Genomic DNA, 57,671 nt, shown 5'->3' on the forward strand with positions numbered 1-57,671 from the left:
TGGGACATCGGGTCGATGAGCGGATGCCCGTCGGCCCCCCTGGCGGCGAAGTTGGGTGCGTCGAATTCGCCCTTGCCGCTCAGCGGCGCACCCTCCTCTTTGGTGCGGCCGAAGATCCGCTGCTGATTGCCGATGCGGTCGACATCCCAAGTTTCGAGCAGCATCCGGACCTTCCGCACCACTTGATACGTCCCGCCGTTCATCCACGGCTGGTCGTTGTCGTGGACCCAGACGAAGCGGTCGTACTCCGCGTCGGTGGCGATGTTGCGGGTCCCGTCCTTGAATCCCAGAAGATTTCGCGGGGTGCGCTGGCCGGGACCGGCCGATGCTCGGCCGAATCCCAGCACCGACCAGGACGGTGAGACGATGTTGCGGCCCAGCCGGGCCAGGTTGCGCACGGCGTGATAGCAGACCTGGGGGTCGTCGGCGCACGCTTGCACGGACAGGTCGCCGCCGCGCAGCCGAGGGTCCAGGTTGTCTCCGTTGAGCGGGGGCAGATCGGTGAAGACCGCGGGCCGCCGCGCGGCGAGCCCGAACCGATCGCCGAACAGCGACGGCCCCAATCCGATGGTGACGGTGAGACCGGCCGGGCTCAGTCCGTAGGCCTCTCCCGTGTCGGCCGGTGGCTGGACTTCGACCCGCGGCTCGATGGTGCCGACCGGCCTGCCCTCCTGCAGGATCGCGGCCGCGGCGGACCAGCGCGCGAGGAGGGTCTGCAACTCGGTGCGCCCGGCGCTGGCGGCCAGCGAGACGGACATGAACATGGCGTAACGCTGTGGGGGCGTGGCGATTCCGCCCTGATGCGGCTGGCCGTAGAACGGATAGCTACGCCGCAGGTCGACGTTGTCGTCCCCGCCGCCCGAGCCGTCGCCGGGGCGTCCGGCCGCCATCGCGTAGCCCGCAAGGCCGCCGGCCGCGGTGCCGGTAAGCCCGGCCAGCGCGGCGCCGCCGAGCACGCGCCGGCGCGAAACCGATGCGGCTTCTGCGGGCTCGGCGATGTCGTCGGTCACGGTCAGCCCGCAGCGGCGACTTTCTGGGCGACCGCCGACAGGCTTTGGTGCAGCGGCTGGATGACCGCGGTCAACTTCGGCGCGTCGGTCGCCTTCAGTGCGGCGGTGTACGTCCGGAACCCGCCCAGGGCGTTGGGCTCGCGGTACCCGGCCAACGTGGTCAGCACCGTGCGGAATTGCTGGTCGATCCGGCCGACCAGGTTGCCGTCGATTTTCTCCAGGCCCGGCCTCAGCGAAGCGTATGCCTGCTGGGCGCCCTCCACATTGCCCGAAAAGTCCACCAAGTCGAGGTGGCTGAACGCCTCCTCCTCGCCGGTGATCTTGGTGTTCTGGATCTCTTCGATCAGGTCGCTGGCACCGTTGGCCAGGTCCTCGGGCTGATACTGCAGGAGCGCGACGACTGCGTTCAACTTGACGACGTTGTCGACCAATTCGGTGCTGAGATTCATTGTGGCGGGGGTGATCGCCCCGCCCTGCCACAGGTCACGTTCGATGGCGTGGAAACCCTTCCAGCCGACTTTCGCATCGACGGGGGTGGACTCGCGCATGTCGATCAGATAGTCGAATTTCCCGGCATTGTCGCCGGCCGGGAAGCCCAACACGATGAATCCGCCAACCGCTGACTCCGAACGCTCCCAGAAGAGCCTGGCTTTGGCGTATGCGGCCTTCGCGGCGTCAACGTTGCCCGACCGCACGGCGGCGTCGAGCGCCTTGACCCCGTCGCCGAGCTCACCGATCTGCTTGATGATGTATGCCGCGTAGTCCTTGGTGCCCTGGTTGAGGATGCCCGCGACGGCGCCCGCCGGCCTCGCTGCCGCCCGGCCCGTCACCGTCAAGGCCTGGTGTTCGCGGCTGGCGCCGGGGCAATACAGTTCGTACGAACCACCGTCGAGGGTGACGGTGAACGAGACCGGGTCCAGTCCGGGAGCGAGGTCCTCTTTCTCGCCGACGATCCGCTGGTCGGAGAGCAATTCGACCTCACTGATCCCCGGTGCGTTCGTGTTGGCGAGCGTGAACGTCACCGGGCCGGCCGACACGGTGTCGTTGTCCAGCGCGCACACCTCTTTGCCGCCGACGCTGGCCATGGTGACGTTCACCGCATTGACGCCGCCGGATTTCCCGCCTCCCGGGCGCTCCGCATTACCACCCGGATGACCGCAGGCGATCACACAGCACGCCGCCATCAGGGCCACTGCTGTTGCGGGGAAACAACACTGGCGATACCAGGGCCGCGATCCCGGCTCGGTGCGATCCCGCGGCGTCACGGGGACGGCTGCGTCACAAAATCGATGAGTTCCTCGACGCGACTGATCAGCGCCGGTTCCAGGTCATTCCAGTCGCGCACGCGGGACCGGATATGCCGCCAGGCCCTGGCGATGTCGGCCTGATTGGCGTGGGGCAACCCGAGCGCCCGGCACGCGCCGTGCTTCCACTCGATGTGCCGCGGCACGTCCGGCCAGCCGGTCAAGCCGAGGCGCTGGGGTTTCACGGCCTGCCAGATGTCGACGTAGGGATGGCCGACCACCAGGGTGTCGCTGCCTCCCGGTCCGCGCCGCACCGCGTCGGCGATCCTCGCCTCCTTCGAACCCGTGACGAGGTGATCGACCAGCACACCGAGCCGACGACCCGGGGCGGGCGCGAACTCGGCCACGATGCCCACCAGGTCGTCCACGCCGCCGAGGTGCTCGACGACGACCCCCTCGATCCGCAGGTCCTCTCCCCACACCTGGGCGATGAGTTCGGCGTCGTGGCGACCCTCCACATAGATCCGGCTGGCACGGGCTACCCGCGCGCGGGCGCCCGGCACGGCCACCGACCCCGAGGCCGTCCTCGCGGCGGCGACGGGCACCGCACGGCGCGGCGCCGTCAGGATCACCGGGCGGCCCTCCAGCAAATAGCCTGGGCCCAAAGGGAAGCCGCGCACGTGCCCGTGCCGGTCTTCGAGATCGACCCGCCCGTACTCGACTCGTACCACCGCACCGACGTATCCGGATTGCACGTCCTCGACCACCAGCCCAGGCTCGGCGGGGTGCTCGGTCGAGCGGGGCTTGCGCCGGCCCGCGGCGGCAAGGACATCGGTTCCATAGCGATCAGCCACCCGGCAATACTAGGAACCCTTGCGGCCAAACGGCGTTACGGCACGCCCGCTCGAGGAGCATCGTGACCGAGATCGCCCGTGCCGCCGATGCAATACCGGCGCGTAAAAAATGCGTTTTAACTGTGTGGCGTTACTGAGCTGATGACGTTGCCGATGTTACGTTGCTAGTCGTAAGAACTGCCGCTCATTCGTCGATCGCGGCGGTGAGCGAGGTGGGAGTATGGACCTGGCACTTTGGGTGTCGAGCATTGTGGCTTTCGTGCGGGCCGGCTACCCCGCCGGCATGCCCACGACCGGATACTCGCCCGTGGCCGCCTTGGCTCGCCGACGACTGTGCGACGACGAGATCAAGGCCATCGCAACCAAACTCATGAGGCGCCAATTCTGGCCGATCAATCCGGTTGACATCGGCGTCGAAATCACCCGGATCACGAACCAATTGCCCTTGCCGGCCGACGTCGAGCGGGTCGAGCATCGTCTGCATGAGATCCGCTGCGCGCGGGGATAGTCGTCGCCGCGGGATCTGACCCTGCTAGGGCGCGCCTTTCTCCGGGTCGCCGCATGCGGCCAGGTAGTCCGGGTAGCTCCAGGTCCGCAGAAACTGTTGGCCCGCCTGCAATCCTCGTTGATAGAGGGCGTCGCGTTGCTCGGCGGTGATGTCGAAGTCGATCGGGCTGACCTCGTCTGCGGGGACGAAGATGGTGCGCCGTACGGTGCACGGATCGTCGATGTACGCATTGTCCTGGTTGCTCACCAGTGTCTCGATCGCGGCGATTCCCAAGGAGACTGGCCCGTGGACCGGGTGGGTGGGCGGAATGCCGGGACGCGCGGACAGCCGGATGCCGAAGGTCGGCCATCGCGGTTGCGCGTCGGGGCGGTCGAACAGTTCCACCGGGAAGTCGGACAGGAGGCCGCCGTCGACCCAGGTGGCGCCGCCCACCCGGACGGGCTCGAACACATACGGAATCGCCGACGAGGCGTGCACGGCACGGGCCACCGGAAAGTCGTCGGGGTCGATGCCGTAGGAGCCGAGGTCCCACGGGATCCGCACCAGCCGGCGCCGGGACAGGTCACTGGCCGTGACGACGAGCGACCAGGCGAACTGGTCCGGCTCCTCGCCCGTGCGCAGGTCGCCGAACGTCCGCACGCCCAAGTCAGCGAGCAGGCCGGCGAGCAGCCGTTCCAAGTAGGCGCCGCGGTAGACACCGTCGGACATCAACAGCGACAGTGCCCCACCGATCAGTGGCACCTCCCCGATCACGCTGCGATCCAGGAACTTCCGGTAGTCGATGGTCCGCATGATTTCCGCGAGCCGGCTCAGCGGCTCGCCCGCGACCTGTAGCGCGGCCACCAGCGACGCGACGACCGAGCCCGCGCTGCTACCCGCGACGCGCGGAAACCGGTAGCCGGCCTCGGAGAGCGCATCGACCGCGCCGACCAGCCCGATTCCCCGGACGCCGCCGCCTTCACACACCAGATCGGCGCGGGATACGCTCACGGCCGCCTCCATCGCCTCACCCCCTCAACAGATTCGCCGGCCGTCCACGCCGAAGAAGTGCAGGTGCCCCGGTTCCGGGTGCAGGCGCACCCGGCTGCCCTTCTCCGGAGGCCGACGCCCGTCGGCACGCGCGACGACGGGCTGATCGATGACCTTGCCGGAGCCTGTGATTCGGCCGTAGAGGTAGGCGTCCGCCCCGAGCATTTCGAACTGGGCGGCCAGGGTGTCGAGATGGAGGTCGACGTGGTCGAGGAGCTCGGGGCGGACGCCGACGACCACCTCGCTCGCGGTGGCGGTGAGCTGCCGTGGTAGCGGGATGGGCCAATCCCCCAGCGACACGGCGGAATCGACGATCGGCAGGGTGAACAGGTTCATCGCCGGCGACCCGATGAAACCCGCGACGAAGACGTTGACCGGGTTGCGGTACAGCTCGCGGGGCGCGGCGAACTGTTGCAGCACACCGTCGCACAGGACCGCGACCCGATCGCCCATGGTCATCGCCTCGACCTGGTCATGGGTGACGTAGACGGTGGTGGTGCCGAGCCGCCGTTGCAATGCGGCGATCTGATTGCGGGTTTGCACGCGCAGTTTGGCATCGAGGTTGGACAGCGGTTCGTCCATCAGGAAGACCTGCGGGCGGCGCACGATCGCGCGTCCCATCGCCACCCGTTGGCGTTGCCCGCCGGAGAGGTCCTTGGGCTTGCGGTCCAGATATGGCTGCAGGTCAAGCAGTCTCGCCGCGTCTAGGACCCGCTCCCGGATCTCGGCCTTCGGTGTCTTGGCGATCTTGAGGGCGAAGCCCATGTTCTGCGCGACCGTCATGTGTGGGTAGAGCGCATAGTTCTGGAACACCATTGCGACGTCGCGATCCTTGGGGTCGACGGTGGTGACGTCGCGGTCCCCGATCCGGATGCGTCCGGAGTCCAGCGTCTCGAGCCCGGCGACCATTCGCAGCGAGGTGGTCTTGCCGCATCCGGAGGGACCGACCAGGACGACGAACTCGCCGTCGGCGACCTCCAGGTCGAGGCTGTCCAGGGCCGGGCGGTCGGCCCCGGCGTAGCACCGCGTCGCTTGCTCGAAACTCACTGAGGCCACAGGTTATCCGTTCAGTCCCGATACCGCGATCCCCCTGACGAAGGACCGCTGCGCGATCGCATAGATGATGACCAACGGCAGCATGATCACCATCGAAGCCGCCATGATGATCGGCCAGCGCGCGACATACTCGCCCCGCAGCCGCACCAGGCCCAGCGTCAGCGTGGCCAGGCTGTTGCGCTGAAGCATCAGCAGCGGCCACAGGAAGTCGTTCCAGACGTTGACCCAGGTGAGCACAGCCAGCACCACCACCGCGGGGCGGGCGTGGGGCAACAGGATTCGCCAATAGATCTGCCACGGCGAACAACCGTCGAGTATTGCCGCCTCCTCCAGGTCGGTGGGAAGCGTCCGGAAGAACTGCCGCATCAGGTAGGTGCCGAATGCGCTGCCGAACAAGCCCGGCACGATCATCGACCAGGGGGTGTCGACCCACCCGACGGTCCGCATCAGGATGAACTGCGGGATCACGGTCACGGTCAGCGGCACCATCAAGGTGCCAAGGTATAACACAAACAGCGTCTCACGGCCGCGGAATTGCAGTCTGGCGAACGCGTATCCGGCCAGCGAGCAGAAGAACACCTGCCCGGCGGTCACGCACCCGGCGTACAGCACGGTGTTGAAGAACATCCGCGCGAACGGCATCAACGAGAACACCTCGGTGTAGTTGGACCACCGCGGGTGCGCGGGTAGCAGCCTCGGCTCGGTGATCTCGCCTTCCCGCTTCAATGAGCCGGACACGGCCCAGGCGATCGGGAACAACCAGCACCAGGCGATGGCGAGCAGCGCGGTGTAGACCAGCAGGCTACGAACGACATTGCGGGTGAACAACCGCTCAGCTGAGGCCACGTGACGTCTCCCAAGAGCGTTGCCGAGTGATCCGCAGCTGCACCACGGTCAGCACCAGCAGGATGGCGAACATCACCCACGCCAGCGCGGACGCGTACCCGAATTCCAGGAAGGAGAACGCGTGCTGGAACAGCATGATGCCCAGGACATACGTGGCGGTTTCGGGACCGCCGTTCGCACCGTTGAGGACGTAAACCAGGTCGAATGCCTGGAACGCATGGATGATCGAGATGACGCCCACGAATGATATCGACCCACGGATCAGCGGCACGGTGATGGACACGAACTGCCGTATCTCGCCGGCCCCGTCGATTCGTGCCGCCTCGTAGACGGTCTCGGGAACGCCCTGCATCGCCGCGAGCAGGATGACGGTGGCAAACGGCACGCTGCGCCACACGCTGACGACACACAACGAGGCCATCGCCCATTGGGGTTCGACCAGCCACGGGACCGGGCCGATCCCGACCCAGCCCAGCATGATGTTGAGCAACCCGTTGTCGGTGTTGAAGACGAACTGCCAGACGACCGCCATGACCACCGACGAGATGGCCAGCGGCAGAAAGACGATGGTGCGGAAAACGCCGATGCCCCTGACCTTTCGGTTCAGCACGCCGGCCACGACGAGACTGACGACGATGGTCGGCACGACCGTTCCGACGGTGAAGATGACGGTGTTGCGGATGGCGATCACAAAGAGCGGATCCGAGGTGAACAGATCGTGGAAGTTTTTGAGCCCCACGAACTTCGGCGGCCTGAAGACGTCCCACCGCTGAAAGCTCATGTACAGCGAGAACCCGAGCGGAAACAGCATGAACACCGCGACGGCGGCCAGGTTCGGCGCCACGAAGAGGCGGCCGGCCCGGGCGCGCCGTCGCCAGGGGCCCGCGCCGCTGACGGGCTTGCGGGTCACGCGGCCGGGCGCCGGGCTGGTGTCGAGGGAGGTCATGGGGTGCGCAGCACCTCGTCGATGGCGGGCGACAGGCCGGCCAGGGATGTCGCGGGCCGTGAGCCACGCAGCACCGGTCCGAAGCTGCGGTCCATCAACGCGACGATCTTCTCCCATGCCGGGGTGACCGGAAGCCCTTCGGAGTACGCCGGCCCTTGCGTGAGCACGGCGAGGTTGCCGACATTCCGGTGGGCCTGGGCGAATCCGGGCGAAGTGAGCGCGGATTGCAGCACCGGCACGAAAAGGCTGGATTCACCGATCAGCGCCTGCCCGACCGGACCGGTCGCGAATTTCACGAACTCCCATGCCTGCTCCTTGCGCTGGCTGGTCGCGGAGATGGCCAGCCCGGTGGAACCGATGTCGGAGTGGGCGGGCTGGCCCTGCCGACGCGGACCCACCGGCAACGGTGTGACGTCGAAATCCAGGCCGTCGGCCCGGATGAAGGTCTGGTAGCGCCAGTGGCCGCCCATCGCCATCGCCGCCCGGCCGGCGGCGAACAGGTCGGGCGTGGACATCGATTGCACCTCGGAGGCATTGGGCGCGACCCTGTGCTTGTTGGCCAGGTCGGCGTAGAACTGCACCGCCTCGATGAACGCGTCGTCGCCGAAGTTGAAGTGGGTCGGGTTCTTCAGCGGGGTGGACCACGGCACGCCGTTGTTCATGGCGAACAGCCCGGCCGAATAGTACGAGAACCACATGTTCACGAAGCCCCACTGGGTCACCCGGCCGGAGCGGTCGCGCTTGGTGAGCGCGGTGGCGGTGTTCAAGAATTCGGCGAAGCTCCACGGCTGCTGCCACGTTCTGGGCGGTGGCGGCACCCCGGCCTCGGCGAACAGCCGCTTGTTGTAGAACAGGTAGTTTCCGGACCATTGCTCCGGGAGCGCGTATTGGCCTCCGTTGAAGGCGAAGCTGTCATACAGCGTCGCGATGCCGTCCAACTTCAGTTCGGCCGCGAAGGCCCGATCGCCCGACAGCATGGTGTTGAGGTCGAGCAGCACGCCCCGGGCGGCCAGCTCGGCGTAGGTGAGATCCCAGGCCATCAACACATCCGGGCACTTGCCGCCGGCGCAGAACGTCGACAGCTGCTGCATCACGCCCGGGGCCGACAACACCGGGCGAACCTTGATGTCCGGGTGACGGCGCTCGAACTCGTTCACGATGCGGAGCCTGGCATCGCGTTCGTCGGGGTTGGCCGCGAAGAAGAACGTCAACGAGTCGTCTTCGGGGGCACAGCCGGCGGCCCACGGCGCCAGCGATGCCGCGGTGAGCGCGCCGGCACCGCGCAGCAGGCCGCGCCGCCCGAACGGCTTATCGAGCATCGTGCTCCCGTTCTCGCCCCGTTGCCGGCCGCCCGGCCGGCGGTGTCTGATGTCCTTGGTACCCGATGCGGCTGTGGGGTTGCCGGATCGGCCGGATCGGCAATGCCAGAACGGCCCGGCCGATGCGATCGCGATCCCCGATGATGTCGATCGCGCGGATGCGGTCGTCGGGCCCGATATCGATCAGCAACAGCGCCTGCGCACGCCCCTGTGGGGCGATCACGACGCCCGGCGCCCCGTCGATGAGCATGACAACACCGGCGCGCGCCCGCTGAGCGAATCGGCGGGTCTCCTCCGCGACCTGCGTGGCGCCGCGCACCTCGGTCGGCACGTCGTCGGGAACCAGCGCGCGATCCACCGTGCGGACCACGTCCGGCGCCAGCAGCTCGAGCAGAGCGGCGATGTCACCGCCGCGGGACGCCGCGAGAAACGCTTCGACGATCTCGAGGTGCTTGGCCGCGCGCCCGGGTGGGCCATCCGGCTCCGCCTGCAGCCGCCCACGCGCCCGGCTTGCCAGCTTCTTCGCGGCGTCCGGCGACCGGTTCAACGCGGTGGCGACCTCTTCGAAGGGCACCGCGAACAGGTCGTGCAGCACGAACGCGACACGCTGCGCCGGGGAGAGCCGGTCGAGGACCACGAGCAGCGCGTTGCTCACCGACTCGGTCAACAGCGCGTCCTCATCCGCGGGCGCCGATGAGGTTGCGGTCAGCCGGTCCAGCTCGTCGGTGGTGGCGAGCGGTAGTTCGGCCCGTCTCTTGCGCGCCCGGAGCTGGTCGACGGCCTCGCGCGCGGTGATCGTGGTGAACCAGCCGGTGAGGTTGTCGACCGCGCCGAAATCGGCGCGGCTGGCCTTGAGCCACGCCGACTGAACCGCGTCGTCGGCGTCGGCCGCCGAGCCCAGCAGCTGGAACGCGACGGACCTCAGCTGTCGCCGGTCGGCATCGAAACGCTGCGCGAGATCGGCCAAATTTTCCGGGGCGCTCATGGGTCACCTTTTCCGCACAGGAGCCGTCAAGAGAATGACCGCGTCCGTCGAGCTCTCTGTTGCAAAGGAGGCCAGCACCATGACCTTATCGATTGTGCGCCACCAAGCGCGCGGCGACCATCCGGCTCGCCACCGCAAAACCGGCCGCCCCGCGGGGGTTTGGCACAGATGAACACCGCATACGTGGTGATCACGCTGTTGACCGCCGCCATCACCGCCGGGATCGCCGTGGCCGATCTCATCCCCGCGGGATTCGTCCTGGCGAACTCGGCCGAAGTGGGTGTCCCGCGGTCGTGGTTGCCCGCGCTGGGTGCGGTCAAGTTGGCCGGCGCGATCGGGCTGGTCGTGGGCCTGATGGGGTTGCGCGCCTTGGGAATCGCGGCCGCCACCGGGCTGGTGCTGTTTTTCGTCGGCGCAGTCGTGGCGCACCTGCGGGCCCATGTGCTGTACAACATCGCGTTCCCCGGGGCATACCTGTGCATGGCGGTGGCCTCACTGGCGCTGCTGGTGTCGCGTTGACCGGGTCAGCCGGGAAAATACCGGATCCGGTCGATGGTGCCGCCCCGCCATCCCATGTCGGCGAACACAATGCCGCGCCCATGGCCGACCGAGATCGCCACCGTGGGGCCCGCGCTGATCGTCTTCGTCGGAGTGGCGCCGTCCAGTTGATCGGTGAGCCCGGCCAGGTCGAGCGCCTCGTGGTCGCCGAGAGTTATTGTGGCGCTTGCCGAGAGGGCCCGCGTAGCCGCGTTGTGATCGTGGCGCGCGGTGGCACGCAAGAACGCCTCCGCGAGTTTCTTGTGCCCCGCGCCCACCCGCCGGAATCCCGCCAGGAAGCCGGCCATGCCGCGCAGCCGCTGATTGCCCAGTAGGCCGCGCGACAGTTGCAGGGCCGGCGATACCGCGCGCGGGCCTGTCGACAGGAATTGCAGCATCATCGCGGGCAGTTCCCAGTAGGCCCGCAGATTCTCAATCCGCCACTGCCCGTTGATGTCTCGCAGGTCATAACGCAAGAACGCGGGGATGTGCATCGTAACCCGCGGGCCCATCGCCACTTCGAGCTCGAGATCCCGCAGCACCACGGTCCCGAAGACGATATCGAGGTCGCGGTGAAAGGTGATCTCGCGCGGACCGATGAAGGTGTCATAGAAGCGGCCGATCTGTTCGTGACCGACGTGCGGCCGCGACCCGACCGGGTCCTCGACCCGGGCGTCGTCGGTGAACAGCGCCACCCACCCGGCGCGGTCGTGCGCGGCGGCCGCCCGAGGCGATCGCTCGACGGCGGCCAGCAGCGTCTCGCGGGCCGGTGGCGCTCCCATCACGGTCCCCCAACCAGCTCGACGCCCGCGGACCGCATCTCCTCCAGTGCTTCGGTGGCCGATTCCGGCGAGACGGCCGCCGTCAGGTCCACCAGCACCCGGGTGGACAGGCCCGCCCGCGCGGCGTCCTCCGCGGTCCGGCGGACGCACTGGTCGGTGGCGATGCCGACCACGTCGACGGCGTCGACCCCCCGTTGCCGCAGCCAGTCCAGCAGTGGGGTCTGGTTCTCTTCGACGCCCTCGAAGCCGCTGTAGGCCGCGGCGTAGGCGCCCTTGCGGAACACCGCCTCGATCCGGCTGGTGTCCAGGTCGGGCCGCAGGTCCGCGCCCGGGCTCCCCGCGATGCAGTGCGGGGGCCACGACGACGAGTAGTCCGGCCGGTCGGAGAAATGGTCGCCCGGCTGGATGTGGAAGTCCTGGGTTGCTACCACGTGCTGATAGCCCGGCTCGCCGGCCAGATACGCGTTGATGGCGGGCGCGACGGCGGCGCCGCCGGTCACCGGAAGCGAACCACCCTCGCAGAAATCGTTTTGCACGTCGACGATGATCAACGCCCTCACGGGTCTCACCCTATCGGTGTGGCCCGGCATGGCGCTTCAGCTGCGCAGATGGGCGGGGCGGTTTGTCCGCGAACCAGTCGGGTAATCCACCGGCCATGGTGATCCGGAGAATCGCGCGCCCGTTGCTGTCAGTGGCGTTCATCGGCCAAGGAGTCAATTCCCTGCTCAATCCCAAATCGGCCGCGGCGGCCGCCGCGCCCGCGGTGGATGGTTTGCAGGCGCTGCCGGATTCGGTGAGCGGCAACATCCCGAGCGACCCCGAGACGTTCGCGCAAATCACCGCGGCCGTCCAGATCGGCGGAGGCCTGCTGCTTGCCACCGGCAAGCTGCCCCGCGTCGCCTCGGCCGCGCTCGCGGTCACGGTGCTGCCCGCCAACCTCGGTGCGCACTCGTTCTGGAACGAGAGCGATCCGCAGGCCAAAGCCCAGAAGCGCCAGCAGTTCCTCACCGACCTCAGCCTGGTCGGCGGGTTGTTGATCGCGTCCGCCGATACGGCGGGCAAGCCGTCACTCGGGTGGCGGGGGCGCAGGGCGGCCGAGCGGCTCTCGGAGAGAGTGTCGTCGGCGCTACCGGGGTCAGATGACTCCGCGTTCGATACCGACTTTGCGGAGTTGGGCGAGAAGATCGTGCACGGCCTGCAGGTCGGCGCCGAACGTGGCCGCGAACTGGCCAGCACGGCCGCCGAACGCGGCGCGCCCTACGCCGAGGCCGCGCTCGAGCGTGGCCGCGAATTCGCCAGCACGGCCGCCGAACGCGGCAAGCCGCTGGCAAAGAAGGCCCGCAAGCGTGGCGAAGAACTCGCCGAAGAGGCCGCCGAGCGCGCCGCGCCGCTGGTGAAGAAGGCGCAGAAGCGCGGGGAAGAGTTCGCCGACGACGCCGCCGACTGGGCCGCGCCGCTGGCCAAGAAGGCGCGCAAGCGCAGCGAGAAGCTGGCCAAGAAGGCGCGCAAGCGCGGGGAGGAACTGGCGAGCACGGCGCTGGATCGGGGCGAGGATCTCGCCGACACCGCCCGCGCGCGTGGCAGCTACCTGGCCGACACCGCCCGCGCTCGCGGTGGCTACCTGGCGGACACCGCCCGCGAGCGGCTCGGTGAGCAGGTCAAGACGGGTCGCCGCAAGCTTTCCTCGTGAGCCAATCGGCCGCCGGCTAGGGCGTCCGCCCCGTCAGGAACGCGTCGACGATCGCGTCGACGTCCCGGCCGGCTTCGACGGTCATGCCGCACTCGTCGGCGGCGAGCGGTTCCAGCGCGTCGAATTGCGAGCGCAACAGGGTGGTGGGCATGAAGTGGCCCGTCCGGGCGGCCAGTCGGCCGCCGATGAGCGCCGGCGAACCGGCGAGGTGAAGGAACTCGACCTGCGGGCAATGCCCGCGCAACTGGTCGCGGTACTTGCGCTTGAGCGCCGAACAACTCACCACCCCGCCGGCGCGGTGCGCGGCCAACCACTCGCCGACCCGGTCCAGCCAGGGAAGGCGGTCGTCGTCATCGAGCGGCTCACCGGCCGCCATCTTGGCGATGTTGGTGCGCGGGTGCAGCGTGTCGGCGTCGATGAAGGGAACCCGCAAGCGTTGCGCGAGCGCGGTTCCCACGGTCGACTTGCCCGATCCCGAGACGCCCATCACGACGACGGGCGCCGGTCCGCTCACTCGGTTTCTGCGGGGAGGTTGCGGTTCCACTCCACCCAGCCGACCCCGCGGCGACCGTCGACCGTGTTGACGGTGGCCCAGACCCGCGGGAACTGGCTGACCCGCCCGTCGGCCGCGGTCAGGCGCACCGGCGCGTGCCCCCGCACGTCGAGGTCCGCGGTGATTTCGCCCGGCTCCAGGGTCAGCGTGGCCTTTAGCGGTAAGCCGTTGGCGCCGAACGATTCCCGCGACTCCACGGCCTGCAGTTCGGTGACCGTCCCCCCGGCGCTCTGCGCGTAGCCGATGCTGAAGGCGGGCGCGCCGGGAATGCGGATGTTCACCCCGTGCAGGTGGGTGCCGTCATCGAGGTGCAGCGCGCTCCAGATCCAGTCCATGCTCCACCAGTCGCGCACACCCCAGGAATGATCGCGCTGCCCGGGAACCGACTCGACCCGGTAGCCGGTGTCGCCGACGGTGACCGTTCCCGAGACCCGGCACGGGATCTCATACCGCGTCGTCAAGCGGTACTTGTAAGGGACGCCGTCGGTGGCCCACACCAGGTTCATCGCCATCTCGACGGGGGTGCCGGCCTCCCCGCGCAACAACGCCGACGGATCGGGATAGGCCTGAGCCCGCGCCCGCAGGTCGATGCGGTAGGACTGCAGCGGCGCCGTCGCGGCATGGCCGAGTTCGAAGGAGTCGGTGGATATTTCCCACGGGTCCGCCGGCAGCGGCACCCGCGCGTCCACGGCGACGGTCGGCATATCCGGGCCGCACAGCAGGGCGTGCACCCACGCGGTCCGCTCGTTGGCGATCAGGCCGAGGCGGAACCAGCCGCCCAATCCCTGTGCCACATCGGCGAAGTCGGCGTACCAGCTCTCGCTCCACAGCGGCTCGGCGGTCGGCGCGTGCGCGGATTCGTCCTCCTCCGAAGGCCGCAGGGGTTCGGGCGTCACCGCGACGGGCAGCGTCGCCAGCGCGTCCGTGTCGAGCACGTGATCACAGTGTCGTTGCAGCATCGTCATGAACATCCGGTCGCCGCGCTCGGTCCGCTCCACCAGCATCGAGGACACGATCGCCATCATCACACCGAAAAAGCTTTGCCGGCGAACGCCTTCGGCGACGTCGGCGAGCGACAGGGGTGCCGTCGGCCCGAGCGCCCCGTGATAAGCCCGAAGCAGCGCATCATAGTGTTCCCGGCGATCGGGGGTCGGCAACGCGCAGCCGAGGAAATACGACAGGTCGGTCAGGGCCGGCCCCCAGGACACCGTCTGCCAATCGACGACCGTCAACGGACGGTCCGCCCCGGCCGTCCCGAACAGCAGGTTGTCCAACCGGTAGTCACCGTGCATCAGACCCTGGATGCGGTCCGGCGCCCCCTCTTGGGCCAGATACCCGTCGAAGGACGCGACCAGGCGTTCGCACACCATGCGGTGCTCCGGCGCGATCTGGTCGCCGTAGCGGTCGATGAACCCGGCGTAGAGCGGGGCGATCATCGCCTGGTTGAGCGGCGAATCACGGTTCAGCCACGGGGCTTCGGCCAGCACCGTGTCGCCGAGCAGCGGCCCGTGCAACCGCCCCAGCTCCACGACGCAGAGGCGCGCCTGTTCGGCTGTCGCGCCGGCGATTTCGTCCCCGACGATCGCCGGCCCGGCATCGCCCAGCAGGAGATCGAACGCACCCGTCGAGGCATCGACGGCGGCGTGGTAGCACGGCGCGATCGGCCCGCCCAGCCGTGGCGCTATGTCGCCGTAGAACCGGACCTCGCGTTCGTAGAGGCCCAGGGCCAGCCCCGTTTGCCGACTCACCGGGTCGGTGGCGGCCACCTTGAGCACGACGGACGCGGGCCGGCCGGGACCCGGAGCGCCGTCGGCGTAGTTGAGCCGGACGCGGTAGCACTCGCTCATCTGTCCGGTGCCGATGCGCTCCACGGCGAAGTCGGCGACGGGTCCGGCGCCGATCGCCGTGGTCAGCCATTCGGCGGTGAGATCTCCCGGGCGTTCGATGACTTGCGCGATGTCGGCATGCATGAGGGTCAGCGTGCCAGGTCACCGCGCCAGGGAGAAGCCATCCCAGGCAATCCGGCGATGCGGATGTGGATCGAACTCGACGCGGCTCTTGCGGTCGAAGACCATGACGGCACGGTCGGCGGTGCTGTAGGTGGGCCAGTCGTCGCCGGGCGCGCCGGAGTGGCTGAAGGCCCGCCAGCGCCGTTGGACCTGGTTGCTCACCCGCAACGCGGCGCGGCGATCGGCCGCGGCGGTCAACAGGGCGCCGAATCGGGTGCGGTAGACGTCGAAGACGGCCAGCAACTCGGTGGCATGAGTGGCGCCCAGGCCCGACCAGCGCAACGTGCGCGGCGCGTAGTCGTACCGGTAGAGGTAGGTGGGCGCGTGCGCGCTGTGGGCCTCGGCGATCTGCCAGGCCGCCGAGCCGAACGCGAAGTCACCGCCGAGCTGGATGCATGCCGAGGGCGCGGGATAATCCGGGTAGGCGGCGGTGATCCGTTCGCGCGCAGCGGGTTCCGTGTCGGCCAGCAGCTCCTCGATCATCGCCTGATTGGTCGGCAGCATTTTGAGGAAGCGGGTGAACAGGCGGCCCTCTTCGGCGTTGGTGCCCACGATGAGCGGCACCCGGTGCGCGCGGCCACCGCGCATCGCCTCGACGGGATCGAGGGGCACGACGTCGTCGCCGGCGACCGGGCCGATCGGGAACGCGCCGAGCCTGTCCTCCATGCCTTGGTCGATCAATCGGTGCTGGGCGTCCACCAGTTGCGCCGGGGACGCCTGCATCAGTACCTCGGCGGCGTCCCGCGGGCGAGCGCCCAACAATGCGGCGAAGCGCATCGCGAATTCCGCGGCGGTCTCTGGCGACCGAACCATCCCGGAGGCGGGGCTTTCCGCAATGGCCCGGGCGAACAGCCCTTCGGCGGCCGGCACCGCCAACAGCGTGGCGGTGATGTGCGCGCCGGCGCTCTCCCCGAAGATCGTGACTTTGTCCGGGTCGCCGCCGAACGCGGAGATGTTGTCTTTCACCCAGCGCAACGCCATCACCAGGTCGCGCAGGAACAGGTTGCTGTCGATGGTGATGTCGGGCGTCGAGAGCGACGACAGGTCGAGGCAGCCCAACGCGCCCAGCCGGTAGTTCACCGACACGTACACACAACCGCGGCGCGCCAGCGCCGCGCCGTCGTACAGCGGCGTGGCCGAGCTGCCCAGGATGTAGCCACCGCCGTGGATGAAAACCATGACGGGCAGCGGCTCTTCGGCCGGGATTTCGGGGGTGACGACGTTGAGGGTGAGGCAGTCCTCCCCCATCGGCTGGTAGCGGCCGACCCCGAGCATCGTGTACCGCCGCTGTTGGGGTGCGCAGTTGGCGAAGCCATGGCAGTGCCGCACACCCGACCACGGTTGCGCCGGCCGGGGCGCTCGCAACCGCAGGGGCCCGACCGGTGGGCGTGCGTAGGGGATGGATCGCCAACGGTGGACGCCGTCGCGGGTGAAGCCTTCCACAGTCCCGATCGTCGTGCGTGCGCGCACAGTGCGCTGGTGCATAAACCGACGTTAGCGGACATGGCGGGCGTAACGCGCGCGCAGCGCCTTAATTTTCACCGCGTGGCGGTTAGCCTGACTGGATGCGGATCGCCGCGCTGCTCGCAGCGTCGTTACTGGTCGCCGCGTGTTCGCACACGGTCGGCGGCCGGGCGCAGCAAACCCGGACCTCCGCAGGCGCCGCCACCACTTCATCGGGGAGCAAACCGCCGGCCCCGTCCGCGGCTCCGCCGGCCGGGGCGCCGATCTCCGACGTCATCGCCTGGATCGAGGCGGGACATCCCGCGGATCCGGGTCACTTTCACAACGCCGCCCGCGACGGTGCCACCACCGCACTCGGTGACGACATCGCCTTCACGGCGGCGGGAGGCAAAGCCTCCTGCGTGACCGATTCCAAGCACACGGGCGGCGCGCTGCTCTGCCTGGTGAGCCTGACCAATCCACCGCCCGCGCCGCCGACGTCCTACGGCGACTGGCAGGGCGGCTGGGTGAGCTTCGACGGCCAGAACTTGCAGGTCGGTGCGTCGCGCGGAGATCCGGGTCCATTCATCAACGGCAATGGGCCCGAGCTGGCGAGCGGTGATTCGCTGTCGTTCGGCGACTATCGCTGCCGCGCCGATCCGACCGGTCTGTATTGCGTGAACTACGCGCACCAGTCGGCGGCACGATTGAGCCCCGCGGGCATCGAGCCCTACGGCTGTCTCCGACCGGGGCCCGCGCCGGACGGCGTCGGCACGGCGTTCACCTGTTCATGATCGTCGCGAAGAGCGCGGCCATCTCGTCGGTGGGCCCACCGGGGACCGTGTAGCCGGCTTCGTCGCGGATCTCATCGAGGTGGTCACGCACGTCCTCGATCGACAGCTTCGGGTCGTAGAAACCCGTTGTCCTGCCGATGAAGAAGCGGGCGACATGTCCGGCTCCCGCCGTGTAGATCTCGCCGGAAACCGGGCAGTCCCGGTGCGTCAGGAAGGCGGCTACCGGAGCGACCTGCGCGGGGTCGAGTTGTTGAAGGTATTGGCCCACAAGGTCGTTCAGCACCGCCTGCGCCGCCGGGTCGTCCTGCGGGCCGGCGGCGTCGAGCGAGTGCGTCAGCATCCGGGTGTAGGCGATCGGCGCGACGGCGTTGACCTTGATGCCGTGCTCGGCCCCTTCGGCGGCTAGCACCCGGGTGAAACCGATCAACGCGGTCTTGGCCGCGCCGTAGTTGCTCATGCGCTCGGCCCCAAGGATTCCGGCGGCCGAGCAGGTGTTGAGCACCCGGCCGTACCGCTGTTCGCGCATGACTTTCCAGACTGGCCTCGTGACGTAGAACGCGCCATCGAGGTGGACGTTGAGGACGGGTTCGAGCCGCTCCGCGGTCATGTCTTCGAACGGCGCGTCGCCGACGATGCCCGCGTTGTTGATCAGGATGTCCACCCGTCCCCAGGCGCGCACGGCTGTGTCGATGATCGCCTGTCCGCCTTCGGGGCTGGTCACGCCGTGGGTATCGGCGATGGCTTGGCCGCCTTGCCGGCGGATCTCCTCGGCGACGGCGTTGGCCGCCTCGCTGTCGGTGCCTTCCCCCGTCACCGAGCCGCCGATGTCGTTGACCACGACGCGCGCGCCGCGCTCGGCGAGCAGCAACGCATACTGCCGGCCCAACCCCCTACCGGCGCCGGTGATCACGGCGACCTGATCGTCGAAGCGCAGCTCGTTGGTCACCAACTGACCGGCAACTCCTTCATCCCGTAGATGTCGGCTTCCTTGAACTTAAGCTCGTGGGCCGGTGCCGCCAATTTCAGGGTGGGCAGCCGCCGCGCCAGCGTGGCGAAGGCGACCTGCATTTCCACCCGGGCAAGGTTTTGGCCGATGCATTGGTGCACGCCGTAGCCGAAACCCAAGTGCCCGCGCGTGTTTCGGTCGGCGTCGAAGACTTCGGGATGATCGACGAAATCGGCGTCCCAGTTGCCGGCGGGCAGATTCATCAACACCATGTCTCCGGCGCGGATCGGCTGGCCGGCGAGGGTGAAGTCCTCGGTCGCCACTCGATCCACCTGGCTGTGCACGATGCTGAGATAGCGCATGAGCTCCTCGACGATGTTGACGACCACGCCATGATCGTCGGTCGTGCCAAGCCGCGCGAACACATCCGGATGTTCAAGCAGCGCAACCGTTCCCAGCGAGATCATGTTGGCGCTGGTCTCGTGGCCGGCCAGCATCATGACCACGCCGGTCATGGCGGCGGTCTCGCGGGTGAGCTGCCCGGTCGCGACGTGGCCGGTGACCAGGCGGCTGATCAGGTCATCGCCGGGATCGCCGGCCCTGCGATCGACCAGCTCCTGGATGTAGGCATACATCGCCCCGAAGGATTCGGCCCTTTGCTCGTCGGTCGTGGTCCACTCCAGCCCGCGCGTGGAGTGGTACTGGAAGAACGCCAGGTCTTCGGACGGCACACCCAGCAGCAACGCGATCACCAGTGAGGGCACCGGCAAGCCGAAGTCGCGAACCAGGTCAGCGGGCGGTCCGTTGTCGATCAAGTCATCGAGGTGCTGATCGACCAATTCCTGGATTTGCGACCGCATCCGTTCGCAACGCCTGAAGGTGAAGTCACCGGTCAGCATGCGCCGCAACCGATGATGCTCGGGGTCGTCGATCCGGGCGAACATCACCGGGGTGGTGTTGTCCGTGCTTGTCGGTTTCATGGCGGCCGGGATGGTGTCCGCGGACAGGCGCGGATCCAGCAGCGCCGCCCTGATGTCGTGGTAGCGACTCACCACCCAGGCCGGCTGCCCGTGGTACATCGCCCGTCGCAGGCCGGGTTCCTGACGCCAGCGCACGAAGTCGGCCGGCGGACGAAGCGGGCATCGAGCATCCCGCCGGGCGGGTATGACGGGAAGGTCCGTCTCGGAAATCATTGACATATCGGCGCTTCCGCTCTAAGTGTCAGCTATCTGTCAGTTCTACGGAGCGTAGAAGCCGGATAGTTGGCAGTCAACCGTCAGTTACGCTGTGCAGATGACGACGGTTGAAGACCGGCCGTTGCGGGCGGACGCGGCGCGCAACGCCGAGCGCATCCTGCGCGCCGCGCGGGCCGTCTACGGCGAGTTCGGGCCGGATGCGCCCATCGAAGCCGTCGCCCGTCGCGCCGGAGTCGGCGAACGAACGCTCTACCGCAGGTTCCCGACCAAGGCCGACCTGGTCCGGGCCGCCCTGGATCAAAGCGTCGCCGAGGATCTCACGCCGGCGATCGACACCGCCCGTCACGCCGAGGATCCGCTGCGTGGTCTCACCCAACTGATCGAAGCAGCGATTTCATTGGGGGCCCGCGAGCACAATCTTTTGACTGCCGCGCACCGATCGGGGTCAATCTCGTCCGATATCTCGGTTCCACTCAACGAAGCGCTCAGCGACCTCGCCCGCGAAGGCCAACGGCTCGGCCAGGTCCGCGCCGACCTGGTCGCCGATGACCTGCCTCGCCTGGTCGCGATGCTCTATAGCGTGCTGTCGACCATGGAGTCGGGCAGCGACGGCTGGCGTCGCTACGTCGCCCTCGTGGTCGATGCGATAGCGCTCAACGAGCGACAACCGTTGCCTCCCGCAGCAGCCTTGCGTTACGCGACGGAGCCGAACCGCTGGCCGCTGTAGGCGGTTTAGTCGATGGTCACCCCGGCGTCGACTTTTGAATTCCTGCCCCGTCACGTATCGGGACTCATCGGACAGCAAGAACAGCACGGTCCCCGTGTAAACCATTCGGCGAAATTGATGATGCAGGCCCGAACACCATGCCGCCGACGAATTTTCGTAGTGGGTCGATCGACCGACGGCCGAGCCTGGACGCCCGATGGTTTCCATCCCGACGGTGACGTTGGACTCTATCCGTCGGAGCCCGCGTCGTTTTCGCTGGCTTGGTGAGGGACAGGAGGGGCCATGGGAACGGTCGAGATGATCGGTCTGGTGGTGGCAGGCGTGGTGGTGGCGTCGGTCTTGTGCGCGATCGCGGTGAGCATCGCGGTGGGGTGGGTACGACGACGACCGCTGAACGGCCGCACCGGCGAGCGGCGGCGCGGTGTGTGATGGCGGCCATCCGGCCGGGCCGGTAGGGCGGTCGGTGCGGTGAGCGTGACGAATTCCGCGCCGGCGCGGCTGGGCTTGACCTCGGAGCAGGCCGCTGCGCGATTGCACGCGGCGGGTCCGAACCGGTTGCCCGCACCGCGCAGAATGCCGGCTTGGCGACGGCTGCTCGCGGAGATGGTGCACTTTTTCGCGCTGCTGTTCTGGGTGGCCGGCGGCCTGGCATTCGTCGCGGGGATGCCGCAACTGGGTGTCGCGGTTTTCGTCGTGATCGTGCTCAACGGGCTGTTCGCGTTCGCTCAGGAACAGCGTGCCGAGCACGCGTCGGAACGGTTGGGCGAGCTCCTGCCACGGCGCGTCACCGTCATCCGCGACGGGGTGCGCCGGCAGATACCGGCCGAAGACCTGGTGATCGGTGATGTGGTGCTGCTCGCCGAGGGCGATCGCATCTCGGCGGACCTACGTCTGGACGTCGTGCACGCGCTGGCGGTGGACACCTCGGCGCTGACCGGAGAGAGTGTGCCCGAGCACCCGGCGGTCGGTGAGAGCGTGCCTGCCGGCTGTTTCGTGGTCGAAGGGGAAGGCCGGGCCACGGTCGAGGCGACCGGCCGGGACACCAGGCTGGCGGGGATCGCCCGCCTGACCCAGGCGCAGCGGCCCGCGCCGACCCCGCTGCGCAAAGAACTCGACCGGGTGTCACGCCTCATCGCTGCCGTCGCGGTCGCCGTGGGAGCGGTCTTCTTCGGCGTCGCGCTACTGCTCGGCACGCCACCCTCCGCGGGGTTTCTGTTCGCGGTCGGAGTCACGGTGGCTGTGGTGCCGGAAGGTCTACTGCCCACCGTCACCCTGTCGCTGGCAATGGGGGCGCAGCGCATGGCCGGCCGGCACGCGCTGGTGCGGAACCTGGAGGCCGTGGAGACGCTGGGCTCAACAACGTTCATCTGCACCGACAAGACCGGCACCCTAACCCGCAACGAGATGTCGGTCGTCGAGGTGTGGATGCCAGACGGGACCGCCACCATCGACGGCAACGGCTACGAACCGACGGCCACGGTGCGCTGCACGGGCAGCGAGGCCGCTCTGCGGGATCTGGCCCGCGTCGCCGTGCGCTGCTCGTCAGGGCGCGTGACCGAAAAGGACGGTCGCTGGGTAGCGCACGGGGATCCGATGGAGGCGGCGCTGGATGCTTTCGCACGCCGCGTCGGCGTCAGCGCCGACGACGACGCTCACCGGACCCCGGACGTGGCGAGGTTTCCGTTCGACACCCGTCGCCGCCGCATGTCCGTGGTCGCCGGGAACATGGTGCTCGTCAAAGGCGCTCCCGACGCGGTCTTTCCGCGCTGCACGGTTCCGCCCGGATCAACCGACACCCTGCGGGCGCTGGCTCGCCGCGGCCTGCGCGTACTGGCGGTCGCCACGCGCGAGCTCACCGGCGAAACGCCCGATTCCGACTCCGACGCGGAGCGCGACCTCACTTTGCTGGGGCTGATCGCGCTGGAAGACCCGCCGCGCCAGGGCGCGGCCACCGCATTGGCCGCCTGCCGTCGCGCCGGCATCCGGGTGGCCATGGTGACCGGGGATCATCCCGACACCGCGCGGGCCATCGCCGTCGAAGTGGGCCTCCTGGGTCCGGACCAGTTCGTGGCGACGGGAAACGATCTGCCCAGCGACGATGCGGAGCTGGGTGCGCTGCTCGACAACGACGGGGTCGTCGTCGCCCGGGTCACGCCGGAAGACAAGCTGCGGATCGCCCAAGCGTTGCGTCACCGCGGCCATGTCGTGGCGATGACCGGCGACGGCGTCAACGACGCCCCGGCGCTGCGCGAGGCCGCGATCGGCGTGGCGATGGGCCGTTCCGGCACCGACGTGGCCCGCGAGGCCGCCGACCTGGTGCTGCTCGACGACGACTTCGGCACCATCGTCGCCGCGGTCGAACAGGGCCGAGCCACCTTCGCCAACCTGCGCCGATTCCTCACCTACCACCTCACCGACAACGTGGCCGAGCTCGCCCCGTTCGTCGTCTGGGCCCTCAGCGCGGGGGTATTCCCCCTCGCGATCGGGGTGCTGCAGGTCCTGGCTCTCGACATCGGCACCGATGTCCTGCCGGCCTTGGCCCTGGGCGCCGAGCCGGCCGGTGCGCATGTTCTCGATCGGCCTCCGACGCGCCGGCACCTGCTCGACCGCGCCCTGTTCGGGCGCGCTTTCGGGGTGCTGGGCCCCGCCGAAGCCGCCGCGGAACTGGTCACCTTCGTCGTCGCGATGCTCGCCGTCGGCTGGCGTCCGGGCGCGCCCTTCCCGCATGGTTCGGCGTTGCTGGCCGCCTCGGGCGCCGCGTTCACCGCCGTGGTATTCGGGCAGGTGGCCAATGCCTTCGCGTGTCGCAGCACCACGCGGCCAGTGTGGGCACTCCGCCGGCGGGCCAACCGGCTGCTGTTGGTCGCCGTCGGGTTCGAGATCGCCATGCTGGTGGCGTTCCTTTACCTGCCGCCCCTGGCCCACCTTCTCGGCCAGACCGGCCCGTCGTGGATCGGCCTGCTGGCCGCGATCCTCGCCATACCGGCGGTCCTGGTTGCTGACACCCTGCAGAAGCGTTTCCGACGGATTAGGCCGGCCCGGACAGGCCGATGAGAGTAGCAGAGTTCGTACGAAAAACACTGGTGCCGTGTGGATTTGGAGCGTAAGCGGCTCGGTGGCCGGCGACACCAGGTGAGCCCGCTAATGCGGGACGTTGGGCCCGGGGTCGCTCTCCGACGGTGACGGGGTGTCCCCATTGGACAGTTCGAGCACCCGGATTTCGCCCAAGGTACCGTCGACCTCGACGAGCGCGCCGGGCGGCAACGACTTGGTGGCTCCCTGCACGTCCACCACACACGGGAAGCCGAACTCGCGGGCCACCACGGCGGCGTGTGACATCGGGCCCCCGAGCTCGGTGACCACGGCCGCGGCGTAGCAGAAGGCCGCGGTGTACCCCACGTCGGTGACCTCCGCGACGAGGATCTCGCCGGGCTGCAGGTCGTCGATGGTCTCGGGACGCACGATCCGCACCCGGCCGCGCACCTTGCCCCCGCATACACCGACACCGCGCAAAGTCTCCCCGCTGGTGAGGGCCGCCGACGTCGTCGTGATCGGTTGCCAGCTCCCGCTGAACACCGTCGGCGGGACCACGGCTACCAGCCTGCGCTGTTCGGCCCGGCGCCGGGCCACCAGCGCTCCCACATCCGCCGGGAGGGCGTCCAGTTCGTCGACGAGCAGATAGAAGACGTCATCGGCGGCGGTGAAAAGGCCGGCCTCGACCGATCTACGTCCGTATTCGCGAAGCAGCGTGCGTAGCACCCAGTTGGCCCGCACCACCTTGTCGCGGCGGACCTCGCGGTCGCGGAGTTGCCCGGTGGCCAGAGCCGCAATGGGCTTGGCGTACAACGGTATCCGGGGCCGCTGCGGCTGCGGCGCAGATGGCGCGCTCATCGCTCTGGCGACCATCCGCACCAGCAGCTCGGGGTCATCGGCGTAGCTGGTTGACAGCATCTCCAGCTCGGCCGGACCACGGTGTCCGATGAGCGCCAGCTCGTCCAGCAGGGCGGCATGGAATTCCGGCGCCTCGACGGCGAGCTTGTCCAGCCGGTCGCCCGGTTCGGCCAGCAGCACCGACACTTTCGGGTCGCGCTGCGCCGCGACCACCAACCGCTGCATCGCCTCGACGGAACGCGCACTGACCAACTCCGGTCCGCCGGGCGCGGCGATGTCCCTCCCGCATAATCCGCGCAGCAGCACGTTGAACGCCGCGCACAGCAGGAACGAGCCCGCCGCCAGCACCCAGCCGTGCACCACGTCGTCGCGCGCCAGTGAGATCAGGCTCAACAGCCGACGATCGTCGAGCCCGGCGAGGTCGCCGTCGGTCAGACGTTCCAGGCGATCGACATCGGCGACGAACTCTCGGGTGTCCAGGGGTGCGCCGGCGGACAGGCCGATCAGGTTGACGCCGAAAACCCCGATGTTGCGAACGGTCCGCAGTTGCTTACGAATTCGGCCGGTTTCGGTGCGCGGACGCTCCTCACCGAAGACCGGCAGGGCGGCCATGCTCGGGCCGAAGAATCCGCTGTTGCTCACCACCGTGGTTGGCTTGACGAAAGGGACGGTCTCGGCCATGAAGTGCGCGGTCGTGATGGCGCCGTAGAGCCGGTGGGCAAACACGGCGACCATGCGCATGGCGATTTCGCGCTGGATGATGCCGCCGGGCCGCAACCGCTCGGCGACGCACACGGCGCTGGCCCGCAGTCCGCGAACCGTCGCCGAGGCCGACGCGGGCGAGAAGGGACCGGGCAGCGCCTCGGACAGATTGGTGGCCAGAAAGGTCGGGAAGCGCGGGTCGATCGGGGTGTCGAATTCGCCGTTATCCCCCGCCGGGCCGGCCCATTCGGGTTTCACCCCGTCCTCGGAAGGCGCGTCAACCGAGGGAAGGTCGCCGATGGTGGCCATCCGCCAGGGCAGCGACACCACCCGCTTACCCACGGTGACCCGGCCGCGCACCGCGAGCGCGAAGTCTTCGACACATTCACCGGAATTCCATGCGGGCCGGAATCCCCACTGCTCGCGCAACCGCGCGGTATCCATGAAAGCGGCGCCGTGCACCAGTTGCAGCTCGGCCAGTCCGAAACCCAACCGCACGACCGGGCGCCCGAGCGCCGCGGCGACACGGCGAAAGGTCAGCTCGCCGGATGCAGCGAGATTGACTGGGCCGCTGCCGATTTCGGTGTCCACAAGCGCCCGGTCGAATAGCCGAAGGGCGTCGTCGAGGTGGACGACCTGCATGAGACGGTCGACCGACCCGTCGGGAAAGACGGGCAGCGCCAGCAACCGACGCACCCAGTTATCGACGTTTCGGCCGAGAATCAGCGCGGAGCGGATCGCGACCCATTCCAGGTCCGATTCCTCGACCATCTGCTCGACCCGGGCGTTGTAATGTCCGTCGGCGGTGACCGGCGTCCTCGCGTCGTGCTCGGTCTTCGGCGCATCTCCGCCGCCGTAAACCTGCGACGACGACGCGAAGACGATCCGTCTGGCGCCGGTCTCAGCCATCGCCGCCAGCACGTTGGCCGTGCCCCCGATGTTGACCTGATCGCTGATCCGGACCTCGGCGCCCGGGCTGTTCACCCACGCGCAGTGCGCGACCACCTCGGCGCCGGCGACCGCGCGGCCGATCGCACTGCTATCCCGGACGTCGCCCGCGACGAATTCGGCAGCACTCGGCCAGCTTTCGGGTCGGTGCCGCGAGATCCCGATGACGTCGTGGCCCTGGCTGAGCAAGCGGGACGTCAGGCCCCGGCCGAGCACACCGCCGGCCCCGGTAACGGCTATTCTCACTGATTGTCGACTTTCATGACTATTCGTCGTCGTCCATCAGCGCCGCGTTGACCAGATCCTCGAGATCCATGTCCGCGATGTCCTTCTCCGAGGTCACCGCGGCGACCGGCTGCGCGTTGCCGTCTTCATTCGCCAACGCCAGCAACAGCTCCAGCACCCCGGCCTGCCGCAGGCGCTTGACCGGAATCGACCCCACCGCCCGCTGTATCTCGGCTTCCCCGGGCGCGACCGCCGGACTCTGCTGCTCGGATGCGCCGACGAGTTCTCGGTGCATGTAACCGGCCAGCGCGGCGGAGTTCGGGTAGTCGAAGATCAGCGTGGGCGACAACGCCAGGCCGGTGGCGGATTTCAGCCGGTTACGCATCTCGACCGCGGTCAGCGAGTCGAAGCCCAACTCCTGGAAAGCCCGGTCCGGATCGATGGACTCGGGGCTGGAGTTGCCCAGCACGGTGGCGATGTTGGACCGCACCAAGTCAAGTAGCACCGCGTGCTGCTCGTCCTCGGGCAGCCCCTCCAGACGCTGCAGCAGCGCCGTTTTCGACTTCGCCGCGGCCAGCGAATCGTCGACCTGGCGCCGGGTCGGCGCGTTGATCAGATCGACGAACATCGGCGGCAACGTTCCGCCGTCGAACTTGACCCGCAGTGCGGCACGGTCGATGTGGGCGGGCAGCAGGAACGGCTCGTCGACGATGAGCGCGGTGTCCAGCAGTTCCAGCGCCTCGTCCGAGGACATCGCGACGATCCCGTCGCGGCCGAACCGGGCGCGATCGGCGGCGCCGAGCGCGCCGGTCATGCCGCTGGCCTGATCCCACAGACCCCACGCCAGAGACATCGCCGGCAGCCCCCGCGTGCGCCGGTGCACTGCCAACCCGTCCAGGAACGAGTTGGCCGCCGCGTAGTTGGCCTGACCCGAGGCGCCCGCCAAGCCCGCCATCGACGAAAACATGACGAACGCCGACACATCCAGGTCGCGGGTCAGCTCGTGCAGGTTCCACGCCGCGTCGACCTTGGCCCGCAGCACCGCAGCCACCCGCTCCGGGGTGAGCGAGGAAATCACCGCGTCGTCGAGCACACCGGCCGCGTGGATCACGCCCGACAGCGGCCGCTGCACCGGGATATCGGCGATCACCTTGGCCAGCGCCTCCCGGTCCGCGGCATCACAGGCCACCACCTGCACCCGTGCTCCGGCGGCGCTGAGCTCCGTCACCAGTTCCGCGGCGCCCGGCGCATCCAGGCCGCGCCGGCTCACCAACACCAGGTTGTGCGCATGGTGGCGGGTCACCACGTGGCGGGCCAACGCCGAACCCGCCATCCCCGTGGCACCGGTGATCAACACCGTGCCGGCCGCCCAGGCGTCGGGCAGGGTCATCACGACCTTGCCCACGTGGCGGGCCTGGCTCAGATATCGCAACGCCGCCGGCGCACGCCGTACGTCAAACCTGGTCACCGGCAACGGCCGTAGCACGTCATCGCCGAACAGGGCGACCAGCTCGTCGAGGATCTGCGCGATGCGGTCGGGCCCGGCCTCGAAGAGATCGAAGGCGCGGTAGCGCACACCGGGGTGTTCCCGGGCGACCGCCTCCGGCTCGCGCATGTCGGTCTTGCCCATTTCCAGGAACACACCGCCGGGGGCGACGAGTCGCAAGGAGGCGTCCACGAAGTCGCCGGACAGCGAATCCAGCACCAAGTCCACGCCACGCCCGCCGGTGACCGCCCGGAACTTCTCCTCGAAATCCAGGCTACGGGAATCCGCGATGTGGTCGTCGTCGAAGCCCATGCCGCGCAACGTGTTCCACTTGCCCTTGCTGGCCGTCGCGAACACTTCCAATCCCAGGTGGCGGGCCAGCTGCACCGCGGCCATGCCGACGCCACCGGCGGCGGCATGCACCAGCACCCGCTGGCCCCGCTTGGCGGCGGCCAAGTCCACCAGCGCGTAGAAGGCGGTGGCGAACACCACCGTGGCCGTGGCGGCCGCGGTGTGCGACCACCCGGCCGGCACCTTGGCGAGCAGGCGCTGGTCAGTCCTGGCGATGGTTCCGGTGCCGTCGGGGAACAGGCCCATCACGCGGTCGCCGATCGCGAAACGTCTTGTTTCAGGACCTGTTTCGATGACTGTGCTGCAAGCCTCGATACCCATGACGGCGTCGGGATCCGGGTACAGCCCCAGCGCGATCATCACGTCGCGGAAGTTGGCGGCCAGGGCCGACAGCGCGACCCGGACCTGCCCGGTGCCCAGCGGGGCGTCGGCGTCCGGGATGCGTTCCAACCGCAGATTCTCGAAGGTGCCCGAACTGCTCATGCCCAAGCGCCATGGCCCGTCGGCCGGGGGAACCAGCAGACCGCCGGCGGCGCGACTGCCGTGCACCCGGGCGGTGTACACCGTCGAATCGCGCAGCACCACCTGCGGCTCACCGGCCGACAAGGCCGCGGCGACGGACTCGTCGTCCAACGGGCCATCGGTGTCGACGAGGACGATCCGGCCGGGGTGTTCGGTCTGCGCCGAACGCACCAGGCCCCATACCGCCGCGCCCGCGAGGTCGGTGACGTCCTCTCCGGGCAACGCCATGGCGCCGCGGGTCGCCACCACCAGGGTGCCGGCCCCGTCCCGGGCCAGCCAGGACTGCAGCACCGGCAGCACCGCGCGGGTGGCCGCGTAGACGTCGGCGACGACATCGTCGGCCACCGGCGTCGACTCGAACACCACTGCCGACGGTTGCGCCCCGAATTCATCTGCTTCCGTTGTACCCCATGCAAATACCGAGACGGGCTGCACCGATGTCGACCGCTGGGCGGACCAGATGACCTCGAAGAGCCGGTCCGGGCCGGAACTCGAGACCGCGGCCAGCAGCTGCTGATCGGTCACCGGCCGGGCGACCATCGAGCCCACGGAGAGCACCGGGAGTCCCAGCCCGTCCGCGAGCTCGATCGAGACCGCGGAATCGCTCACGGGCACGATCCGCGCCCGCACCGCCGCCGCGCCCGCTGCGTGCAGCGAGACCCGTTGCCACGAGAACGGCACCAGCATCGAACCTTCGGGCAGCTCGTCGCCGTCGGAGGTCAAGATCACCGCGTGCAGTGCCGCGTCGAGCATCACGGGGTGGACGCCGAATCCCGCCGCCGAGACGCCGCTGTCCGCGGGCAGGGCCACTTCGGCGAACACCTCGTCGCCGCGGCGCCACATCGAGGTCAGGCCGCGGAATGCGGGCCCATACCCATATCCGCGGTCCGCCAGGCGCTCATAGCCGTCGCCGACGTCCACCGGGGTGGCGCCCACCGGGGGCCACACCGAGAGGTCCGCGCTCGGCTGCACCGACCCGGCGCGCAGCACGCCTTCGGCGTGCAACGACCAACCCGAACCCGCGTCGGCGCGCGAAAAGACCGACACGGCACGGGCACCCGCTTCGTCGGCGCCGCCGACAACCACCTGCACCGCGACCGACCCCGAGCCGGGCAACACCAGCGGCGCGGCCAGATTCAGCTCCTCGATGACGCCGCAGCCCACTTCGTCGCCGGCGCGGACCGCCAGTTCGACGAATCCCGCGCCGGGGAACAGCACGACGCCGCCGACGGCGTGGTCGGCCAGCCAGCCCTGCGCGCCGGGCGACAAGCGGCCCGTCAGCACCACCCCGCCGGACGCCGGCAGTTCCACCACCGCGCCCAGCAGCGGGTGCTCGCCGGGGGCGAGCCCCAGGCCCGCGGCGTCGACCGCGGCGCCATCGCCGGAGAGCCAGAATCGCCGACGCTCGAAGGCATAGGTGGGCAGCTCGACAAAGTTGGCGGTACCGACGACGCCTCGCCAGTGCACGTCCATCCCGGCGACGAATCCCTGCGCGACCGCGCGGGCGAGGGTCACCGGTTCGGGGCGATCCTTGCGCAGCGCCGAAATGGTGATCACCGGAGCGTCGGGAAGCGTTTCCTCGATCGACGCCGTCAACCCGCTGGCGGGGCCAACCTCGAGGAAGCGGTTCCCGCCGACCGAGTGCACCAGGCGCACGCTGTCGGCGAACCGCACCGCTTCGCGAATGTGCCGTTTCCAGTAGGCCGGCGAGGCGTAATCGTCGCCCGCCAGCTGGCCGGTCACGTTCGAAACGATCGGAATCGTCGGCTTGCCGATCGCGAGTCCGGCTGCGACCGTGCCGAATTCGTCGAGCATCGGCTCCATCAGTGGCGAGTGGAACGCGTGGGAAACCGCCAACTGGTGGACGCGGCGGCCGTCGTCGCGCAGCTGGCTCGCGATCGCGGCCACCTTGTCCTCGGCGCCGGAAATGACCACGGACGTGGGCCCGTTGACGGCGGCGATCCCGACCTCGGCTTGGTCTGCGGCCAGCAGCGGCCGCAGCTCCTCCTCGGTGGCCTGCACGGCGATCATCGCCCCGCCCGCGGGCAGGGCTTGCATGAAGCGGCCGCGGGCGGCCACCAGCACGGCCGCGTTCTGAAGCGACAGCACGCCGGCGACGTGGGCGGCCGACAGTTCTCCGATCGAGTGGCCCAGCACGATGTCGGGGTGGACACCCCATGATTCGAGCAGCCGGAACAGCGCGACTTCCACCGCGAACAACGCCGGTTGGGCGAATTCGGTGGTGTTCAAGAGGTTTTCGTCATGACCCCACATGACCTCACGCAGGGGGCGCAGCAGGTGCCGGTCGAGCTCGGCCACGACGGTGTTGAATGCCTCCGCGAACACCGGGTAGGCGGTGTGCAGGCCCATTCCCATGCCCAGTGTCTGGGCGCCTTGGCCGGGGAAGACGAAGACGGTCTTGCCGCCCGGTGTCGCCGTGCCCTGCAGGACCGAGCCGGCTTCGCCGGTGGTCAACTCGTCGAGGCCGGCCAGCAACTCGTCACGATCGGCACCGACGACGACCGCCCTGTGCTCGAAGTTCGACCGGCCTGCCAGCGACCAGGCCACGTCGCCGACGTCGAGGTCGCTGCGCCGGCGCAGGTGCTCGGCGAGCCGCCCGGCTTGGGAGCTCAACGCCGGCAACGACTTTGCCGACACCGCCCATGGCACCACCGGCAGTGTGCGGTGTTCCACGACCGGCGTGGACTCGACGGGTGCGGCCTCGATGATCACGTGCGCGTTGGTGCCACTGATGCCGAACGACGACACGCCCGCCCGGCGCGCTCGGTTCGCCGGCCAGGGCTGCGGCTCGGTGAGCAGCTCCACCGATCCCACCGACCAGTCGACGTGCGGGCTGGGTTCGTCGACGTGCAGCGTCGCCGGCAGCAGGCCGTGGCGCATGGCGAGCACCATCTTGATCACGCCGGCCACGCCGGCGGCGGCCTGCGTGTGGCCCATGTTCGACTTGATCGACCCCAACAGGAGGGGCTCGGACCGATCCTGCCCGTAGGTGGCCAGCAACGCCTGCGCCTCGATGGGATCGCCCAATGTGGTTCCCGTGCCGTGGCCTTCGACCACGTCGACCTCGGCCGCGGACAATCCCGCGCTGGCCAGCGCCGCGCGCACCACCCGCTGCTGCGACGGGCCGTTCGGCGCGGTCAACCCATTCGACGCACCGTCCTGGTTGATGGCCGATCCCCGCACCACCGCCAGCACCGGATGGCCGAGCCGCCGCGCATCCGAGAGGCGCTCGACCACGAGCATGCCGCCGCCTTCGGAGAATCCGGTGCCGTCGGCGGCCCCCGCGTACGCCTTGCAGCGGCCATCCGCGGACACCCCGCGCATGCGGCTGAACTCCACGAAGATGTCGGGTGTGGCGTTGACCGTGACGCCGCCGGCCAGCGCCAGATCGCACTCCCCCGAACGCAGCGACTGCACCGCCATGTGCAACGCCACCAACGACGACGAACACGCCGTGTCCACCGACACCGCCGGCCCCTCCAAGCCCAGCACGTACGACACCCGGCCCGACGCCACGCTCGACGACTGCCCGGTCAGGCGGAAGCCTTCCGCGGCCGGGGCGGCGCCCATGCCGTAACCCTGGGTGTACACCCCGGCGAACATTCCGGTCGCGCTGCCGCGCAACGCGCCGGGTTCGATTCCGGCCCGCTCCAACGCTTCCCACGACAGCTCCAGGAACATCCGCTGCTGGGGATCCATCGCCAGCGCCTCGCTGGGCGCGATGCCGAAGAAGGCCGGATCGAAGTCGGCCACACCGTCCACGAAGCCGCCGGTGCGGGTGTAGCAGGTGCCCGGGACGTCGGGATCGGGGTTGTAGATGCTCGCCAGGTCCCAGCCGCGGTCGGTCGGAAAGTCCGAGAGCACGTCGCGGCGCTCGACGAGCATCTGCCAAAGGTCATCAGGGGAATTCACCCCGCCCGGATAGCGGCACGCCATGCCGACGATCACGATCGGGTCGTCGCCGACGGCCCGAACCACCGGGGTGGGCGTGATTTCCTGTGGCACTCCGGCGAGTTCGCCGCGAATGTAGCCCGCCAGCCCGTTCGGTGTCGGGTAGTCGAAGATCAGGGTGGGTGAAAGCGCAAGCCCGGTCGCGGTTTTCAGCCGGTTGCGCATTTCGACCGCGGTCAGGGAGTCGAAGCCCAGGTCCTGGAACGCCTTGTCCGGGTCGATCGCCTCCGGCGTGGTGTTGCCCAGGACGGTGGCGATGTGCGAGCGGACCAGGTCGAGCAGGACGGCGTGTTGTTCTGCTTCGGGCAGCCCGTGCAGGCGGTGGGCCAGAGCCGATTTCGACTTCGCGGCGGCCAGCGAGTCGTCGACCTGGCGCCGCGCGGGCGCGTTGACCAGGTCGGCGAACATGGGCGGCACCGCGGCGGCGTGGGCGCGCAACGCACTCAGGTCGATGCGGGCGGGCGCCAGGAACGGCTCGTCGACGATCAGCGCGGTGTCGAACAACTCCATCGCCTCGTCCGACGACAAGGCCAGGATTCCGTCGCGGCCGAGCCGGGCGAGGTCGGCGGCGTCCAGCCCACCGGTCATGGCGCTGGCCTGATCCCACAACCCCCAGCCCAGTGAGATCGCCGGCAACCCGTGGGCGCGCCGATGCGCGGCCAGCCCGTCCAGGAAGGAGTTGGCCGCCGCGTAGTTGGCCTGCCCCGAAGACCCGACCAGCCCGGCCATCGAGGAAAAGATGACGAACAACGACAGGTCGAGGTCGCGGGTGAGCTCGTGCAGGTTCCAGGCGGCATCGACCTTGGCGCGCAACACGGCATCGATGCGTTCCGGGGTCAACGACGTGACCACCGCGTCGTCGAGCACACCGGCGGCGTGGATCACCCCGGTGAGTGGGTGGGTCGCCGGAATCTCGTCGATCACCGAGGCCAGCGCCTGCCGGTCGGCGGCGTCGCACGCGACCGCGCGCACCCGGGCCCCGGCTTCCTCCAGTTCGGCGATCAGCTCGGCCGACCCGGGCGCGTCCGGACCGCTGCGGCTCAACAACACCAGGTTCTGTACCCCGTGGTGCGTCACCAAGTGGCGGGCCAGCGTCGAACCCGCCATTCCGGTCCCACCCGTGATCAGCACGGTGCCCGCCGCCGGCGCGTCCGGGACGGTCATGACGACCTTGCCGATGTGGCGCGCCTGGCTCAGGTACCGCAACGCCGCACGGGCGCGCCGGACGTCGAACGTGGTGACCGGCAACGGGCTCAGCGCACCGGCGTCGAACAGCCCGGCCAGCTCGATCATCCACTGGTGCATCCGGGGACGGCCGGGCTCGAAAAGGTCGAAGGCGCGGTAGCGCACGCCCGGATACTCCTGGGCGATCACGCCGGGGTCGCGGATGTCGGTCTTGCCCATCTCCAGGAACACGCCGCCCGGGGCCACCAGCCGCAGCGAGGCGTCCACGAAGTCACCGGCCAGCGAATCCAGCACCACATCCATCCCGCGGCCGCCGGTCACCGCCCGGAACTTGTCCTCGAATTCGAGGCTGCGGGAATCCGAGATGTGGTCCTCGTCAAAGCCCATGGCCCGCAACGTGTCCCACTTGCCCTTGCTGGCCGTCGCGAAGATCTCCAGACCCAGGTGCCGGCCCAACTGGACCGCGGCCATGCCGACACCGCCGGCTGCGGCGTGCACCAGCACGCGTTGCCCCGGCTTGACATCGGCCAGGTGCACGAACGCCATGTACGCGGTGGTGAAGACGGCCGAGATCCCGGCGGCCTCGGCGTAGGACCAGTCCGCCGGCATCGGCTGCAGCAGGCGCACGTCACCGGGGACCAGCGTGCCGCTTCCGTCGGGGAAGAATCCGTAAACCGAGTCGCCGACGGCGAATTCGGTGACGCCCGGACCGACCTCGGTCACCACGCCGGCGCCTTCACCGCCGAGCAGCGCGTCGTGGGTGAACATGCCCAGGGTGATCATGATGTCGCGGAAGTTGGCCGCGATAGCGCGCAGCGCCACCCGCACCTGACCGGGCTCCAGGGGCGCGTCGGCGTTGGGAACCGGCTCCAGCCGCAGGTTTTCGAAGGTTCCGGCGGTGCCGATGCCCAGTCGCCAGGGCCCCTCGGCCGGGGGCACCAGGAGATCGTCGGCGGCGCGGCTGGGCCGCACCCGCGCCGCGTAGACCTGGCCGTCGCGCAGCAACACCTGCGGCTCCCCCGCGGCGAGCGCCGACGCGGCGGCCTGGTCGTCCAGTGGCACATCGGAATCCACCAGGACAATGCGGCCGGGGTGTTCCGTCTGCGCGGAACGCACCAGGCCCCATACCGCCGTGCCGGGCAGGTCGCCGATGTCCTCGCCCGGCAATCCCATGGCGCCGCGAGTCGCCACGATCAGCACACCGGAGTCGCGTTCGGTCAGCCACGCCTGCACCGCGGTCAGTGCCCGATGGGTGCGCTCATACGTTGCACTGATCGGATCCTCTTCGGTAGCAAGCGATTCCAGGATTTCGAAGGACGGCGCGGGGCCGGTCGCCGCCGCGGTGGCCGGCGACCACGTCACCTCGAACAGCCGCTCGGGGCCAGAACTCGACACTGCCGTCCGCAGCTGCCGCTCGGTCACCGGTCGGGCAACCATCGCACCCACCGACAACACCGGCAATCCCAGACCGTCGGCGAGCTCGATCGAGATCGCGGTGGCGCCGCCGCCGGCCGGTGGGTTCACCGGCGCGATACGGGCGCGCACCGCGGTCGCGCCGGCGGCGTGCAACGAAACGTCCTGCCACGAGAAGGGCAGCATCACCTCGACGGGCTGGCCCGCGGCCTGCTGCGCCATGATGACGGCGTGCATCGCCGCGTCGAGCAATGCGGGGTGCACCCCGAAGCCACCGACGCCTCCGGCCGCGTCCGGCAGCCGCACCTCGGCGAACACCTCGTCGCCGCGGATCCAGGTCGCGGTCAATCCCCGGAACGCCGGGCCGTAGCCGTATCCGTGGGCCGCCAGCCGGTCGTAGCCGTCGGCCACGTCCACTACGACGGCGCCCGCGGGCGGCCACGCCGACAGGTCGGCGCTCGGCTCGATCGAACGGGAGCTCAACACTCCCTCCGCGTGGCGCACCCAGCCCGAACCGGTGTCGGCCCGGGAGAACACCGAGACGGGACGCCGGCCGGATTCCTCGCCGGGACCGACAACCACTTGCACCGCAACGGAACTGGCGGCGGGCAGCATCAGGGGCGCCTGCAGCGTCAGTTCGTCGACCACCGAGCAGCCGACTTGGTCGCCGGCCCGGATCGCCAACTCGACGAACCCCGCGCCCGGGAACACCGCGGCCCCCGAGACCGCGTGATCGGCCAGCCAGCCCTGCAGGCTGGGCGACAGCCGACCCGTCAGCAGCACCCCGCCCGACGCCGGCAACTCCACGACCGCGCTGAGCAACGCGTGCTCGCTGGTGCCCAGCCCCAGTCCCGCGGCGTCGGCCCCCATACCCTCACCCGACAGCCAAAACCTGCGCCGGTCAAAGGCGTACGTCGGCAGCTCCACAAAGCTCGCGCCGGCCAGCAGGCCGCGCCAGTTCACGCTCACCCCCGCGGCGAAGGCGGCGGCGGCCGACGTCAGGAATCGCTCGAGGACGCCGTCATCGCGGCCCAGGGTGGGGACAACGATCGCCGCGGCATCGCCGGCGGTGCAGTCGTTGCAGGTGTCTTCGATGCCGGCGATCAGAGCGGGGTGCGGACTGGATTCGACGAACGTGCGGTACCCGTGCTCGCAAGCGGCGCGCACCGCCTGGTCGAACTGCACGGTCTGCCGGATGTTGCGATACCAGTAGGCGGCGTCCAAACCGGCGGTGTCCAAACGATTTCCGGTCACCGTGGAGAAGAAGGCGACGCGCGAGGAACTCGGTTCGATACCGGCCAGAGCCTCGATCAGCTCGTCGCGAATGGCCTCGACCTCGATCGAGTGCGACGCGTAGTCCACGTCGATCCGGCGGCTGCGCAGCTCGAGGTCGGCGCAGAATCCGGCGAGTTCATCCAGCGCCGCCACCTCACCCGACACCACCACCGCCGACCGGCCGTTGACGGCCGCGATGCTCACCCGGTTGCCGTAGGGCGCCAACAACTCTCGTGCCCGCTCGGTGCTGCAGGCGATCGACAGCATGCCCCCGGAGTGCGCCAGCGACCGCAGCAGCTTGCTGCGCAGCGTGACCACCCGGGCGGCGTCGCGCAGCGACAGGGCGCCGGCGACATACGCCGCGGCGATCTCACCTTGTGAGTGGCCGATCACCGCGTCCGGGTTGACACCGACCGATTTCCACAGCTCGGCCAGCGACACCATCACCGCGAACAGCACCGGCTGGACCACGTCCACGCGATCCATACCCGGAGCCCCGGGTGCGCCGCGCAGGACGTCGATCAGCGACCAGTCGACGAATTCGGCGAACGCCTCCTCGCATGCGTTGATCTGCTGGGCGAAAACCGGTGCGGTGTCGAGCAATTCGACGCCCATACCCAGCCATTGGGAACCTTGGCCGGGAAACACGAAGACGTTCTTGCCGGCCGGTACCGCGCTGCCCTGAACGACCGACCCCGTCAGATCGTCGCCGGCCAGCTCGTCCAGCCCCGCCAGCAACCGGTGCCGGTCGCCGCCGATGACGACGGCCCGATGCTCGAAGGTCGCGCGGCCCGCCAGCGACCAGGCCACGTCGGCGACGTCGAGCTCACCGTGTCCGCGCACATGCGCGGCCAGCCGCGCGGCCTGGGACCTCAACGCCGACAAGGATTTCGCCGACACCACCCAGGGCACCGCCACGGGTGTCGGATGGTCCTCGCGCGGCTCGGGCGCGGGGGCCGCCTCGATGATCACGTGTGCATTGGTGCCACTGATCCCGAACGAGGAGACGCCGGCGCGTTGCACCCGGTGCCCGGCGGGCCACGGCTGCGCCTCGGTCAGCAGCGACACCGATCCCGCCGACCAATCGACGTGCGGGCTGGGCACGTCCACATGCAGTGTCGCCGGCAGCATTTCGTGATGCATGGCCTGAACCATTTTGATCACGCCGGCCACACCCGCCGCGGCCTGCGTGTGGCCCATGTTCGACTTGATGGATCCCAGCCAGAGCGGCCCGGACCGGTCCTGCCCGTAGGTCGCCAACAACGCCTGCGCCTCGATGGGGTCACCCAGCGTGGTGCCCGTGCCGTGGCCTTCCACCACATCCACGTCGGCCGCCGACAGGCCGGCATTGGCCAGCGCCGCACGCACCACCCGCTGCTGCGACGGGCCGTTCGGCGCGGTCAACCCATTCGACGCCCCGTCCTGGTTGACCGCCGTTCCGCGCACCAGCGCCAGCACCGGATGGCCCAGCCGCCGGGCGTCCGAGAGCCGCTCGACGACCAGCATCGCGCCGCCCTCCGACCAGCCCACGCCGTCGGCCGCTCCGGCGTAGGCCTTGGATCGGCCGTCGGGGGCCAGACCGCGGTGGCGGCTGAATTCGACGAAGACAGTCGGGGTGGCGTTGACGGTCGCGCCGCCGGCCAGCGCCAGGTCGCACTCCCCCGACCGCAGCGACTGCACCGCCATGTGCAACGCGACCAACGACGACGAACATGCCGTGTCCACCGACACCGCCGGGCCCTCGAGCCCCAGCACGTACGACACCCGGCCGGAGGCGACGCTGGAGGTCATGCCGGTCAGTCGGTAGCCCTCGATTTCCTCGGCGAGCATGCCGTAGCCCTGAACGATGAGGCCGGCGAACACGCCGGTCGCGCTGCCCCGCAGCCCGCTGGGGTCGATCCCGCCCCGCTCCAGCGCCTCCCAGGACAGCTCGAGCAGCATCCGATGCTGCGGGTCCATCGCGAGCGCCTCGCTCGGAGCGATGCCGAAGAAGGCCGGATCGAAGTCGGCCACACCGTCGACGAAACCGCCGGTCTTCGCGTAGGTCTTGTGGCGAGCGTCGGGGTCCGGGTCGTACAGGCTCGCCAGGTCCCAGCCGCGATCGGTGGGAAAGTCCGTGATCACATCGCGGCCGTCGGCGACCATCCGCCACAGGTCTTCCGGTGTCTCGACTCCGCCGGGGAAACGGCAGGACATCCCGACGATCGCGATCGGCTCGCTCGACCGCTCCAGCAGCGCACGGTTGGTGCGTTTCAGGCGTTCGACCTGGACCAGCGCTTTGCGGAGCGCTTCGGTCGCATGCTGGAGTTGATCCACCATCACTACCTCTCGCCTAACTTGGCCGTCAGCTGCCCTGATGCGACTCTCGCCGAGTCACGGAAATTGCCGCACGATGCGATGTCGTGCCGCTCTCCGGCCCAAGAATGTCGCTGGTGAGTATCGCCAACTCCGACGGGATTTCAAAACGTCCGATGCTCCCGGCTGCTACAGGAGGACCGGCTTCGGCGTGAGGAACGCCTTGTCCAAGGGGATCGAAAACGCGCCGTTGCGCCCGCGGGTGCCTGAGATTGTCCGGATCCGGGTAGGCCGGGATACAACTGACGCGCCTTCCATGGCGCGACTGTACCCGGGTGTGCATCTGTAGTGGTCAGGGCGGGTCAGACACCGGCCCGGCGCCAGCCGTCGGCCGCCCGGGCGGCCCGGATCAGCTGGTCGCACAGTTCGCGCAATTCGGTCGCCTGCGCTCCCTCGTCGAGGGCGGTCGCGACATCCTCAGCCGCGCAGCGCACCTGGTAGACCCGGTCGGACAGGTCGGCGGCGTCGTCGGCCGACAGGACCACCGCGTCGGCGGGCAAGGCCAGCGAGGCCCCGGCGCCGCCCCGGGTCAACGAGGCGCGTTGTTCGTATGCCCGCTGCCGGCACGACTGGCGGCAGTACTGGCGGCGACGTCCCATCCCGGCGTCGGACACGTCTCGACCGCACCAACGACACGGCTGCGGGCGGGGACGGCGGCTCACGCCTGCCGACTTTAGTCGGGATTGCGCGGCCATCCCGGTATCATTGAAGGTCGCGTCGCGTACGCCGGCCACCGACCGGGGGAACTACGCAGACCGCCGCAACGTTTGCCAAGCGGACAGAATTGCATTACAGCAGCCCGAAAGTTCGAAAAGACCTAGAGGAGTAGCAACATGGCTGATCGCGTCCTTAGGGGCAGTCGCCTCGGAGCCGTGAGCTACGAGACCGACCGCAACCACGACCTTGCACCACGTCAGCTCGCGAAGTACCGCACCGAGAACGGCGAAGAGTTCGAGGTTCCCTTCGCCGACGACGCTGAAATTCCCGGCACGTGGCTGTGCCGCAACGGCTTGGAAGGCACCCTGATCGAGGGCGACCTGCCCGAGCCGAAGAAGGTGAAGCCGCCGCGCACGCACTGGGACATGTTGCTGGAACGGCGCAGCGTCGAAGAGCTCGAAGAGCTGCTCAAGGAGCGGCTCGAAATCATCCGGTCACGCCGCCGCGGCTGACCTCAGACCGCTTTAGCTGCGGTTGTCCGCGCGCTGGGTGCCGGCGCGGGTCTTGCGGCCCTCGATGCCCCATCGGGTGACCTTGACCAGCGCCTCGCGGATGTTCGATCCGCTCATCTTGGAGACGCCGAGTTCACGCTCGGTAAAGGTGATCGGCACCTCGGCGATGACGAACCCGTGGCAGACCGTGCGCCAGGTCAGGTCGATCTGGAAGCAGTAGCCCTTGGAGTCCACCGCGTCGAGGCCGATCGCCTCGAGGACTTCGCGGCGGTACGCGCGGTAGCCGGCGGTGATGTCGTGCACACCGATGCCCAGCGCGACGCGCGCATAGGTGTTGGCCGTCCACGACAACGCCCAGCGTCGCCACGGCCAATTCCGCACCGAGCCGCCCTCGACGTAGCGGGAACCGATGGCCAGGTCGGCTCCGGCGTCGACGGCGTCCAGCAGGCGGTGCAGCTGTTCGGGCGCGTGGCTGCCGTCGGCGTCCATCTCCACCAACACCGAGTAGTCGCGGCTCAGCCCCCAGGCGAAGCCCGCCAGGTACGCCGCGCCCAGCCCGTCCTTGGCGGTGCGGTGCATCACGTGGGTGCGACCCGCGTCGGCGGCCGCCAGTTCCTCGGCGAGCTCGCCGGTGCCGTCGGGACTGCTGTCGTCGACGATGAGCAGGTGCACGTGGGGGCACGCGTCCTTCAGCCGCCGGTGGATCACCGGCAGGTTCTCCCGCTCGTTGTAGGTGGGGATGATCACCAGGACGCGCTCGCTGGGACGACTTCCCGAGTCCCGGGGCGCCGGCTGGCCGGTGGTCATGTAGCTCCTCTGTGTCGCCCGAAATTACGCGACGGTCGTCGGCCGCCCTCGTGGAGCGGAGTGTAGTCACCGCCCTCATCCGGCGGTGCCTGGTCCCCGCCCCCGTCGGGCGCAGTGTCCGAGTCACCCTCGCCGGGTGGGGTTTCGCCCGGGGGCGTGCCGCCGTCCGGGGATTCGTCCGTGGCCTCGGACCTCCGACGAATCGGACGCGGGAACCATCCATTGTGCCGCATCCCGGCCAGGATGGCCGCCCCGGCCGCCGCAACCAGGAGCCACTGCAGCTGCGGACCCCAGCGGGTGGCCGGCGTCAATTTCGTCTTCAGCCGAACCTGGATGTCCAGGTAATCGGGCTGGAAGAAGTCGGTGCGCACCAGCTCGGCACCGTCCGGCGCGATCACCGCGCTGATCCCGGTGGTGCCGGCGACCACCACGTATCGATCGTGTTCGACGGCCCGCACCTTGGCGAATCCCAGCTGCTGTTCGCTCATCGTCTTGTTGAAGGTGGCGTTGTTGCTCGGCACGGCCAGCAGCTGGGCGCCATTGCGGACCGCGTTGCGCGGGACGCGGTCGAAGATCACTTCCCAGCAAGTGGCGACCCCGACCGGCACCCCGGCGATGTGCACGATGTCGCGGCCCGGGCGGGGCACCATGTTCCCGGCGCGGTCGGCGTAGCTGGAGAGATGCCTGAAGAGCCAGGGCATCGGCAGGTATTCGCCGAATGGCTGCACGATTTCCTTGTCGTGCCGGTCGGCCGGCCCGGTCGACGGGTTCCACACGATCATGGTGTTGGTGTATTGCGGATTCTCCGGCGGGCTGCCGGGCAGTTCGGACACGGTGCCGATCAGGATCGGCGCGCCGATCGCGGTCGCGGCCTGGGATATCTCCAGCGCGGCGTCGACGTTCACCAGGGGGTCGATGTCCGATGAGTCCTCCGGCCAGATGACGAATTGCGGTTGCGGCGCCTGTCCCGAGCGCACGTCCTCGGCCAGGTGCAGCGTCTCGCGAACATGGTTGTCGAGCACCGCCCGGCGCTGGGCATTGAAGTCGAGGCCGAGCCGCGGCACGTTGCCCTGCACCACCGCCACGGTGACCGAGGGCTCGCCGCCCGATCCCGTGCCGGCGTGCCGAACCTGGGGCCAGACGATGACGGACACGAACAAGACGAGGCAGATGCAGACTCCCGGCAGCACCACGGCGGGTGGTGCCGCATCGGCTTTCACCGGTTCGTCGCGGTCGCGGTGCGCCCGACTGCCGGTGCGCCACCACTTCACGATCTCGAGCTCGATGGCGGTCGCGCTGAAGCCCACCAGCATGATCGCCATCGACAGCAACGCGGGACCGCCGAGCTGGGCCAACGGCAAGAAGGGGCCCTGCGCCTGGCCGAAAGCGACCACGCCCCAGGGGAAGCCGCCGAACGGGACGGCCGATTTCAGCCACTCCTGTGCAGTCCATACCAGCGCGAACCAAACGGGCCAGCCCGGCAGCCGGCGCACGACCACGGCGCACAGGCCGAACAGCGCGGGAAACAGCGCACACGTCATCGCCAACGCCATCCAGGGCACGGCGCCGACGAGCAAGCTGATCCAGGGCAACAGCGGCAGATAGAACGCCAGGCCGAACAGGAACCCGTAGCCCAAGCCACCCGCCGGCGTCGTCGCCGGGTGCTTGAGCACCCAGGCCAGCAGCGCGGCCGCCACGGCCGCGCCCCACCACCAGTTCAGCGACGGGAAGCTGGTGAAGAGCAGCACACCGCCGGCCACGGCGCACGCCAACCGGGTCAGCCGCGGCAGCATGGCGGCCCGCACGCCGGGCAGCCGCGCCAACACCCGGCGCCCCGCGCGGCCTAGGCGGTCCGCCAGGGCCGGGGCGCCGGGTGTTGGCGCGGCTGCCCGGCGTGCGGGCCGCCATGCTGCCGCGGCTGACCCGGTTGGCGTGCGCCGTGGCCGGCGGTGTGCTGCTCTTCACCAGCTTCCCGTCGCTGATCGGGTCGGTATCCGGGTGCGTCGCGGGGCCGTCGTCCACCGGGCCGAGTTCGTCGGCCCGGTCGGGACCGTCCTTCCGGCCGAACCACTCCCTAGCCATGGATGACAGCGCCCCGGTGCACCGTTCGACGGCAGCGCGGCAGGGCATCGGTCTGGCCCAGGCGCGGCAGGGCCGGCACCCGGGCGCGCGGATCGGTCGACCAGCGCGCAACGTCGTCGCGGGGTGCGTGGACGTCCACGGCGCCCGCCTCCCAGACGGCGTAGGAGGCCGGGGCGCCCGGCACCAGCGTTCCCGTCGTGCCGTCGCGGACGCCGGCGGCCCGCCAGCCACCGCGGGTCGCGGCGGCGAACGCGGCCCGCGCTGAGATCGCGCTGCCGGGGGTTCGATGGGTGGCCGCCGCCCGCACGCTCGCCCACGGGTCGAGGCCCGTGACCGGTGCGTCGGAACCTAGGGCGAGGGGCACGCCTTGGGATGCTAACAGCGCTAGCGGGTTGAGCTGGCTGCCTCGCTGGGCGCCGAGGCGCCGCGCGTACATGCCGTCGGCGCCGCCCCACAACGCGTCGAAGTTGGGCTGCACGCTGGCGATGACGCCCCATTGGCCCAGCTGGGCGGCTTGCTCGGCGGTGACCATTTCGACGTGCTCGAGACGGTGACCGCACCGGGCGACGGCCACCGCCCCGAGCCGCGCGACGACCCGTTCCAACGCGGTGACCACCGCCGAGACGGCGGCGTCGCCGATGACGTGGAAGCCCGCGGTCACCTCCGCCTCGGTGCAGGCCCGCAGGTGCGCCTCGATGGCGCCCGGGTCGAGGTAGCAGGTGCCGAGCCGGTCCGCGGCGTCGGCGTACGGCTCGCGCAGCCAGGCGGTGCGTGACCCCAGCGCGCCGTCGACGAACAGGTCACCGGCCAGCCCACGGGCTCCGGTCTGCTCGATGAGCGCGCGCGCCCGCGCGGGCGTGCTGACCGCCTCGCCCCAGTAGCCGATCACCTCGACGCCGTCATCGAGGGACCGCAGCTGCAGCCAGTCGTCCAGGCCACCGATCTCGGGCCCGGCGCATTCGTGCACCGCGACGATGCCGGCCGCCGCAGCGGCCGAAAGGGCGGCCGTCCGGGCCTCGGTCAGCTGGTCGGGCGTCAGCAGGCCGCGGGCGACGGCGCGGACCAGGTGGTGGGCGTCGCCGGTGAGCGGCCGGTCGAGGGCGAATCCCGCCGCCGCCGGTAAGTCCGCGGCCAGCCGGCGCAACGCGGTGGAGGCGAGCGCGGAGTGGACGTCGACTCTGGTCAGATAGGCCGGCCGAGCACCGAGGACGGCGTCGAGGTCGGCGGTGTCCGGCGGGCTGTTCTCCGGCCACGACGACTCGTCCCAGCCGTGCCCCCACACGGGCCGACCCGGGTGGGCGGCCGCATAGTCGGCGATCATCTGGATGCAGTGCTCCCGCGAGCGCGCCGCTCGCAGGTCCAGTCCGCTGAGCGTCAGGCCGGTCGCGGTCAGATGGATGTGGCTGTCGACGAACCCCGGCGCTACGAAAGCGCCGTCCAAGTCCTCGATGTCGGCGCCGGGAAACAGGCTGCGGCCGACGTCATCGCCGCCCAGCCACGCGACGACGTCACCCCGCACCGCCATGGCGGTGGCGTCGGGATGGGTCGGGCTATACACCCGGCCGTTGACCAGCAGCCTGGTGGACGTCTCGCTCACAGGGCAAAACTACGTGTGCCGGCGGCCGGTGTTCAGTCCCAGGCGGGCCGCCCGGGGTATCCGCCGCGCACCGGCTCGTTCGGCAGGGCGGGCGGCCGGATGTCCCGGACGTCTACGACCTCGCCCTCGATGTACCCGCCGAGGTAGCCGTCACCCGGGGCCGCGCCACCGCGGGGCACGCCGGCGCCGAACAGCGCCGTCTCGGCGAGCAACGGCATCCGCCGCCGCAGGCCGCGCATGGCGAGCGCGGCCAGCCCCGGGCCGACGGCCGACCGGACGGGCCGCACCAGCAGCAGGAGTCCCAACACCGTGGTGACCGGCCCGGGTATCACGACGAGCAGGGCGCCCAGCGTGACCAACGTCCCGTCCCGCACCGCCGTACGCCGCTCGGCGAGGCCGGACCGCAGGTGCCCGAGCTGGCGGAGCAGGTGCGAGCCCGACATCGGCAACAAGAGCCCCCAGCCGAGCAGGAGGCTGCCCGCCAGCGCCAGCAGCGTCCAACCCCACCCGATCGTCGCAACCAGGGCGGTGATCGCCGCCAGCTCCACGACGGCGTAGACCAGAAACAGCCGTGACAACATGTCTGGCCAACGTGCGCCGGCCGAGCCGAAGTTCCCATGGTGGTCTCCGGGGCGATTGCAGTTAGATGACGACATGACGACGATTGAGATCGATACCCCCGACGGACCGATCGACGCGCTGCTCGACCTCCCCACCGGTGAGGGCCCGCGGCCCGGCGTGGTGGTGATCCACGACCTGTTCGGCTACGGCAGGGACAAGGAGTCGACGAACAAGCGCATCGCCAAAGCCGGCTATGTGGCGATCACGCCGAACATGTACGCGCGGGGCGGGCGCATCCGCTGTATCACCCGGGTCATGAAGGAGCTGCAGACGCAGCGGGGCCGCGCACTCGACGACATCCTGGCCGCCCGCGATCACCTGAAATCCATGCCGGAATGTTCCGGGCAGGTCGGCGTCGCGGGCTTCTGTATGGGCGGCCAGTTCGCACTTGTGATGTCGCCCAAGGGTTTCGGTGCCTCCGCTCCGTTCTACGGCGCTCCCCTGCCCCGCAACCTCGACAAGACCCTCGAAGGGGCGTGCCCGATCGTGGCCAGTTTCGGCGCCCGTGACCCGCTGGGCCGGGGCGCGCCCGAGAAACTGCGCGATACCATCGCCCGCAAGAACATCACCGCCGACGTCAAGGTCTACCCCGGAGTCGGACACAGCTTCGCCAACGAACTGCCCGCCCAGCCCCTGCTGAGGATCACCGGATTCGGCTACGACCGCGCCGCCACCGAGGACGCGTGGGGCCGGGTCTTCGCGTTCTTCGGCGAACATCTGGCCGGGACGTAAGGCCTTCGGGCATAACAACTTTGGCGAGAGCGCCGTCGCTGACGTCCGCGTGCCCCCCGGGTCAGGCCGGCGCCAGCCTGAGCTCGAGCCCGACGTTGTTCTCCATGCCACCGCGCAGCTTGCTGAAGAAGTTGAACACCTTGCCCACGATGCCGTACCGCTTCCCGATCGCGTCGTAAACGGCGGGGGTGTGCGAGGCGTCGAGGATGGCGGCGGTGCCGTCGACGGCCTCGCTGGTCGGTTTGCCCTGCATTGTGCAGGTGGCCAGGGTGACGCGCGAGGTGTTGCGGATCCGCTTGACCTTCCACGACTTTTCCTGGGTAATGACCAGAAGCCGGTCCCCGCTTTCCGTGTCCAAAGCCGCCCAGATCGGCGTCGGCTTGGGCTTGCCGTCCTTGGTGAAGGTGGTCAGCAGGATGTATTGCGCCTTGGCGAGATCGGCGAAGTTCGGTGTCACGGTAACAACCTACGCCGGTCAGCCCTCCAGGTCGCCCTCGGTTTCCAACAGCGCCTGGCGCAGCCCGTCGATCGTCTCCGGCTGCGGCTGTTCCCACATACCGCGGCCTGCGGCCTCCAGCAGCCGTTCCGCCATCCCGTGTAGCGCCCAGGGGTTGGATTCGGCCATGAACTTGCGGTTCTCCGCATCCAGCACGTAGCGCTCGGTGAGCTGTTCGTACATCCAGTCGGCCATCACCCCGGCGGTCGCGTCATAGCCGAAGAGGTAGTCCACGGTCGCCGCCATCTCGAACGCGCCCTTGTAGCCGTGCCGGCGCATCGCCGCCATCCAGCGCGGGTTGACGACGCGGGCTCGAAACACGCGCGTGGTCTCCTCCGACAGCGTGCGGGTGCGGATCGCGTCGGGCCGGGTGTTGTCGCCGATATAAGCGGCCGGGGCCTGGCCGGTCAACGCCCGGACCGTCGCCACCATGCCGCCGTGATATTGGAAGTAGTCGTCGGAATCGGCGATGTCGTGTTCGCGGGTGTCGGTGTTCTTGGCGGCCACCGCGATGCGCCGGTACTGGCGGTTCATGTCGTCGACCGCCTCGCGGCCGTCCAGGTCGCGGCCGTAGGCGAAGCCGCCCCACGCGGTGTACACCTGCGCCAGGTCGGCATCGTCGCGCCAGTTGCGGCTGTCGATCAGCTGCAGCAGACCGGCGCCGTAGGTGCCCGGCTTGGACCCGAAAATCCTTGTGGTGGCTCGTCTTTGGTCGCCGTGCTGGGCCAGGTCCGCCTGGGCGTGGGCGCGCACGTAGTTGTCGTCGGCGGACTCGTCGAGGCCGGCGACCAGCCGCACCGCGTCGTCGAGCATCGTCACCACGTGCGGGAAGGCGTCCCGGAAGAAGCCCGAGATCCGCACGGTGACGTCGATGCGGGGGCGGCCCAGCTCGGCCGGCGGGATCGGCGTGAGGCCGACGACGCGCCGCGACGCGTCGTCCCAGACGGGCCGAACACCGAGCAGCGCAAGCACTTCGGCGATGTCGTCGCCGGCAGTGCGCATCGCCGAGGTGCCCCACACCGACAGCCCGACCGATTGCGGCCACTGCCCGTGGTCGTTGCGGTAGCGGGCCACCAGCGAATCCGCCAGGGCCACCCCGGCTTCCCACGCCAACCGCGACGGCACCGCCTTGGGATCCACGGAGTAGAAGTTGCGGCCGGTGGGCAGCACGTTCACCAGGCCGCGCAGCGGCGATCCCGACGGGCCGGCCGCGATGAAGTGGCCGTCCAACGCGTTGAGTACCTGGTCGATTTCGGCGGCGGTGCCGGCGAGCCGGGGCACCACCTCGGTGGCCGCAAACCGCAAGACCTTTGCCACGTCGGGATTCTCGGTGATCCGTTCGGCGGCGTCGGGATCCCAGCTGCTGGCCTGGAGCGTGGCGACGAGTTCGCGGGCGGCGGCCTCGGTCCGGTCGACCGCCGACCGCTCGTCGGTGCCGTCCTCGGCCAGGCCCAGCGCCTGCCGCAGGCCCGGAATGGCATGCTCGCCGCCGAACAGCTGGCGGGCCCGCAGTATCGCCAGCACCAAGTCGAGTTCGGTTTCCCCCGAGGGCTTTTGGCCCAGGATGTGCAGGCCGTCGCGAATCTGCACGTCCTTGATCTCGCAGAGCCAGCCGTCGACGTGCAGCAGCATGTCGTCGAAGGAGTCCTCCGGGGGCCGCTCCGTCAGCCCGAGGTCGTGGTCCATCTTGGCGGCCCGGATCAGCGTCCAGATCTGTTGTCGGATGGCGGGCAGCTTGCCGGGGTCCAGCGCGGCGACGTTGGCGTGCTCGTCGAGCAGCTGCTCCAGGCGGGCGATGTCGCCGTAGGTTTCGGCGCGCGCCATCGGCGGGATGAGGTGGTCGACGAGCACCGCGTGCGCGCGCCGCTTGGCTTGGGTGCCCTCGCCCGGGTCGTTGACCAGGAAGGGGTAGATCAGGGGCAGGTCGCCCAGCGCGGCGTCCGATCCGCAGGCCGCCGACATGCCCAGCGTCTTGCCGGGCAGCCACTCCAGATTGCCGTGCTTGCCCAGGTGCACTATCGCGTGCGAGCCGAAACCGGTGTCCAGCCAGTGGTAGGCGGCCAGGTAGTGGTGGCTGGGCGGCAGGTCCGGGTCGTGGTAGATCGCCACCGGGTTCTCGCCGAAACCCCTGGGTGGCTGCACCATCAGCACCAGGTTGCCCGCCTGCATGGCGGCGATGACGATTTCGCCGTCGGGGTCTCCTGTGCGATCCACAAAAAGGTCGCCGGGCGGCGGGCCCCAGTGCCGGGTAACCGCGTCCGTCAGCTCGGCGGGCAGGGTTTCGAACCAGTCGCGGTAGTCCTTGGCGGACAACCGGATTGGATTGCCGGCCAGCTGCCCGTCGGTGAGCCAATCGGGGTCCTGGCCGCCACGTTCGATCAACGCGTGGATCAGGGCGTCACCGTCGTCGGCCTCAACCCCGGGCAGCTCACCCACCTGATAGCCGCGCTCGCGCATGGCCCGCAGCAGCGCGACCGCGCTGGCCGGGGTGTCCAGGCCCACCGCGTTGCCGATGCGGGCGTGCTTGGTCGGGTAGGCCGAGAACACCAGGGCCACCCGCTTGTCGGCCGGGGCGACGTGCCGCAGCCGGGCGTGCCGGACCGCCAGGCCCGCGACCCGGGCGCATCGTTCCGGGTCGGCGACGTAGGCGATCAACCCGTCGTCGTCGATCTCCTTGAAGGAGAACGGGACCGTGATGATGCGGCCGTCGAACTCGGGCACCGCCACCTGGGTGGCGACGTCGAGCGGGCTCAGCCCGTCGTCGTTTGCGCTCCACTGGGCCCGAGAGCTGGTCAGGCACAATCCTTGCAGGATCGGAATGTCAAGGGCCGCCAGGTGTTCGACGTTCCAGCTGTCGTCATCGCCGCCGGCGGACACCGCGGCCGGCTTCAGTCCCCCGGCGGCCAGGACGGTGACCACCATGGCGTCGGCGTCGCCCAGCCGTTGCAGCAGTTCGGGTTCGGCGGTCCGCAGCGATGCACAGTAGACCGGCACCGGCCGCCCGCCGGCGTCCTCGATGGCCCGGCACAGCGCCTCGACGTAGCCGGTGTTGCCCGCCAGTTGCTGCGCGCGGTAATACAGGACGGCGATCGTTGGGCCGTCGGCGTCGGTGGTGGGTCGCTCCAGCTCGCCCCAGGTCGGTGTGACCACCGGCGGGCCGAAGCCGAACCCGGTCATCAGCACGGTGTCGGACAGGAAGGCGTGCAACTGGCGCAGGTTCTCCACGCCGCCGTGCGCCAGGTAGATGTGCGACTGAACCGCGATGCCGGCCGCCAGCGTGGACAGGCCGGTCAACTCGGCGTCGGCGGCCTGCTCGCCGCTGACCAACACCGTCGGCACGCCGCTGGCGAGCACCATGTCGATGCCGCTCTGCCATGCGCGGTAGCCGCCGAGGATCCGCACCACGACGATCGCGGCATCCTCCAACAGCTCGGCCAGCACGTCGGGCAGTCCCCCGCAAGCGGGAGGTGCCTCCACGCTTTCGTCCAAGCGCGACGGGTTGGCCCACCGATAGTTCTTGCCGCTGGCACGGGCGCTGATCAGGTCCGTGTCGGATGTCGACAGCAGCAGGATGGTCGGCTCAGCCACCCCTCATTCGTACAGCAGGGTCGCCGCGACACGGGCGGCGACCTCTCCGGCCACCCGCAACGCCTCCGCACTCTCCCCCGGCTCGTAGCGATCCGCGATCCGGTCGTAGTAGGCGCCGGCGATGGAGCCGTGATCGGCCGTTAGCTCCACCAATTCGACCGGCCAGCCGACTCGGTCGAGGGCCGCGGCGAACTCCCTGCTCGCCGTGACGGGGACGGCGTCATCGGCCAGGCCGTGCAGCAGCAGGAACGGCGTGCCGATGCGCTGCGCCGGGAGATGCTCGGTGACACGTCGACCGAAAATCGGGTCGGGGACCATGAAAGCGCCCGCCAAGCAGACGGTGTGCGCCAGTTGCGCGTCGCCGCTGAGTGCGACTGCTGCCGCAGCCGCACCTCCCATCGACCACCCGACGAGGACGATGGGGTTGCCCGGACCCGCGAAATCGCGTGCGAAATCCAGCGATCCCAGCAGGTCCGCGCGGCCGCCGTCGTCGGCGTGGGAGTTCCAGTCCGGCACCACCGCCGAGAAACCATGGTCGGCGAGCATGCCGGCGAGCGGGCGAAGAGCGGCGCGGGCGTCGGTCTGCATGCCGTGCCACACCAGGACGGTGGGTTGCGTCGCATCGCCGTAAATATCCACGAGACGTCCCGGGGCGTACTTCAGCGTCCGCACCGCAGGGGCGTGCCCGGGTTGACCCGGTCTTAACCAGCGGCGTCAGGTATCCGGCGTCACGACACACCCCGGCAACCCCTCAGCGGCCGCCGTCTGTGCTGCTGCTACTCACCGCTTGCGCAGGGAATGCCTGTTATGCCGACCGAATCGGCGTAACAGGCATTTCGCCCCCTAGGTGGCCACCGCGTGCCTCGAGCCGAAAATGCGCTCTTGTGCGGCGGTGTCGCCAAACGACTGCGCTTGGACGATCTTGCCGTTGGCGAACGTGTAGACGTCGGCCTCGTGATAGGTGTGGCCACCGATCTGGATGTTCGTCAGCACCACGACGTCATCGCCGACAGCGAGATAACGCATTGGCTCGACCCTCGCCGATTTCTCCGCCATGCGCATGAGCATTTCGGTGAATTCGGCTTTGCCCCGGTGTGTACCACCTATCGTGCTGTCGCCGTTGACCGTCCACTCGGCGGCGTCGTCGAAGACGCTCAAGGCGGCTTGGAGGTCGCCTGCACCGAACGCGTCATAGCCCTTCTTGGTCGCCTCGATGTTCTGATCCGACATGTGAATTCCCTTCCATCCGTTGTTGATTGCCGGCACGCCGCCGGCCTCGGGACGGCTTCCGTCGCGATCCGCCGGCGCACTTCGACCGAACCGTCGGTCGCCGGGCCGGCGGCGCATCACGCGCATGACACGAAGCAGGATGTGCGGGCGCAGTAGCCGGCCGGGTGAGTCGAGCATTCCGGTGACCCTCGCGAACTGTCCCGCGACGATGGGGTCGGTTTCGGTGGCTCTCATCACCGGCTCCAGCAGGGCGTTGCTGATTCTCATCGAGATCGGGCGCCGGCCAGCCACTTCCGGCAGGGCCAAATCGGAGCCGACCGCGGTCTGCCAGGCAACTCGGACATTGCGCGCGGACGCGCGAAAGAACCGTCGGTTCAGGCCGTGATTCCCGCGGCGCAGAGCATCCCGCAGGACGGTCGCCTCGATCGCGGCCACTGTCATGCCTTGCCCGTAGATGGGATTGAAGCTGCACACCGCGTCCCCGGTGACCAGCAGGCCGTCGGGTGTCCGGCGCATCTTGTCGTAGCGCCGCCACCGGTTCGACGGAACTCGGTGATGCACCACTTCGCTCAACGGCTCGGCCGTCCGAATCGCTTCGAGCACGTGCGGAGGAGCGAAATCGGCCGCGAACCGCAGCATGTCAACGCGCCGGCTCGGCGGCTCCACCCCGGCCAGCGTGCCGACCGCGAACATCCAGGTGTCGTTCTCGTACCCGACCAGCGCGAACATCTTCGGCCGTCCCGGCTGGGGGAACAAAGCAATCATGTGCTCCGTGACGGCGCCCGGCGCGATGCGCAGCAATTGACAGGCGTACGCGAGCTGCACCGTCAGCTCGTCCTCGCGGGGACGGCCGTAGCCGAGATCTTGCAGGAACACCGGCGTTCGGGATCCGCGGCCCGTCGCGTCGACGACGAGATCGGCGGTCAGCGTCCTCTCGCGGTCGCCGGCGCGATCGACCACCGTCGCGCCCGTGACGCGAGTCCCGTCCGGCGTGGCCGTCAGCCCGACCACATCGTGGCCTTCGAGGAACGTCACGTTGCTGATCGCCCGGATCCGTCGGCGCACATGCCATTCGAGGACTGGCCGGCTCGGAAACAAGATCACCGGTGCGTTCGGGGCCCGGCCGCAGCGCACCATCTGATGTCCGCCCACGGAGACCCAGAGCTTCGATAGATCGCCGTCTTCCCAGCTGGCGATGCCCGCTGCCTTGAGTTCGTCCACGAACCCCGGAAACAGCTCGTCGAGCACCCGCGTGCACCGCGCGAGGGCGACGTGGATGATCCTGCCCTGCGGCACGCCCCGCCTGTTGACGGGCTCGACGGGCAAGCGATCGCGTTCGACCACCGTCACCCGGTCGTAGAAGTCGGCGAGCACACGGGCGGCCAGCAGGCCGCCCATGCTCGCACCGAGAACCACCGCATGATCGCCGCGCCCTGCCATGGCGGACCCCTTTCACCCCGGCGGAGAGAGACCGCTCGAAGTGTCCGGCAGAGTGCGCGTCGCGACCTAGAGTAGGCGGCTACTCGATTTTCGGGCGCCTAGGCTCGGCCCGAAGGCGACGACGGCCGCGCCCGTCATGCGCCGGGCTCGACCGCCCTCATGAGGCGAGCAAGCTCGTCGCGGCTCCGGATGTCGAGTTTGGCAAAGATCCGATACAGATGTCCGTCTACCGTGCGGCCCGAGAGCGATAGCCGATCCGCGATCTCGCGGTTGGACAGCCCTGCCGCGACCATCGCCGCGACCTCGCGTTCGCGGTCGGTGATTGGTAACGGCTGGGTGGCTGCGTCAATCGCCGGCGAGTGCAGGCCGAACTTGCCCGCCAGCCAGCGCGCCCGTGCCGACGATTCCAGCCCTTTGGCCCGCTCGCCCGCCCGCGCGTGCTCCCCGGCGGCCTGAGCCGCCGCGTCCGCGGCCAGCGCCATAGCCCCGATGACCGAAAACCGTTCGGCTGCCTCGTCGAGCAGATTGGCGTCGTGGTCGACAAGGGCGCGCGCATGCGCCGCCATCGCGTCGGGAAGCGGAGCACCGAGGATGCGGGCAAGCTCACCCAACCGGGCCGCGTGCGAACGATCGCCGAATCGGACGGCGGTGTGGAGCGCCCGGATCTCGACGGCGCACATCCCGGACTTTTTTGCGATCTCCGCCGCGCGTATCGCATGCCGCCGGGCGGAACTCGTCTGGCCAGCGGAGGCCCGCGACCATGCGCGGGCGAGCTCGAGTTCGGGCAGGAAGACCGCGACTTGCGGTCCATTGGCGTCTTCGGCGATCTTCAGGGCAGCAGCCGCCAGCTCGGAATGCCCTTGTCCGGCTTCCAGTTGTGCCAACAGCGCCGAAACCAGCATCAACCAGCCGGACGGAAACCCGGTCCGCATCGCTCCCAGCGAATCATGCAGTGCCTCGCCGGCGGCACCCAGCGCACCGCGCGCAAACTTCGCCAGCCCGACAACCGCTTTCACGGTTGCCTTGGCCTCGCGCACGCCCGCCGTCAGGGCCGCATAGCGTTGCGGCACCAGGTCGGCCGCACCCAGATCACCGGCGGCCGTGAAGGCCATGACTTCGGCCAGTCCGATCGCGAATCGTTGGGGCCCGGACTCGCCGAACTCGGCGGTCCGGAAGCCTTGATCGGCGATGCGATGAGAGTCCGAGAAACGTCCGGCCAACGCCAACGCCCAGGCGGTGGACATGGCTGCCAATACCGCTTCGCGCGACCGCACCCCCGACTCGCACAAGGGCAGCCCCGTCGAAATCGCCTCGGGCACGTCGCCGCAGAAGAACGCGAAAGATGCCTGCATGGCCAACGCCAAACCGAGCATGGCCTCCGAATCAACGCGGTCATTCACGTTTGCGAGCACCGAGCGCGCCAAGTCGACCCGCCCGCAGTCCCAGAACAGATTCGCCGCGCGCTGACAACCCCATCGCACCATCAGCAGCTCGTCGGTGCCGTCCGGATCAAACGCTCCCAACACCTCTTCGGCCTCGTCGCCGCGTCCCTGCCAACTCAACGCCTCCGCCAGCACGATCGCCGCCGGCAGGCCGCCGCCGCGCTCGAACGCGAAGCGGGCCAACGTCTCTCCGAATGCGACGTTCGACATGGCGACCGCGCTCGCCGCCGCGTCGATGATCTCCTCGAGGTCCGGCTGCAGGTCGCTCCGCATCATGAACTGGGCCCGCTGTATCCGGGTTCGCACATCGATGACCGGCACATCCCCGGAATGCCGTTCGAGTTGTTGAGCCAGCAGAGTGTTGAGTTGACGCGCCCGCGCAACCCCGGCGCGCTGAAGCGCCGCTTCACCAATGACGGGGTGGTTCAGGCGCGCAACGGTCTGCGCCCCGTTGGCGACGAGCTGGATCAGGCCCCGGCGCTCGAGGCGCGAGACGGCGTCGACGTTGCATACCGATTGCAAGACGGACCAGTCCAAGACTTCCGCGGTGGCGATCACCTCGATGACCGCTAGCTCGTCGGGCGCCAACGATCGCAGCCGAAATTCCAACAGGTCGTAGAGCTCGTCGTCGCCACGCAGGGAACCATGCAACTGCCAGCCCGTCCCCGTGTGCGCCAGCACACCGCTCTCTTGGCCGGCGCCCAGCAGGCCGCGGAGCAGCAACAGGTTGCCTGCGGTTCGGCGGTGCAGCTCGTCAACCAGTCGCCTGTCCACTGCGTCGCCCAGGACTTTCCGGGCGAGCTCTCCGACTTGTTCCCGGGTAAACGGCCTGATGGCCAGCGGTAGCACCAGCTGTTCTTTCCACAGCGACGTCACCGTATCGGGCAACGACTCCCCGGTGCGAACCACCACGATCAGCCGGGTTCGGCCGCCGACGGCCAGCTGGTGCACCAGCGTCGTCGACAGCGGATCAAGCAGTTGCGCGTCGTCGACGACGAGGAGCAGATTCTTGACCCTTTCCAGCGTTCGGTGCGCACAGGCCAGCATCACGGCCGGTTCATGCGTCGCATCCACGGTCAGGGACCGATAGAACGCACCAAGCGGTATCGCCCGGCCGGTCTCGGTGCCGAGCACGAACCGCACCGCGTGTCCCCGCGAGCCCAAGCACTCGGCGAGAGTCCGCGCAAGCGTCGATTTCCCGACGCCGCTCTCGCCCAGCAGGGCGACCCCTCGACCCTGGGCACCGGCCTCGAGGGCCGCCCACGCCTGATCAAGCTCGGCGTCGCGGGCGACGACCGGCCAATTCGCCCCCCGCTGAGTTCGCACCACAGCGCCGAACCTCTCGGACCAAATGTTTGAACACACGCTACCGCCAGCGCACCGGGCGACGGGCAAACTTCGAAATCCTCCATTCCTTCCCTGCCGAGCCGACGCCCAGTCACTCGGGCCGTACGGTGGACGGGTGGCCAGGACGCGTGACACCGACGCCTGCCCGGGCGCGCTGCAGGTGCACCGGGCGGCCGACGGCGCCCTGGCGCGGATCCGGCTGCCCGGCGGCATGCTGACGGCCGCTCAGCTGGCGGCGCTCTCGCACGTGGCGAGCACATATGGCTCGGCGACGTTGGAGCTCACCGCGCGCGCCAACGTGCAGGTGCGCGGCATCACCGACGTGCCGGCGGCGGCCGCGGCGATCCTCGATGCCGGGCTGTTGCCGTCCGCGACCCATGAGCGAGTCCGCAACATCGTCGCGTCGCCGCTGTCCGGCCGGGCCGGCGGCAACGCCGATGTCCGGCCGTGGGTCTCCGAGCTGGACGCGGCGATCTGCGCGGAGCCCAGCCTCGCCGGGCTCGGCGGCCGGTTCTGGTTCGGGCTTGACGACGGGCGCGCCGACGTATCGGGCCTGTGCGCCGACGTCGGCGTGCACGCGTTTCCCGACGGCTACGCGCTGCTGTTGGCCGGGCGCGACACCGGTGTCCGGCTGAGCGCCGGCGGGGTGATCGAGACGCTGGTCATCATCGCGACGCGATTTGTGGCCACGCATGGAACCGCTTGGCGCGTCAAGGAATTGGATGATATCGCCAGCCTGCTGCCCGGCGCCGAGCTCGACACCACCCCCTTTGCCGCGGTCACCAGGCCCCCGGTGGGCTGGATCGACCAGGAAGACGGCCGAGTGGCGCTCGGCGCCGCCGTGCCGCTGGGGGTGCTGCCCGCCCGCGTCGCGGAGTACCTCGCGGCGATCGAGGCGCCGGTGGTGATCACCCCGTGGCGGTCGGTGCTGGTGTGCGATCTCGACGAGGCCGTCGCGGACGTCGCGCTGCGGGTGCTGGCACCGTTGGGTCTGGTGTTCGACGAGAACTCGCCCTGGCTCAACGTCAGCGCCTGCACCGGAAGCCCCGGGTGCGCGCACTCGGCCGCCGACGTTCGGACCGACGCCGCCCGGGCGCTGGACGAGGATTCGGGAGTGCATCGTCACTTCGTCGGTTGCGACCGCGCCTGCGGCAGCCCGCTCGCCGGTGAGGTGCTGATCGCCACGGCGGACGGCTACCGGCGGCTGTAACCGGGCGCAGCGGGCGGCAAGCCTGACGAGCCTTAAAGTGGGCGGGTGCTCGACTACATCCGCGACGCGGCGGAGATCTACCGCCAGTCGTTCGCGACCATCCGCGCCGAAGCCGACCTGGCCCGGTTCCCGGACGACGTCGCGCGCGTCGTGGTCCGGTTGATCCACACCTGCGGGCAGGTCGACGTCGCCGAGCACGTGGCATTCACCGACGATGTCGTCGCCCGCGTCGGCGCAGCCCTGCGAGACGGCGCCCCGGTGCTGTGCGACTCGTCGATGGTGGCGGCCGGGATCACCGGTGCGCGGCTGCCGGCCGGCAACGAAGTGGTGTCGCTGGTGGCCGACCCGCGCGCCCCGGAGCTGGCGGCGCGCCGGCGCACCACTCGGTCGGCCGCCGGGGTGGAGCTGTGGGCCGACCGGCTGCCGGGCGCCGTGCTGGCGATCGGCAACGCGCCAACCGCCCTGTTCCGGCTGCTCGAGCTGGTCGACGAAGGAGTTTCCCCGCCGGCCGGTGTGCTGGGCGGCCCGGTGGGATTCGTCGGGTCGGCACAGTCCAAGCAGGAGCTCATCGACCGCCCGCGCGGCATGTCGTATCTGGTGGTGCGGGGCCGTCGCGGCGGCAGCGCCATGGCCGCCGCCGCCGTCAACGCGATCGCGAGCGATCGCGAATGACCGACCAGGCCAACCGGAGAGGCACGCTCTGGGGCGTCGGGCTGGGACCCGGGGACCCGGAGCTGGTCACCGTCAAGGCGGCCCGGGTGATCGGCGAGGCCGATGTGGTGGCCTACCACAGCGCCCGCCACGGCCGCAGCATCGCGCGCGGCATCGCCGAGCCCTACCTGCGGCCCGGCCAGATCGAGGAGCACCTGATCTACCCGGTGACCACCGAGGTGACCGACCATCCCGGCGGCTACGCCGGTGCGCTGGAGGACTTCTACGTCGAAGCCGCCGCCCGCATCGCCGCCCACCTCGACGCCGGCCGCAATGTGGCGCTGCTCGCGGAGGGTGACCCGCTGTTCTACAGCTCGTACATGCATCTGCACACCCGGCTGACCGAGCGGTTCGACGCCGTCATCGTGCCGGGTGTGACGTCGGTGAGCGCCGCCTCCGC

38 protein-coding genes and 1 pseudogene (2 of these 39 cut by a window edge) are annotated in these 57,671 nt (G+C 69.5%); 12 read left to right on the plus strand and 27 right to left on the minus strand.

The window, feature by feature from the left end; translation table 11 throughout:
• The 3 genes from efeB to A5692_RS22560 form a co-directional block, all read right to left on the minus strand.
• Window positions 1–1,016, minus strand: partial view of an iron uptake transporter deferrochelatase/peroxidase subunit gene (gene efeB, locus A5692_RS22550; RefSeq protein WP_068060357.1) — the 5' portion only. The gene continues 274 nt to the left of window position 1, outside the view; only the first 1,016 of its 1,290 coding nucleotides appear in the window; its start codon is at window positions 1,014–1,016; the stop codon falls past the left edge of the window.
• Window positions 1,013–2,194 carry an iron uptake system protein EfeO gene (efeO, locus tag A5692_RS22555; protein ID WP_369830319.1) on the minus strand — a complete coding sequence of 394 codons (1,182 nt, stop codon included), beginning with the start codon at window positions 2,192–2,194 and terminating at the stop codon, window positions 1,013–1,015. Before efeO ends, efeB begins: the two co-directional genes overlap by 4 nt.
• A 77-nt stretch (window positions 2,195–2,271) precedes the next feature.
• Complete coding sequence (locus A5692_RS22560) at window positions 2,272–3,108, minus strand: DUF3097 domain-containing protein (RefSeq protein ID WP_068060082.1); 837 nt, start codon at window positions 3,106–3,108, stop codon at window positions 2,272–2,274.
• A 220-nt stretch (window positions 3,109–3,328) separates the two neighbouring features.
• Between A5692_RS22560 and A5692_RS22565 the strand changes: the two genes are divergently transcribed.
• Window positions 3,329–3,616 carry a DUF3349 domain-containing protein gene (locus A5692_RS22565; RefSeq protein ID WP_068060084.1) on the plus strand — a complete coding sequence of 96 codons (288 nt, stop codon included), beginning with the start codon at window positions 3,329–3,331 and terminating at the stop codon, window positions 3,614–3,616.
• A 24-nt stretch (window positions 3,617–3,640) separates the two neighbouring features.
• Here A5692_RS22565 and A5692_RS22570 read toward each other — a convergent pair whose 3' ends face one another.
• Genes A5692_RS22570 through A5692_RS22595 form a run of 6 tightly spaced genes read right to left on the minus strand, consistent with a single transcriptional unit; the run spans window position 3,641 to window position 9,797 of the window.
• Window positions 3,641–4,618 carry a patatin-like phospholipase family protein gene (locus A5692_RS22570; RefSeq protein ID WP_068060086.1) on the minus strand — a complete coding sequence of 326 codons (978 nt, stop codon included), beginning with the start codon at window positions 4,616–4,618 and terminating at the stop codon, window positions 3,641–3,643.
• Window positions 4,619–4,630: 12 nt separating this feature from the next.
• Complete coding sequence (locus tag A5692_RS22575) at window positions 4,631–5,701, minus strand: ABC transporter ATP-binding protein (protein ID WP_068060090.1); 1,071 nt, start codon at window positions 5,699–5,701, stop codon at window positions 4,631–4,633.
• Window positions 5,702–5,704: 3 nt separating this feature from the next.
• Window positions 5,705–6,529 (minus strand): carbohydrate ABC transporter permease, encoded by an 825-nt coding sequence (locus A5692_RS22580; protein WP_369830320.1) that lies wholly within the window; start codon window positions 6,527–6,529, stop codon window positions 5,705–5,707.
• A gap of 4 nt (window positions 6,530–6,533) precedes the next feature.
• Window positions 6,534–7,493, minus strand: a complete 960-nt coding sequence (locus tag A5692_RS22585; RefSeq protein ID WP_068060096.1) for a carbohydrate ABC transporter permease — start codon at window positions 7,491–7,493, stop codon at window positions 6,534–6,536.
• Window positions 7,490–8,812, minus strand: coding sequence for a sugar ABC transporter substrate-binding protein (locus A5692_RS22590; protein WP_068060099.1), 1,323 nt, complete (start codon window positions 8,810–8,812; stop codon window positions 7,490–7,492). The genes A5692_RS22585 and A5692_RS22590 overlap by 4 nt, the downstream gene beginning before the upstream one ends.
• Window positions 8,802–9,797 carry a sigma-70 family RNA polymerase sigma factor gene (locus A5692_RS22595; RefSeq protein WP_068060101.1) on the minus strand — a complete coding sequence of 332 codons (996 nt, stop codon included), beginning with the start codon at window positions 9,795–9,797 and terminating at the stop codon, window positions 8,802–8,804. Before A5692_RS22595 ends, A5692_RS22590 begins: the two co-directional genes overlap by 11 nt.
• 168 nt (window positions 9,798–9,965) lie before the next feature.
• Here A5692_RS22595 and A5692_RS22600 point away from each other — a divergent pair, with 168 nt between their 5' ends.
• Window positions 9,966–10,316 (plus strand): DoxX family protein, encoded by a 351-nt coding sequence (locus A5692_RS22600; protein ID WP_068060103.1) that lies wholly within the window; start codon window positions 9,966–9,968, stop codon window positions 10,314–10,316.
• Window positions 10,317–10,321: 5 nt separating this feature from the next.
• On the opposite strand, the gene A5692_RS22605 is transcribed toward A5692_RS22600, so the two are convergent.
• Complete coding sequence (locus tag A5692_RS22605) at window positions 10,322–11,116, minus strand: ketosteroid isomerase family protein (RefSeq protein ID WP_068060107.1); 795 nt, start codon at window positions 11,114–11,116, stop codon at window positions 10,322–10,324.
• Window positions 11,116–11,676, minus strand: coding sequence for a pyrazinamidase PncA (gene pncA, locus A5692_RS22610; protein WP_156766223.1), 561 nt, complete (start codon window positions 11,674–11,676; stop codon window positions 11,116–11,118). The genes A5692_RS22605 and pncA overlap by 1 nt, the downstream gene beginning before the upstream one ends.
• A gap of 95 nt (window positions 11,677–11,771) precedes the next feature.
• On the opposite strand from pncA, the gene A5692_RS22615 reads away from it, so the two are divergent.
• Window positions 11,772–12,806 (plus strand): DoxX family protein, encoded by a 1,035-nt coding sequence (locus A5692_RS22615; protein WP_067916718.1) that lies wholly within the window; start codon window positions 11,772–11,774, stop codon window positions 12,804–12,806.
• A 16-nt stretch (window positions 12,807–12,822) separates the two neighbouring features.
• Here the strand turns inward: A5692_RS22615 and A5692_RS22620 are convergent, their stop codons facing one another.
• The 3 genes from A5692_RS22620 to A5692_RS22630 are packed head-to-tail and all read right to left on the minus strand — an operon-like array spanning window position 12,823 to window position 16,853.
• Window positions 12,823–13,320 carry a gluconokinase gene (locus A5692_RS22620; RefSeq protein WP_068060114.1) on the minus strand — a complete coding sequence of 166 codons (498 nt, stop codon included), beginning with the start codon at window positions 13,318–13,320 and terminating at the stop codon, window positions 12,823–12,825.
• Window positions 13,317–15,329 (minus strand): phosphotransferase, encoded by a 2,013-nt coding sequence (locus A5692_RS22625; RefSeq protein ID WP_068060118.1) that lies wholly within the window; start codon window positions 15,327–15,329, stop codon window positions 13,317–13,319. Before A5692_RS22625 ends, A5692_RS22620 begins: the two co-directional genes overlap by 4 nt.
• A gap of 18 nt (window positions 15,330–15,347) precedes the next feature.
• Window positions 15,348–16,853: a carboxylesterase/lipase family protein gene (locus A5692_RS22630; protein WP_068060121.1), complete on the minus strand. Its 1,506-nt coding sequence runs from the start codon at window positions 16,851–16,853 to the stop codon at window positions 15,348–15,350.
• Between the two features lie 80 nt (window positions 16,854–16,933).
• Between A5692_RS22630 and A5692_RS22635 the strand changes: the two genes are divergently transcribed.
• Window positions 16,934–17,605, plus strand: coding sequence for a hypothetical protein (locus tag A5692_RS22635; RefSeq protein ID WP_068060123.1), 672 nt, complete (start codon window positions 16,934–16,936; stop codon window positions 17,603–17,605).
• Here the strand turns inward: A5692_RS22635 and A5692_RS22640 are convergent.
• Together A5692_RS22640 and A5692_RS22645 are read right to left on the minus strand one after the other, a co-directional pair.
• Window positions 17,592–18,551, minus strand: coding sequence for an SDR family NAD(P)-dependent oxidoreductase (locus tag A5692_RS22640; RefSeq protein ID WP_068060124.1), 960 nt, complete (start codon window positions 18,549–18,551; stop codon window positions 17,592–17,594). The genes A5692_RS22635 and A5692_RS22640 overlap by 14 nt on opposite strands.
• Window positions 18,548–19,750: a cytochrome P450 gene (locus tag A5692_RS22645; RefSeq protein WP_068060127.1), complete on the minus strand. Its 1,203-nt coding sequence runs from the start codon at window positions 19,748–19,750 to the stop codon at window positions 18,548–18,550. The genes A5692_RS22640 and A5692_RS22645 overlap by 4 nt, the downstream gene beginning before the upstream one ends.
• Window positions 19,751–19,844: 94 nt before the next feature.
• Here A5692_RS22645 and A5692_RS22650 point away from each other — a divergent pair, with 94 nt between their 5' ends.
• The 3 genes from A5692_RS22650 (at window position 19,845) to A5692_RS22655 (ending at window position 23,528) form a co-directional block, all read left to right on the plus strand.
• Window positions 19,845–20,474, plus strand: coding sequence for a TetR/AcrR family transcriptional regulator (locus A5692_RS22650; RefSeq protein ID WP_068060130.1), 630 nt, complete (start codon window positions 19,845–19,847; stop codon window positions 20,472–20,474).
• 282 nt (window positions 20,475–20,756) lie between these two features.
• Complete coding sequence (locus tag A5692_RS29245) at window positions 20,757–20,903, plus strand: hypothetical protein (RefSeq protein ID WP_156766224.1); 147 nt, start codon at window positions 20,757–20,759, stop codon at window positions 20,901–20,903.
• A gap of 39 nt (window positions 20,904–20,942) precedes the next feature.
• On the plus strand, window positions 20,943–23,528 hold the full coding sequence (locus A5692_RS22655; protein ID WP_068060133.1) for a cation-transporting P-type ATPase: 2,586 nt from the start codon (window positions 20,943–20,945) through the stop codon (window positions 23,526–23,528).
• 87 nt (window positions 23,529–23,615) lie between these two features.
• On the opposite strand, the gene A5692_RS22660 is transcribed toward A5692_RS22655, so the two are convergent.
• The 3 genes from A5692_RS22660 to A5692_RS22670 all read right to left on the minus strand — a co-directional run bounded on the left by A5692_RS22660 (window position 23,616) and on the right by A5692_RS22670 (window position 39,461).
• Window positions 23,616–26,261: a sugar epimerase family protein gene (locus tag A5692_RS22660; protein ID WP_068060136.1), complete on the minus strand. Its 2,646-nt coding sequence runs from the start codon at window positions 26,259–26,261 to the stop codon at window positions 23,616–23,618.
• Between the two features lie 19 nt (window positions 26,262–26,280).
• Entirely contained in the window at window positions 26,281–38,763 is a 12,483-nt protein-coding gene (locus A5692_RS22665; protein WP_068060140.1) for a type I polyketide synthase, read from the minus strand.
• 338 nt (window positions 38,764–39,101) lie between these two features.
• Window positions 39,102–39,461: a hypothetical protein gene (locus A5692_RS22670; RefSeq protein ID WP_197514540.1), complete on the minus strand. Its 360-nt coding sequence runs from the start codon at window positions 39,459–39,461 to the stop codon at window positions 39,102–39,104.
• Window positions 39,462–39,632: 171 nt separating this feature from the next.
• Between A5692_RS22670 and rbpA the strand changes: the two genes are divergently transcribed.
• Window positions 39,633–39,968: an RNA polymerase-binding protein RbpA gene (gene rbpA, locus A5692_RS22675; protein ID WP_067926986.1), complete on the plus strand. Its 336-nt coding sequence runs from the start codon at window positions 39,633–39,635 to the stop codon at window positions 39,966–39,968.
• Here rbpA and lnt read toward each other — a convergent pair.
• From lnt to A5692_RS22695, 3 genes and pseudogenes are all read right to left on the minus strand, one after another.
• A pseudogene (lnt, locus tag A5692_RS22685) lies at window positions 39,943–42,568 on the minus strand (apolipoprotein N-acyltransferase). The gene rbpA and the pseudogene lnt sit on opposite strands and share 26 nt — an antisense overlap.
• Window positions 42,569–42,849: 281 nt before the next feature.
• Window positions 42,850–44,382 carry an amidohydrolase gene (locus A5692_RS22690; protein WP_082963028.1) on the minus strand — a complete coding sequence of 511 codons (1,533 nt, stop codon included), beginning with the start codon at window positions 44,380–44,382 and terminating at the stop codon, window positions 42,850–42,852.
• Window positions 44,383–44,486: 104 nt separating this feature from the next.
• The gene (locus A5692_RS22695) at window positions 44,487–45,035 is read right to left on the minus strand and encodes an FxsA family protein (protein ID WP_067926976.1); all 549 of its coding nucleotides are present in this window, start codon (window positions 45,033–45,035) and stop codon (window positions 44,487–44,489) included.
• 73 nt (window positions 45,036–45,108) lie between these two features.
• On the opposite strand from A5692_RS22695, the gene A5692_RS22700 reads away from it, so the two are divergent.
• Window positions 45,109–45,807: a dienelactone hydrolase family protein gene (locus A5692_RS22700; protein WP_068060153.1), complete on the plus strand. Its 699-nt coding sequence runs from the start codon at window positions 45,109–45,111 to the stop codon at window positions 45,805–45,807.
• A gap of 61 nt (window positions 45,808–45,868) precedes the next feature.
• On the opposite strand, the gene A5692_RS22705 is transcribed toward A5692_RS22700, so the two are convergent.
• The 5 genes from A5692_RS22705 to A5692_RS22725 form a co-directional block, all read right to left on the minus strand.
• Window positions 45,869–46,264, minus strand: coding sequence for a PPOX class F420-dependent oxidoreductase (locus tag A5692_RS22705; RefSeq protein WP_068060156.1), 396 nt, complete (start codon window positions 46,262–46,264; stop codon window positions 45,869–45,871).
• 18 nt (window positions 46,265–46,282) lie between these two features.
• Window positions 46,283–49,891, minus strand: a complete 3,609-nt coding sequence (gene cobN, locus A5692_RS22710) for a cobaltochelatase subunit CobN (protein ID WP_068060164.1) — start codon at window positions 49,889–49,891, stop codon at window positions 46,283–46,285.
• Window positions 49,892–49,894: 3 nt separating this feature from the next.
• Window positions 49,895–50,563, minus strand: coding sequence for a S9 family peptidase (locus A5692_RS22715; RefSeq protein ID WP_068060168.1), 669 nt, complete (start codon window positions 50,561–50,563; stop codon window positions 49,895–49,897).
• Window positions 50,564–50,734: 171 nt separating this feature from the next.
• Window positions 50,735–52,561, minus strand: coding sequence for a nuclear transport factor 2 family protein (locus tag A5692_RS22720; protein WP_068060171.1), 1,827 nt, complete (start codon window positions 52,559–52,561; stop codon window positions 50,735–50,737).
• Window positions 52,562–52,695: 134 nt separating this feature from the next.
• A complete protein-coding gene (locus A5692_RS22725) occupies window positions 52,696–55,329 on the minus strand; it encodes a LuxR family transcriptional regulator (RefSeq protein WP_068060363.1) in 2,634 nt (877 codons plus the stop codon).
• Between the two features lie 136 nt (window positions 55,330–55,465).
• On the opposite strand from A5692_RS22725, the gene cobG reads away from it, so the two are divergent.
• The 3 genes in view from cobG to A5692_RS22740 are tightly spaced (at most 45 nt apart) and all read left to right on the plus strand, a layout consistent with a single transcriptional unit that may run on beyond the window.
• Entirely contained in the window at window positions 55,466–56,560 is a 1,095-nt protein-coding gene (gene cobG, locus A5692_RS22730; protein ID WP_068060174.1) for a precorrin-3B synthase, read from the plus strand.
• A gap of 45 nt (window positions 56,561–56,605) precedes the next feature.
• The gene (locus tag A5692_RS22735; RefSeq protein WP_068060177.1) at window positions 56,606–57,232 is read left to right on the plus strand and encodes a precorrin-8X methylmutase; all 627 of its coding nucleotides are present in this window, start codon (window positions 56,606–56,608) and stop codon (window positions 57,230–57,232) included.
• A protein-coding gene (locus tag A5692_RS22740) for a precorrin-2 C(20)-methyltransferase (RefSeq protein WP_068060180.1) crosses the window boundary here: on the plus strand, window positions 57,229–57,671 show its beginning. It continues 1,051 nt past the right edge of the window; 443 of the gene's 1,494 nt are visible here — the first part of the coding sequence; its start codon is at window positions 57,229–57,231; the stop codon falls past the right edge of the window. Before A5692_RS22735 ends, A5692_RS22740 begins: the two co-directional genes overlap by 4 nt.

Source organism: Mycobacterium sp. E342, from assembly GCF_001667665.1.
Lineage (GTDB): Bacteria > Actinomycetota > Actinomycetes > Mycobacteriales > Mycobacteriaceae > Mycobacterium.

Bases quoted from the DNA above. Each gene is read 5' to 3' on its own strand.
- A5692_RS22570 (WP_068060086.1), bottom strand. From the start codon at position 4,618: ATGGAGGCGGCCGTGAGCGTATCCCGCGCCGATCTGGTGTGTGAAGGC.
- A5692_RS22565 (WP_068060084.1), top strand. From the start codon at position 3,329: ATGGACCTGGCACTTTGGGTGTCGAGCATTGTGGCTTTCGTGCGGGCC.
- A5692_RS22600 (WP_068060103.1), top strand. From the start codon at position 9,966: ATGAACACCGCATACGTGGTGATCACGCTGTTGACCGCCGCCATCACC.
- A5692_RS22590 (WP_068060099.1), bottom strand. From the start codon at position 8,812: ATGCTCGATAAGCCGTTCGGGCGGCGCGGCCTGCTGCGCGGTGCCGGC.
- A5692_RS22695 (WP_067926976.1), bottom strand. From the start codon at position 45,035: ATGTTGTCACGGCTGTTTCTGGTCTACGCCGTCGTGGAGCTGGCGGCG.
- A5692_RS22690 (WP_082963028.1), bottom strand. From the start codon at position 44,382: ATGGCGGTGCGGGGTGACGTCGTCGCGTGGCTGGGCGGCGATGACGTC.
- A5692_RS22635 (WP_068060123.1), top strand. From the start codon at position 16,934: ATGCGGATCGCCGCGCTGCTCGCAGCGTCGTTACTGGTCGCCGCGTGT.
- A5692_RS22650 (WP_068060130.1), top strand. From the start codon at position 19,845: ATGACGACGGTTGAAGACCGGCCGTTGCGGGCGGACGCGGCGCGCAAC.
- A5692_RS22665 (WP_068060140.1), bottom strand. From the start codon at position 38,763: ATGGTGGATCAACTCCAGCATGCGACCGAAGCGCTCCGCAAAGCGCTG.
- A5692_RS29245 (WP_156766224.1), top strand. From the start codon at position 20,757: ATGGGAACGGTCGAGATGATCGGTCTGGTGGTGGCAGGCGTGGTGGTG.
- rbpA (WP_067926986.1), top strand. From the start codon at position 39,633: ATGGCTGATCGCGTCCTTAGGGGCAGTCGCCTCGGAGCCGTGAGCTAC.
- A5692_RS22585 (WP_068060096.1), bottom strand. From the start codon at position 7,493: ATGACCTCCCTCGACACCAGCCCGGCGCCCGGCCGCGTGACCCGCAAG.
- efeO (WP_369830319.1), bottom strand. From the start codon at position 2,194: ATGGCGGCGTGCTGTGTGATCGCCTGCGGTCATCCGGGTGGTAATGCG.
- A5692_RS22615 (WP_067916718.1), top strand. From the start codon at position 11,772: ATGGTGATCCGGAGAATCGCGCGCCCGTTGCTGTCAGTGGCGTTCATC.
- A5692_RS22630 (WP_068060121.1), bottom strand. From the start codon at position 16,853: ATGCACCAGCGCACTGTGCGCGCACGCACGACGATCGGGACTGTGGAA.
- A5692_RS22720 (WP_068060171.1), bottom strand. From the start codon at position 52,561: ATGGCAGGGCGCGGCGATCATGCGGTGGTTCTCGGTGCGAGCATGGGC.
- A5692_RS22605 (WP_068060107.1), bottom strand. From the start codon at position 11,116: ATGGGAGCGCCACCGGCCCGCGAGACGCTGCTGGCCGCCGTCGAGCGA.
- A5692_RS22595 (WP_068060101.1), bottom strand. From the start codon at position 9,797: ATGAGCGCCCCGGAAAATTTGGCCGATCTCGCGCAGCGTTTCGATGCC.
- A5692_RS22625 (WP_068060118.1), bottom strand. From the start codon at position 15,329: ATGCATGCCGACATCGCGCAAGTCATCGAACGCCCGGGAGATCTCACC.
- A5692_RS22700 (WP_068060153.1), top strand. From the start codon at position 45,109: ATGACGACGATTGAGATCGATACCCCCGACGGACCGATCGACGCGCTG.
- A5692_RS22645 (WP_068060127.1), bottom strand. From the start codon at position 19,750: ATGTCAATGATTTCCGAGACGGACCTTCCCGTCATACCCGCCCGGCGG.